Source organism: Massilia sp. 9I (genome assembly GCF_902506415.1).
Classification (GTDB): domain Bacteria; phylum Pseudomonadota; class Gammaproteobacteria; order Burkholderiales; family Burkholderiaceae_D; genus Telluria.
Genome location: NZ_LR733275.1, coordinates 1,472,182 through 1,526,582, shown reverse-complemented (window position 1 = coordinate 1,526,582; position 54,401 = coordinate 1,472,182). Strand labels below are relative to the sequence as shown.

Annotated in this window: 52 protein-coding genes and 1 tRNA gene (2 of these 53 only partly in view); 23 read left to right on the top strand and 30 right to left on the bottom strand. The window is 66.6% G+C overall.

Annotated elements, in window-relative coordinates; translation table 11 throughout:
- The 8 genes in view from GV068_RS06955 to GV068_RS06920 are tightly spaced (at most 26 nt apart) and all read right to left on the bottom strand, a layout consistent with a single transcriptional unit that may run on beyond the window.
- On the bottom strand, positions 1-384 hold the 5' portion of the coding sequence (locus GV068_RS06955; RefSeq protein WP_159696641.1) for an ABC transporter ATP-binding protein. It extends 351 nt beyond the left edge of the window; the window shows 384 of its 735 coding nt (coding positions 1-384); the start codon lies at positions 382-384; its stop codon lies beyond the left edge, outside the window.
- Entirely contained in the window at positions 381-1,196 is an 816-nt protein-coding gene (locus GV068_RS06950; protein WP_159696640.1) for an ABC transporter permease, read from the bottom strand. The genes GV068_RS06955 and GV068_RS06950 overlap by 4 nt, the downstream gene beginning before the upstream one ends.
- Positions 1,197-1,200: 4 nt before the next feature.
- Complete coding sequence (locus GV068_RS06945; RefSeq protein WP_159696639.1) at positions 1,201-2,184, bottom strand: aliphatic sulfonate ABC transporter substrate-binding protein; 984 nt, start codon at positions 2,182-2,184, stop codon at positions 1,201-1,203.
- Positions 2,185-2,200: 16 nt separating this feature from the next.
- The gene (locus tag GV068_RS06940) at positions 2,201-3,601 is read right to left on the bottom strand and encodes an LLM class flavin-dependent oxidoreductase (RefSeq protein WP_159696638.1); all 1,401 of its coding nucleotides are present in this window, start codon (positions 3,599-3,601) and stop codon (positions 2,201-2,203) included.
- A 2-nt stretch (positions 3,602-3,603) separates the two neighbouring features.
- A complete protein-coding gene (locus tag GV068_RS06935; RefSeq protein ID WP_159696637.1) occupies positions 3,604-4,425 on the bottom strand; it encodes a MetQ/NlpA family ABC transporter substrate-binding protein in 822 nt (273 codons plus the stop codon).
- Between the two features lie 26 nt (positions 4,426-4,451).
- The gene (locus tag GV068_RS06930; protein ID WP_159696636.1) at positions 4,452-5,114 is read right to left on the bottom strand and encodes a methionine ABC transporter permease; all 663 of its coding nucleotides are present in this window, start codon (positions 5,112-5,114) and stop codon (positions 4,452-4,454) included.
- Positions 5,107-5,913 carry a methionine ABC transporter ATP-binding protein gene (locus tag GV068_RS06925; protein ID WP_229463829.1) on the bottom strand — a complete coding sequence of 269 codons (807 nt, stop codon included), beginning with the start codon at positions 5,911-5,913 and terminating at the stop codon, positions 5,107-5,109. The genes GV068_RS06930 and GV068_RS06925 overlap by 8 nt, the downstream gene beginning before the upstream one ends.
- 4 nt (positions 5,914-5,917) lie before the next feature.
- On the bottom strand, positions 5,918-7,123 hold the full coding sequence (locus GV068_RS06920; protein WP_159696635.1) for an acyl-CoA dehydrogenase family protein: 1,206 nt from the start codon (positions 7,121-7,123) through the stop codon (positions 5,918-5,920).
- 188 nt (positions 7,124-7,311) lie between these two features.
- Between GV068_RS06920 and ssuE the strand changes: the two genes are divergently transcribed.
- From ssuE to GV068_RS06900, 4 genes are read left to right on the top strand one after another with little or no spacing between them, the layout of a single operon-like run.
- Complete coding sequence (gene ssuE / locus GV068_RS06915; protein ID WP_159696634.1) at positions 7,312-7,857, top strand: NADPH-dependent FMN reductase; 546 nt, start codon at positions 7,312-7,314, stop codon at positions 7,855-7,857.
- A 22-nt stretch (positions 7,858-7,879) separates the two neighbouring features.
- Positions 7,880-8,080 carry a hypothetical protein gene (locus tag GV068_RS06910; RefSeq protein WP_159696633.1) on the top strand — a complete coding sequence of 67 codons (201 nt, stop codon included), beginning with the start codon at positions 7,880-7,882 and terminating at the stop codon, positions 8,078-8,080.
- Positions 8,081-8,089: 9 nt separating this feature from the next.
- Positions 8,090-9,244: an FMNH2-dependent alkanesulfonate monooxygenase gene (ssuD, locus tag GV068_RS06905; RefSeq protein ID WP_159696632.1), complete on the top strand. Its 1,155-nt coding sequence runs from the start codon at positions 8,090-8,092 to the stop codon at positions 9,242-9,244.
- A gap of 47 nt (positions 9,245-9,291) precedes the next feature.
- Positions 9,292-9,990: an alpha/beta fold hydrolase gene (locus GV068_RS06900; protein ID WP_159696631.1), complete on the top strand. Its 699-nt coding sequence runs from the start codon at positions 9,292-9,294 to the stop codon at positions 9,988-9,990.
- Here GV068_RS06900 and uvsE read toward each other — a convergent pair.
- On the bottom strand, positions 9,987-10,877 hold the full coding sequence (gene uvsE, locus GV068_RS06895) for a UV DNA damage repair endonuclease UvsE (protein ID WP_159696630.1): 891 nt from the start codon (positions 10,875-10,877) through the stop codon (positions 9,987-9,989). The two genes, GV068_RS06900 and uvsE, sit on opposite strands and share 4 nt — an antisense overlap.
- Before the next feature lie 127 nt (positions 10,878-11,004).
- Positions 11,005-11,874, bottom strand: coding sequence for a CAP domain-containing protein (locus GV068_RS06890; protein WP_229463817.1), 870 nt, complete (start codon positions 11,872-11,874; stop codon positions 11,005-11,007).
- Positions 11,875-12,581: 707 nt separating this feature from the next.
- On the opposite strand from GV068_RS06890, the gene GV068_RS06885 reads away from it, so the two are divergent.
- The 3 genes from GV068_RS06885 to GV068_RS06875 all read left to right on the top strand — a co-directional run bounded on the left by GV068_RS06885 (position 12,582) and on the right by GV068_RS06875 (position 18,074).
- The gene (locus GV068_RS06885; RefSeq protein WP_159696629.1) at positions 12,582-13,364 is read left to right on the top strand and encodes an NF038120 family PEP-CTERM protein; all 783 of its coding nucleotides are present in this window, start codon (positions 12,582-12,584) and stop codon (positions 13,362-13,364) included.
- Positions 13,365-13,382: 18 nt separating this feature from the next.
- Positions 13,383-16,565, top strand: coding sequence for a S8 family peptidase (locus GV068_RS25410; RefSeq protein WP_159696628.1), 3,183 nt, complete (start codon positions 13,383-13,385; stop codon positions 16,563-16,565).
- A 183-nt stretch (positions 16,566-16,748) separates the two neighbouring features.
- The gene (locus tag GV068_RS06875; RefSeq protein ID WP_159696627.1) at positions 16,749-18,074 is read left to right on the top strand and encodes a diguanylate cyclase; all 1,326 of its coding nucleotides are present in this window, start codon (positions 16,749-16,751) and stop codon (positions 18,072-18,074) included.
- Positions 18,075-18,117: 43 nt separating this feature from the next.
- On the opposite strand, the gene GV068_RS06870 is transcribed toward GV068_RS06875, so the two are convergent.
- The gene (locus GV068_RS06870; protein ID WP_159696626.1) at positions 18,118-18,624 is read right to left on the bottom strand and encodes a host attachment protein; all 507 of its coding nucleotides are present in this window, start codon (positions 18,622-18,624) and stop codon (positions 18,118-18,120) included.
- A 290-nt stretch (positions 18,625-18,914) separates the two neighbouring features.
- Here GV068_RS06870 and GV068_RS06865 point away from each other — a divergent pair, with 290 nt between their 5' ends.
- From GV068_RS06865 to GV068_RS06855, 3 genes are all read left to right on the top strand, one after another.
- Positions 18,915-19,790 (top strand): class I SAM-dependent methyltransferase, encoded by an 876-nt coding sequence (locus tag GV068_RS06865; protein ID WP_159696625.1) that lies wholly within the window; start codon positions 18,915-18,917, stop codon positions 19,788-19,790.
- Between the two features lie 110 nt (positions 19,791-19,900).
- Positions 19,901-21,049 (top strand): branched-chain amino acid ABC transporter substrate-binding protein, encoded by a 1,149-nt coding sequence (locus GV068_RS06860; protein ID WP_159696624.1) that lies wholly within the window; start codon positions 19,901-19,903, stop codon positions 21,047-21,049.
- A 121-nt stretch (positions 21,050-21,170) separates the two neighbouring features.
- Positions 21,171-23,240 carry a M13 family metallopeptidase gene (locus tag GV068_RS06855; RefSeq protein ID WP_159696623.1) on the top strand — a complete coding sequence of 690 codons (2,070 nt, stop codon included), beginning with the start codon at positions 21,171-21,173 and terminating at the stop codon, positions 23,238-23,240.
- 54 nt (positions 23,241-23,294) lie between these two features.
- Here the strand turns inward: GV068_RS06855 and GV068_RS06850 are convergent, their stop codons facing one another.
- The 3 genes from GV068_RS06850 to GV068_RS06840 all read right to left on the bottom strand — a co-directional run bounded on the left by GV068_RS06850 (position 23,295) and on the right by GV068_RS06840 (position 24,906).
- Positions 23,295-23,867, bottom strand: coding sequence for a lipocalin family protein (locus GV068_RS06850; RefSeq protein WP_229463815.1), 573 nt, complete (start codon positions 23,865-23,867; stop codon positions 23,295-23,297).
- 88 nt (positions 23,868-23,955) lie between these two features.
- Positions 23,956-24,327 (bottom strand): VOC family protein, encoded by a 372-nt coding sequence (locus tag GV068_RS06845; protein ID WP_159696622.1) that lies wholly within the window; start codon positions 24,325-24,327, stop codon positions 23,956-23,958.
- Positions 24,328-24,450: 123 nt separating this feature from the next.
- Positions 24,451-24,906: a fasciclin domain-containing protein gene (locus GV068_RS06840; RefSeq protein WP_159696621.1), complete on the bottom strand. Its 456-nt coding sequence runs from the start codon at positions 24,904-24,906 to the stop codon at positions 24,451-24,453.
- 248 nt (positions 24,907-25,154) lie between these two features.
- Here GV068_RS06840 and GV068_RS06835 point away from each other — a divergent pair, with 248 nt between their 5' ends.
- Entirely contained in the window at positions 25,155-26,804 is a 1,650-nt protein-coding gene (locus GV068_RS06835) for a M28 family metallopeptidase (RefSeq protein ID WP_159696620.1), read from the top strand.
- Between the two features lie 71 nt (positions 26,805-26,875).
- On the opposite strand, the gene GV068_RS06830 is transcribed toward GV068_RS06835, so the two are convergent.
- Together GV068_RS06830 and GV068_RS06825 are read right to left on the bottom strand one after the other, a co-directional pair.
- On the bottom strand, positions 26,876-27,220 hold the full coding sequence (locus GV068_RS06830; RefSeq protein WP_159696619.1) for a zinc ribbon domain-containing protein YjdM: 345 nt from the start codon (positions 27,218-27,220) through the stop codon (positions 26,876-26,878).
- A gap of 83 nt (positions 27,221-27,303) precedes the next feature.
- Positions 27,304-27,379: transfer RNA gene (locus GV068_RS06825), tRNA-Phe, on the bottom strand.
- 119 nt (positions 27,380-27,498) lie between these two features.
- Between GV068_RS06825 and GV068_RS06820 the strand changes: the two genes are divergently transcribed.
- The 7 genes from GV068_RS06820 to GV068_RS06790 all read left to right on the top strand — a co-directional run bounded on the left by GV068_RS06820 (position 27,499) and on the right by GV068_RS06790 (position 36,120).
- Entirely contained in the window at positions 27,499-28,716 is a 1,218-nt protein-coding gene (locus GV068_RS06820) for an FAD-dependent monooxygenase (RefSeq protein WP_159696618.1), read from the top strand.
- 42 nt (positions 28,717-28,758) lie between these two features.
- Positions 28,759-29,478: a DsbC family protein gene (locus tag GV068_RS06815; RefSeq protein ID WP_159696617.1), complete on the top strand. Its 720-nt coding sequence runs from the start codon at positions 28,759-28,761 to the stop codon at positions 29,476-29,478.
- Between the two features lie 80 nt (positions 29,479-29,558).
- Complete coding sequence (locus GV068_RS06810; RefSeq protein WP_159696616.1) at positions 29,559-30,017, top strand: (2Fe-2S)-binding protein; 459 nt, start codon at positions 29,559-29,561, stop codon at positions 30,015-30,017.
- A 10-nt stretch (positions 30,018-30,027) separates the two neighbouring features.
- Complete coding sequence (locus GV068_RS06805) at positions 30,028-32,241, top strand: xanthine dehydrogenase family protein molybdopterin-binding subunit (RefSeq protein ID WP_159696615.1); 2,214 nt, start codon at positions 30,028-30,030, stop codon at positions 32,239-32,241.
- Between the two features lie 5 nt (positions 32,242-32,246).
- On the top strand, positions 32,247-32,819 hold the full coding sequence (locus GV068_RS06800; RefSeq protein ID WP_159696614.1) for an NTP transferase domain-containing protein: 573 nt from the start codon (positions 32,247-32,249) through the stop codon (positions 32,817-32,819).
- A gap of 83 nt (positions 32,820-32,902) precedes the next feature.
- Entirely contained in the window at positions 32,903-34,732 is a 1,830-nt protein-coding gene (locus tag GV068_RS06795) for a M61 family metallopeptidase (protein WP_159696613.1), read from the top strand.
- A gap of 80 nt (positions 34,733-34,812) precedes the next feature.
- Positions 34,813-36,120 (top strand): amidohydrolase, encoded by a 1,308-nt coding sequence (locus GV068_RS06790; protein ID WP_159696612.1) that lies wholly within the window; start codon positions 34,813-34,815, stop codon positions 36,118-36,120.
- A 4-nt stretch (positions 36,121-36,124) separates the two neighbouring features.
- Here GV068_RS06790 and GV068_RS06785 read toward each other — a convergent pair whose 3' ends face one another.
- The 8 genes from GV068_RS06785 to rpe form a co-directional block, all read right to left on the bottom strand.
- Positions 36,125-36,619, bottom strand: a complete 495-nt coding sequence (locus tag GV068_RS06785) for a TonB C-terminal domain-containing protein (RefSeq protein ID WP_159696611.1) — start codon at positions 36,617-36,619, stop codon at positions 36,125-36,127.
- Between the two features lie 93 nt (positions 36,620-36,712).
- On the bottom strand, positions 36,713-37,513 hold the full coding sequence (trpC, locus tag GV068_RS06780; protein WP_159696610.1) for an indole-3-glycerol phosphate synthase TrpC: 801 nt from the start codon (positions 37,511-37,513) through the stop codon (positions 36,713-36,715).
- 10 nt (positions 37,514-37,523) lie between these two features.
- A complete protein-coding gene (locus GV068_RS06775; protein ID WP_159696609.1) occupies positions 37,524-38,156 on the bottom strand; it encodes a LysE family translocator in 633 nt (210 codons plus the stop codon).
- 10 nt (positions 38,157-38,166) lie between these two features.
- Positions 38,167-39,204 (bottom strand): anthranilate phosphoribosyltransferase, encoded by a 1,038-nt coding sequence (gene trpD, locus GV068_RS06770; protein WP_159696608.1) that lies wholly within the window; start codon positions 39,202-39,204, stop codon positions 38,167-38,169.
- Between the two features lie 193 nt (positions 39,205-39,397).
- Entirely contained in the window at positions 39,398-39,961 is a 564-nt protein-coding gene (locus GV068_RS06765; RefSeq protein WP_159696607.1) for an aminodeoxychorismate/anthranilate synthase component II, read from the bottom strand.
- Position 39,962: 1 nt separating this feature from the next.
- Positions 39,963-41,459: an anthranilate synthase component I gene (gene trpE / locus GV068_RS06760; RefSeq protein ID WP_159696606.1), complete on the bottom strand. Its 1,497-nt coding sequence runs from the start codon at positions 41,457-41,459 to the stop codon at positions 39,963-39,965.
- A gap of 190 nt (positions 41,460-41,649) precedes the next feature.
- A complete protein-coding gene (locus tag GV068_RS06755) occupies positions 41,650-42,348 on the bottom strand; it encodes a phosphoglycolate phosphatase (protein ID WP_159696605.1) in 699 nt (232 codons plus the stop codon).
- Complete coding sequence (rpe, locus tag GV068_RS06750; RefSeq protein WP_159696604.1) at positions 42,348-43,019, bottom strand: ribulose-phosphate 3-epimerase; 672 nt, start codon at positions 43,017-43,019, stop codon at positions 42,348-42,350. Before rpe ends, GV068_RS06755 begins: the two co-directional genes overlap by 1 nt.
- 156 nt (positions 43,020-43,175) lie before the next feature.
- Here rpe and apaG point away from each other — a divergent pair, with 156 nt between their 5' ends.
- The gene (apaG, locus tag GV068_RS06745; RefSeq protein WP_159696603.1) at positions 43,176-43,550 is read left to right on the top strand and encodes a Co2+/Mg2+ efflux protein ApaG; all 375 of its coding nucleotides are present in this window, start codon (positions 43,176-43,178) and stop codon (positions 43,548-43,550) included.
- Here apaG and GV068_RS24910 read toward each other — a convergent pair whose 3' ends face one another.
- On the bottom strand, positions 43,551-43,703 hold the full coding sequence (locus GV068_RS24910) for a hypothetical protein (RefSeq protein ID WP_201303250.1): 153 nt from the start codon (positions 43,701-43,703) through the stop codon (positions 43,551-43,553). It abuts the gene before it with no gap.
- 18 nt (positions 43,704-43,721) lie between these two features.
- Between GV068_RS24910 and GV068_RS06740 the strand changes: the two genes are divergently transcribed.
- On the top strand, positions 43,722-44,951 hold the full coding sequence (locus GV068_RS06740) for a murein transglycosylase A (RefSeq protein WP_159696602.1): 1,230 nt from the start codon (positions 43,722-43,724) through the stop codon (positions 44,949-44,951).
- A 4-nt stretch (positions 44,952-44,955) separates the two neighbouring features.
- Here GV068_RS06740 and GV068_RS06735 read toward each other — a convergent pair whose 3' ends face one another.
- Positions 44,956-46,173, bottom strand: coding sequence for an MFS transporter (locus GV068_RS06735; RefSeq protein ID WP_159696601.1), 1,218 nt, complete (start codon positions 46,171-46,173; stop codon positions 44,956-44,958).
- 160 nt (positions 46,174-46,333) lie between these two features.
- On the opposite strand from GV068_RS06735, the gene GV068_RS06730 reads away from it, so the two are divergent.
- From GV068_RS06730 to GV068_RS06720, 3 genes are all read left to right on the top strand, one after another.
- Positions 46,334-47,113, top strand: coding sequence for an enoyl-CoA hydratase (locus GV068_RS06730; protein WP_159696600.1), 780 nt, complete (start codon positions 46,334-46,336; stop codon positions 47,111-47,113).
- Positions 47,114-48,661: a phospholipase D family protein gene (locus GV068_RS06725; RefSeq protein WP_159696599.1), complete on the top strand. Its 1,548-nt coding sequence runs from the start codon at positions 47,114-47,116 to the stop codon at positions 48,659-48,661. It begins immediately after the preceding gene.
- Positions 48,662-49,403: 742 nt separating this feature from the next.
- The gene (locus tag GV068_RS06720; protein ID WP_159696598.1) at positions 49,404-50,711 is read left to right on the top strand and encodes a metallophosphoesterase; all 1,308 of its coding nucleotides are present in this window, start codon (positions 49,404-49,406) and stop codon (positions 50,709-50,711) included.
- Here GV068_RS06720 and GV068_RS06715 read toward each other — a convergent pair.
- The 4 genes in view from GV068_RS06715 to cbiB are tightly spaced (each overlapping or abutting the next) and all read right to left on the bottom strand, a layout consistent with a single transcriptional unit that may run on beyond the window.
- On the bottom strand, positions 50,705-52,180 hold the full coding sequence (locus GV068_RS06715) for a cobyric acid synthase (RefSeq protein WP_159696597.1): 1,476 nt from the start codon (positions 52,178-52,180) through the stop codon (positions 50,705-50,707). The genes GV068_RS06720 and GV068_RS06715 overlap by 7 nt on opposite strands.
- The gene (locus tag GV068_RS06710) at positions 52,177-53,046 is read right to left on the bottom strand and encodes a cobalamin-binding protein (RefSeq protein ID WP_159696596.1); all 870 of its coding nucleotides are present in this window, start codon (positions 53,044-53,046) and stop codon (positions 52,177-52,179) included. Before GV068_RS06710 ends, GV068_RS06715 begins: the two co-directional genes overlap by 4 nt.
- A complete protein-coding gene (gene cobD, locus GV068_RS06705) occupies positions 53,043-54,023 on the bottom strand; it encodes a threonine-phosphate decarboxylase CobD (RefSeq protein WP_159696595.1) in 981 nt (326 codons plus the stop codon). The genes GV068_RS06710 and cobD overlap by 4 nt, the downstream gene beginning before the upstream one ends.
- A protein-coding gene (cbiB, locus tag GV068_RS06700) for an adenosylcobinamide-phosphate synthase CbiB (protein WP_159696594.1) crosses the window boundary here: on the bottom strand, positions 54,016-54,401 show its 3' end. It continues 550 nt past the right edge of the window; only the last 386 of its 936 coding nucleotides appear in the window; its start codon lies off the right edge, out of view; it ends in the stop codon at positions 54,016-54,018. The genes cobD and cbiB overlap by 8 nt, the downstream gene beginning before the upstream one ends.

The following is a 54,401-nucleotide window of genomic DNA, read 5'->3' as shown; positions in this document are numbered from 1 at the left end:
CAGCTGCTTGGGCAGCGCGTCCGCATGGCCGGCCAGGCCGACTTCGTCCAGCAGGGCGGCGATGCGCGCGCCGGATCCGGCGTCGGGTGCGGCCCCAAAAGCGATATTCTGCGCCACCGTCAGCCAGGGGAACAGGCGCGGCTCCTGGAACACCATGCCGACGTCGGGCGACGGACCGCGTAGCGGCTGGCCATCCAGGCGCACGCTGCCGCGGTAAGCGGTGTCCAGGCCGGCGGCGATCGACAGCAGGGTGCTCTTGCCGCAGCCGCTGGCGCCGACCAGGCTGACCGTCTCGCCTGCCGCCAGGCGCAGGCGCAGGCTGCGCAGCACCGGGCGGCTGCCGTGGTCCTTGGCGTCCACCGCGATGTCGAGCAGCGCAGTCATGCCGTCCCCCGGTCGCCGACGCTGTCGCGCCAGGCCAGCAGGCGCCGCTCCAGCAGCTGCATGGCGCTGTCGCTCAGCTTGCCCAGCAGGGCCAGCAGCACGATCGCGGCCAGCATGATGTCGGCGCGGCTCGATTCGCGCCCGTCCGTCAGCAGGTAGCCCAGGCCGCGGCTGGCGGCGATCAGCTCGGCCGCCACCATGAACATCCAGGCCAGGCTCAGGCCGTTGCGCAGCCCGGTCAAGATCGCCGGCAGCGCGGCCGGCAGCAGCACCCGCCGCGCCAGGGCCACCGGCGCCAGGCGGTACAGCCGCCCGACCTCGACCAGCTTGCGGTCGACGCCGCGGATGCCGGACACGACGCCCATGTAGACCGGGAAAAAGGCGCCGATCGCGATCAGGATCAGCTTCGGGGTCTCGTCGATGCCGAACCAGAGCAGCAGCAGGGGCACCCAGGCCAGCGAGGGAATCGCGCGCAGGGCCTGGAAGCTCGGGTCGAGCAGCTGCTGCGCGCGGCGGTCGAGCGCGACCACGGCGCCCAGCGGAAGGGCAAGGGCGGCGCCAAGCGCGAAGCCGGCCAGCACCCGTAGCGTGCTGGCCGCCAGGTGCATGGGCAGGTCGTTGGCGGCGAGCCAGGCCAGGGCCTCGCCGATGGCGCTGGGCGGCGGCAGCAGGTTGGCCGGCACGAGGCCGGCGCGCACGCCCAGTTCGGCGCCCAGCAGGGCGAGGGCGGGCAGCAGGGCGCCCAGCGGCAGGCCTGGCCACGGCCGGCTTACCGAGGCCGGCGTCGGCAGCTTGAGCGAGCGCGGTTCCATGGCCCTAGGTGCGCGTCACCAGCGGGCGGGCGAAGCGCACGTCGATTAGGCTGGCGATCACCTTGTCCAGGTCGGTGCCCGGCTTGACCAGGGCTTCGTCGCGCAGGATCGGCGCTGCCAGCTGCAGCGCGCGCAGGTGCTCGGCGCCCGGCTGCGGGTTGCTGAAGTCGCTGCGCAGCTTGACCTGCAAGAGCGCCACCGGCAGCGAAACCTTGGCTTCGTTCGACAGGATCTTCGCCGCTTCCGAGGGATTGGCGCGGGTCCAGGCACGCGCTCGCTCATAGGCCTTGATCACGCGCGCCGTCTCGCTCGGGCGGGTGGCGAGGAATTCCTCGCGCACGTTCAGGAAGCCGTAGGTATTGAACGCAACGTTGCGGTACAGGAGGCGCGCGCCGCCTTCCAGTTCGCTGGCCGCCATGTGCGGGTCGAGCCCGGCCCAGGCATCGACCCGCCCCTGCTCGAGCGCCGCGCGGCCGTCGGCGTGCTGCAGGCTGACGTGCTCGATGTCGGAGCGCTTCAATCCGACGCTGTGCAGGGCGCGCAGCAGGAACAGATAGGGATCGGTGCCCTTGGTCGCCGCCACCTTCTTGCCGCGCAGGTCGGCCAGGGTCCGGATCGGCGAATTCTTCGGCACCACCAGGGCCGTCCATTCGGGGCGCGAATAGATGTAGGGCGTGCGGATCGGGTTGCCGTTGGCGCGCGCCAGCAGGGCGGCAAGACCGGCGCTGGAGCCGAAGTCGATGCTGTTCGCGTTCAGGTATTCCAGCGCGCGGTTGCTGCCGGCGCTGAGCACCCATTTCACGCGCGTGCCCTCGGCCTTGAATTCTTCTTCCAGCCAGCCGAAGTGGCGCAGCACCAGGCTGGTGGGCGAATAATAGGCGTAATCGAGGCGCAGTTCTTCCAGCGGCGCGGCGCGCGCGGGGACCATGGGCAGGGCGCCGAGGGCGGCGCCGGTGGCGGCAAACTGCAGCAGGCTTCGTCGTTTCATGATGCTCCTTCGGATGTCAGGCTGCGGAGGGCAGCGCAGGGGCGGTTGCGGGTTCGATGCTGACCTGGCGACCCGGATGGTCCGGCGCCAGGCGCGGACCGGCGCCGAGCAGGCGCTCGCGCAGGGTGGCGCCGTCAAGGTCTTCGGCGGCGTAGCGGCCGCGCCGGCGCAGTTCCGGCACTAAGTGTTCGACCACGCCGCGCATGTCTTCCAGCGGCAGCGCATAGGCCAGGTTGAAGCCGTCGACGCCGGTCTCGTCGAGCCAGGCCTCGAGCTGGTCGGCCACGGCTGCGCCGCTGCCGACGATGATCGGGCCGCGCCCGCCCAGGCCGATGAACTCGGCGGCTTCGCGCACCGTCCAGCGGCGCTCCGGGTCGGCGGTGCTGAGCGAAGCGAGGGCCGAGCGGCCGGCGTCGGTGTCGATGTATTCGATGGTGTCGTCCAGGTGGTGGCGCGCGAAGTCGACCCCGGTCCAGCCGGACAGCAGGGCCAACGCCGCTTCCACGTCGATGTGGCGCTTGTACTCGGCCAGCCGGGCCTGCGCCTCGGCATCGGTGGCGCCGGCGATCACCAGCGCCTGCGAGTACACCAGCAGCTGCTCCGGATCGCGGCCCTCGGCCCGGCGCGCCGCACGAATGGTGTCGACGTAGCGCCTGACGGCTGCCTTGCCGGGTGCGCTGACAAAAGTCGCTTCGGCGTGGCGCGCCGCGAAGCGCATGCCGCGCGGCGAAGCCCCGGCCTGGTACAGGAAAGGCGTGCGCTGGGGCGAGGGTTCGGACAGGTGGATGCCGGGCACCGTGTAATAGCGGCCCACGTGCTCGATCGGGTGTACGCGCTCGGGGTCGGTGTAGACGCCATTCGCGCGGTCGCGCCGTACGGCATCGTCTTCCCAGCTTTTCTCCCACAGCTTGTAGACCACCTCCAGGTATTCGTCGGCCAGGTCGTAGCGCTCGTCGTGGCCGAGCTGGCGCTCGAGACCCAGGTTGCGCGCGGCGCTGTCGAGGTAGCCGGTGACGATGTTCCAGCCGACCCGGCCCCGGCTCAGGTGATCGAGCGTCGACATGCGGCGCGCGAAGGTGTAGGGGTGTTCGTAGGTGAGAGCGGCGGTGACGCCGATCCCGAGGCGGGTGGTGGCCTGGGCGATCAGCGGCACCAGGGCCAGCGGATCGTTCAGCGGCGCCTGCACCGCATGGCGCAGCGCCGGGCCCACGCTCTTGCGGTAGACGTCGTACACGCCCAGCACATCGGCCAGGAAGATGGCGTCGAAGCCGCCCGCTTCCAGCAGTTGCGCCAGCTCGATCCAGTATTCCGGCGTGGCGTAGCGCTCGCTGTCGCTGCGCGGATGGGTCCACAGGCCGGGCGACTGGTGGCCCGGGCTGTTCATCTGGAAGGCGTTGAAGCGGATCGGGCGCGCCATGCTCATTTCCCCGCCTGCAGCGCGAGCTGCTCGTCGGTCTTGGCGTAGTCGGGGAAGTGCCGGTTGGTCACCTCGAGGAATTCGCGCGAGCGGTAGGCCGCGGCGATGTCGCGCGCGAAGGGCTTGTCGCGGTCGGCCGTGCGCACCGCCACCAGGTTGGCGTAGTTCGGCGAAATCTTCTCGGTGCGCAGCGCGTCCTTGAGTTTGAGGCCCGAGGCCAGGGCGTAGTTTCCGTTCACAAAAGCGAAGTCGGCGTCCTGGAGGGCGCGCGGCAGCTGGGCCGCTTCCAGCGGCAGCAGCTTCACGCCACGCAGGTTGGCCGCGATGTCCTTTTCCGAGGCGCGCACCGGGTCGACCTTCGGACGCAGCTTGATCCAGCCCAGCTGGTCGAGCATCACCAGGGCGCGCGCCTGGTTGGTCGGGTCGTTCGGCAGGGCGACGGTGCTGCCGCTCTTCGCCGCGTCGAGGCTGCGGTGCTTGCGGCTGTAGATCGCGATCGGCGCGGTCGGAATCTTCACCAGCTCCGACAGCGCCAGTTTGTGTTCGCTGGCGAAGCGGCTCAGGTAGACGATGTGCTGGAACACGTTGGCGTCGAGCGAACCTTCGGCCAGCGCGAAATTCGGCTGGATGTAGTCGTTGAACTCGACGATCCGCACCTTGTAGCCCTTCTTCTCGAGGATGGGCTTGATGCCGAGCTTGATCTGGTCGGCGTAGGGGCCGGCGCTGGTGCCGATCACCAGTTCCTTCGGGTCTTTCGCCTGCACGGCGCCCATGGTCACGGCAAGGAAGACGGCGGCAAGCAGGGTACGGCGAGTGGCGTGCATGGAGGGTCCTGTCTGGAATAAAAGAATCAGCGCTTGTCGAGGCGGCGCGCCAGCCGGCCGCCGCTGAACTGGATCAGCTGCACCAACAGCACCAAGAGGGCCACGGTCAGCACCATGACACCGGTCTCGAAGCGGTAGTAGCCGTAGCGGATGGCGAGGTCGCCGATGCCGCCGCCGCCGACCACGCCGGCGACCGCGGAGTAGGAGAGAAAGCTGATCGCCAGCACCGTCAGCGCCAGCACCAGGCCGGAGCGCGCCTCGCGCAGCAGCACCCGGGTGACGATCTGGTAGGGAGAGGCGCCCATCGCTTCGGCGGCCTCGATCACGCCGCGCGGCACTTCGCGCAGCTGCTGTTCGACCAAGCGCGCAAAGTAGGGAATCGCCGCAAAGGACAGGGGCACGGCCGCCGCCAGCGGCCCGATCGAGGTGCCGGCGATCACCCGCGTGAGCGGCACCAGCGCCACCATCAGGATGATGAAAGGGAAGGAGCGCACCGTATTCACCAGCCAGCCCAGCACCTGGCCGATGCGGCGCCCGCGGGTGGATGCGGCATCGGCGCCCAGGTAGAGCGCGACGCCCAGCGGTCCGCCAAGCAGCACGGCCGCCGACAGGCCGATGGCCAGCATCAGTAGGGTTTCGCCGAGCGCACGCCACAGCTCGGGCAACAGGGCAATCAGGGTGTCAGTCATGCAGGGCTCCCAGGCGGGCGGCGGCGCGCGCCTCGCTGTCGTACCAGGCCAGCTCGCGCCCGAGTGCTGTCGCCCTCGGCACGCTGTGGTCGCTCAGTGCGAACTGCTCGGCGACGGCGCCGTTTTCCAGCACCGCGACGCGGTCGCACAGGCTGCCGATCACGGCCAGCTCGTGGCTGACGATGACGATGGTGACGCCCAGGCGCCCATTGATGTCGCGCAGCGTGGCAAGCAGGCCGCGCGTGGTTTCCGGATCGAGCGCGGAGGTTGGCTCGTCGCACAGCAGCACCGCTGGCTGGCTGGCCAGTGCGCGGGCGATCGCCACGCGCTGCTTTTGGCCGCCCGACAGCCGCGACGGGTAGCTGGAGGTCTTGTCCTGCAGCCCGGCCAGCGCCAGGCATTCCTCGACGCGCGCTTTCAGGCGCGGGGCATTCAATGTGCCCTCGAGGTGCAGCGGAAAGGCGACGTTCTCGAATACCGTGGCGTTCTGCAGCAGGTTAAAACCCTGGAACACCATGCCGATCTGGCGCCGCGCCTCGCGCAGCTCGCGTTTGCCTAGTTGCGTCAGTTCGCGGCCCGCGACAGTGACGCTGCCGCTGTCGGGGCGTTCCAGCAGGTTGAACATGCGCAGCAGGGTCGACTTGCCGGCGCCGCTGCGGCCCACCAGGCCGAAAATCTCGCCCTGGGCGATGTCGAGCGTGACCTCGCGCACGGCGGCGAAGCGCCCGCCCTCGGGCAGCGCGAAGGACTTGCTGGCGCGCTCGATGCGCACCGCGAATCGGGTCTCTAGGGTGCTCACGGGCTCAAGAATAGGGTGTGGGGTCCGGCACGCGTCCCGACAGGGCGTAGCGCCCGAGGTCGCGCAGCTTGTAGTCGACCGGGTCGTGCAGGGTATGCACGCGCGCGTTGCGCCAAAAGCGGTCAAAGCCATAACGCGCCGAGGTCGAGCGCGCGCCGGTGAGTTCGAACAGCTGGTTGCCGATGTCGATCGCGGCGCGGTGCGCCAGCACCTTGGCTTCGGCGGTGGCCACCGCCACCTCGCCGCGTTCGCGCGCCGTCAGGGCGTCGCCCTTGCGGAAGGCGCTCTCCAGCAGCTCGCCCGCCGCGTCGGCCAGCACGGCCGCGGGCCGCAGCATCAGCCAGAACTGGCCGTAACGGTGCTGGATGTAGGGGTCGTCGGTGACGTCGTCCACGCCGGAGGCCAGCCACGGGCGGGCGGATTCCAGTGTGTAGCCGCGCGCTGCCTCGAAAGCCCCTTGCGCGATGCCGAGGTAGAGGTTGGCCATCACCAGCTGCGCGACCTGCGAGCGCAGCGTGCTGCGCGGCGTCGGCGCCTGGCCGGGCGCCTGCAGCACCAGGGCGGCCGGCAGGTGCACGCGGTCGAAGTGGACGTTGCCGCTGTCGGTCTGGCGCTGGCCGAAAGCGTCCCAGTCGGCTTCCACCTGGATGCCCGGCTGGTTGGTCGGCAGCACCGCGACCAGGGGCGCGCCGGCCGCCTCGTCCCAGGCAGAGACCGTGAGCCAGTCCGAGCCCACCGAGCCGGACGAGAAGCTCTTGACGCCGTCCAGCGTGTAACCGGTCGGCATGGCGACGGCGCGGGTGCGGCGGTCGAGGGGATTCAGGGCATTCCCCCAGAACAGCCTCTGCTTGACCGTCATGCCCAGCAGGTTGCGCTGCTGCAGTTCGGTGCCGTACAGCTGGATGCCGGCCAGCTGCAGGTGGTGGAAGCCGAACAGATGGGCCAGGGCGCTGTCGGCACGCGCCAGGATGCGCACCGCCTGCTGGACCAGGGCCCAACTGGCGCCCTGGCCGCCGTGTTCGAGCGGCACCGACAGTGTGAGCAGGCCGGATTCGCGGATCCAGGCGCGTTCCTGCGCGGCGTGGCCGCCGGCGCGGTCGCGCTCGACGGCGGTGGCAGCCAGGCGTTCGGCCAGGCCGGCGGCGATGGCTAGCGGATCCGCGGCGGGAGCGGCGGCGTCCTGGCGCTGCGGGGACAGGGAAGAAGACATGGGCGGCGATACTTGATTGAACAGTGCAGCCAGTGTGCATCGGCGCCGCCGCCGCGTGAACGAAGGAATCCGTCCTTCGATATGAGCAAAAAGTTAAAACACCGGCCGCATATCGATGAGCGAAACAATTCGTTTGGTTGGCGCCTGGAGGGCTTTAGTCTGTCCCCATCGTCATCCCTGGACCCATCATGAGCGTCTTACTGCTGGGCGGAAGCCCCTCGCCGCAATCCTCGTGCACGCGGCTGCTGCAATACATCGGCGACCGCCTGGCCCTGCAGGGCCATCGTCCGAGCCGCATCGAAGTGCGCGAGCTGCCCGCCGAGGCGCTGCTGCTGGCCGACACCGCGAACCCCGAACTGGCGCGCGCCGTGCAGCTGGTGCAGGAGGCCAGCGTGATCGTGGTCGCCACGCCGGTCTACAAGGCCGCCTACACCGGCCTGCTGAAAGCCTTTCTCGACCTGCTGCCGCAGGACGGCCTGGCCGGCAAGGCGGTGCTGCCGATCGCCACCGGCGGCAGCCAGTCGCACATGCTGGCGCTCGATTACGCGCTGCGGCCGGTGCTGGCCTCGATGTCGGCGCGCTTCATCCTTCCCAGCATCTACGCGACCTCGGACCAGGTGTCCTGGCATACCGAATACGGCCTGGCGCTGGCGCCGCCAATCGCGGCGCGCATCGCACAGGGCATCGAGCAGCTGGGCGCAGAGCTGGGCAGGCCACTGCGCGCCGCCGCCTGAATCACCGAAGGAGCATCATTCAATGTACGAACACTTTTCGCGCCGCGCGGCGCGCCGCCACGACCTGGGCCTGGCCTTCGCCGGGATTGCCGCCACCCTGGCGGCGCAAGCGAGCGTCGGCCAGCGCGCACCCGCCGCACCGCCTGCCGAGCTGAAGCCGCATGCGCCGGCTTCGCCGCGTCCCTTCGTCGCTGCGCCAGCGCCGCGCAGCGAGGCCAACTGAGGAAGCCCGATGCCGACCCCTGACGTATTCTGGTTCCTGCCCACCCACGGCGACAGCCGCTACCTCGGCACCTCGGAGGGCGCACGCGCCGTCGACGGCGCCTACCTGAAGCAGATCGCGGTAGCCGCCGACACCCTCGGCTACGACGGCGTGCTGCTGCCCACCGGCCGTTCCTGCGAAGACGCCTGGATCGTGGCCTCTTCGCTGATCGACGCGACGCGCCGCCTCAAGTTCCTGGTCGCGGTGCGGCCCGGCCTGTCCACCCCAGGGCTCGCGGTGCGCATGGCCGCGACCTTCGATCGCCTGTCCGAGGGGCGCCTGCTCGTCAACGTCGTGACCGGCGGCGACCAGGGCGAACTCGAAGCGGACGGCCTGTTCGCCGACCACGCGAAACGCTATGAAATCTCGGATGAATTCATCCACGTGTGGCGCGCCAGCATGGCCGGCGAAGGCGGCGCGGCCGGTTTCGATTTCGAGGGCAAGCATATTCAGGTGAAAGGAGCCAAGACGCTCTACCCGCCGGTACAGGAGGGCGGCCCGCCGCTGTACTTCGGCGGCTCCTCCGAACCCGCACACGCGCTGGCGGCCGAGCAGATGGACGTCTACCTGACCTGGGGCGAGCCGCCCGCGGCGGTGGCTGCGAAGCTGGACGACATCCGCCAGCGCGCCGCACGCCGCGGCCGCACGCTGCGCTTCGGCATCCGCCTGCACGTCATCGTGCGCGAGACCAACGAAGCCGCGTGGCGCGCGGCCGAAGAGCTGATCAGCCACCTGGACGACGAGGTCATCGCCAAAGCGCAGGCGGCCTTCGCCAAGATGGATTCGGTGGGCCAGCAGCGCATGGCTGCCCTGCATGGCGGACGGCGCGACAAGCTGGAAGTCTCGCCCAACCTGTGGGCGGGCGTCGGCCTGGTGCGCGGCGGCGCCGGCACCGCGCTGGTAGGCGACCCGGAAACGGTGGCCGCGCGCATGCGCGAATACGCCGAGCTGGGGATCGAGACCTTCATCCTGTCGGGCTATCCACACCTGGAAGAGTCCTACCGCTTCGCCGAGCTGGTGTTCCCGCTGCTGGGCAAGGGCAAAGCCGTCGGCGCGCAGTCGCTCACCGGTCCCTTCGGCGAGATGATGGCGAGCGACATCGTGCCCAAGAAGCGCGCCGCCTGAAGGACGCAGGGGGCAAGCGTCATTGCCGCATTTGCTATCATGGCGCGATGTCTATCCTGCTCGTACCCGGCTACATGGCCGACGAAACACTCTGGGACGAGGTGCGCACTCCGCTCGAACAATTCGGGCCGGTGGTGCACGCCGACCTGCGCCACGACACCAGCATCGAAGCGATGGCCGCCCGCGCGCTGGCCAACGCTCCCTGCAATTTCATCCTGGTCGGCTTCTCGATGGGCGGCTACGTCGCCCGTGAGATCGCGCGCCTGGCGCCCGAGCGGGTGCGCGCCCTGGTCATGATTGCCACCTCCACCCGCGCCGACTCGCCTTCGCTGCGCCAGAGCCGCGGCACGGTCGGCAAGGCGGCCGCCTCGGTGTCTTTCTCGGGCCTGAGCAAGACCGCGATCGCGACCTCCCTGCATCCGAAACAGGCCGCCAACGAGGCCTTGATCGAACGCGTGCGCGCCATGGGCGTGCGCCTCGGCGGCGAGGTGTTCCGGCGCCAGTCGAGCATCGTGCGCACCAGTGACCTGGCGCGCCTGCACGAGATCCGCTGCCCAACCCTGATTGTGGCGGCCGGACAGGACCGCCTGCGTTCGCGCGAAGAAGCCGAGGAACTGCATTCCGGCCTGCCAGGTTCGGAGTTTGCCCTCATCGAGGACAGCGGCCACATGCTGCCGATCGAGGCGCCCGCGGAGCTGCTGGCGGTGGTCCTGCCCTGGCTGGAGAAGGTCGCGCCGCCGGTCTAGGTTACCGCTGAAGCGGACCAGTCGCGCAGGCCGCGGATCGCTTCTTCCTTGAGCTTGGCCTCGATCTCGATATAGGGCGCCGCCAGGTAGGACGAGGGCATGACCTCAATCAGGTCGGAATGCTGGCGATCGTTGAAGCCTTCGCGGCCGTTCGAAATGTGCACCAGCTGGTGCTCCGGATTGGCCCAGGTCGCGCGTGCCCTCAAGAGCATTTCGCCCACGCTGGGATCCTCGTAGCTCGACAGCTTCGCATGCACCACGTGGTGGTGGGCGTCGAACACCATCGGCACACCGGCGCGCATGCAAATGTCGGCAATCTCTTGCGCGCCATACGCGTATTCATCGTTCTCCAGCCCAAGGCGGCAGCGGATGGCGTCGGGCAGCTGGGCGATGCGTTCGACCAGGGCGTCGGCCCGGTTGCCCTTGCCGCCGTGGATCTCGAGCAGGGCCCAGGGCGAGCGCGGCTGCTCCAGCAGGTCCATGATGTCGGCGTGCATCTGCAGGATCTTGACGCTGTTCGCCACCACGCCTTCCGAATCCGAACTGAGCACCACGAACTGGTCCGGGTGCATCACCAGGCGAATCCCGCGCTCCAGCGCGCGCCGGCCCGAACGCGCCAGGGTGTCGGCAAAAGGCGCCAGCACCTCGCGCCCGATGTCCTCGTCGGCGAAGGGGAAGATCGAGGAGGGAAGGCGGTACAGGCGGATGGCTTCAAGTTCGCAATAGCGCAGCGCATTGTCCAGGGTCTGGATGTTGTCGCGGTATAGCCCGTCGAGCAAGGCGCGCTGGCCGTCCAGGCTGTGCTCGAGCAGGCGCTTGCGCGTGACCGTGCGGTAGCGGACGTCTTTCGATGCAGTGATGCAGACGAGGCCGAGATTCGGTCGCATGGGTTCCCTGTGCATGGGCGCGGCGGCTGCCGCTCTCCTCCCGAGTCTAGCGCAAGGTATATAGCGGGACGTCCGCCTGGCGCGCGTGGCGGCGACGTACGCGGGTCAAGCCAGGGACGGCCGCCGCTCAGCGCGGCCGGCCGAACACCTGGGTCCAGTAGACCAGGCCGCTGCGCTTTTCCGCGACGATGCCGTAGGCCGCGCCCATCTCGGTGAAGCTCGGGTTCATGATGTTGGCGCAATGGCCAGGGCTGTCGAGCCAGCCGGCCACGGCTTCGTCGGGCGTGCTCTGGCCGAAGGCGATGTTCTCGCCAACCCGCTGCCAGGCATAGCCGGCGCGCGCCGCGCGGTCGGCCGGCTGGCTGCCGTCCTTGGCGCGGTGGCTGAAGTAGCGGCGCGCCGCCATGTCGCGGCTGTGGCCCAGGGCGGCCTCGCCCAGCCGCGGGTTCCAGCTGACCGGTGGCGCCGGCGCAAAATGTTCCGTGCCGCAGGTGCGTGCACTGGCGCGCGCCGCGTTCACTCCGGCCAGGATGGCCTTGCCCGCCTCGTTCCAGTCGGGGAAGGATTCGGAAGGCAGGGGCGGCGCCGGACGCGCCAGGATCACGGTCCATTCTTTGCCGTCGCGGTAGCTGCCGACCGCCGAAAAGCGGCTGTCGAGCAGAGTCCTGCAGTACTTCTGCTGCAGGACTTCCATCGCCTCAGCCGGCGTGTCCGGGCCGGTGACGCTGATGGAGTCGGCGCGCTCGGCGGCGTAGCCGACCCGCTCCAGCGCGGTTTCGATAAAGGTGGCGGGACCGATGCGCACTTGCGCCAGCGCCGGGTGCGGCGCCAGCGCGTCCACCGGCGCGGCGGGGCGGCCCATGCAGCTGCCCGGCGCGATGCGGTAGGCATTGATCAGGGTGCTCAGCTGTTCGGCGCCGTAGGCGGGTGCGGGCACGGCGGCGGCCATGCCCGGCCAGGCGGCGGCCAGCGCCAGCGCACACGATGCGAATGGCATAGCGGCGCGCCACATGGAGCGGGGCAGCTGGAATGGCTGGGTCGGGAGTGTCGGTAGCATGTCGAGCTTGAGCCGCGTCGAACGGCCAGGCAATGGTAGCGTAGGCCGGTCGCTGCGTCTTCGTACCGGCATTGGCAAAGCTGAATTGACAGTCGATCAAGCCGGCTCCAAAGCAAAAACGCCGACCTGCGGTCAGCGTTTTGGAAGCCGGACAGGAAGCGTGGCGCATCCGTCGGGAACCCGTCCACTATAGCAGGATCGGTGCGGCCCTGCATAGGGTCGTGCTGTAACAATATGCGGTAGAGCCGCGCCAGCAGCGGGCGCCGGGCGCTAGCCAAAGTGTCACAAACAGTTGGGCTGCACCACTGCAGCCTGTTAATTTATTTGCCGGCAAGAAATTATTTAATTTCCGTTAAGAAATTTGTAACGAAGTGCATCATTGCCTTATCTCGTTGTCAAGTAAGTTTTGCTTGGGAAAAAAAGTGTAGAAAAAAAACTACGATGCACATTGCATGATCTAGATCAATATTCATAGGGAAATCCATCTTTAATTCTGGCAAAGCATAGAATTTTCGAATCTTATTTTTAACAACTATTTCAGTCAAAGAATGTCTCCATTGATATAGTTGAGACGCACATTTCTTGCAATAAATGCAGCGTGCGTAAACGGCAGCGCATCGTTACTCAACTATTAGGCGGAAACAATAATGACTCCAAGCTTCCTGAAACGTCCTTCCCGTACCCTGAGCGGGATCTCCAAACTAGGGCTGGCCATGGCCGGTGCAATCGCGCTGCTGGGCTCCGCGCCGGCGGCAGCAGCCGTCCTCACCTTCGAATCCCAGCTTCCGACCGTCTATGCGGGTGGCGAAACCATCGATGAGAACGGGTTCCGCCTGACCGCGGTCGACAACCTCGGCGACGGCACCGGCCTGGCCGGCGGCACCGTCAACGGTAGCGACCCGACCTCCTGCGCCCTGGGCGGCTGCCCGAGCGGCAACAACACCACCTTCTACGTTGGTGTTGTCGACGGCAGCGCCGTGATCACCCGTAACTGGTCCGAGGCTACTTTCCGCCTGAACGGCTTCGACTACAGCTTCATGGGACCGATCGGCGGCCTGGCGCCTGGCTCCTACGGCCGCCTGAACCTGGTCGGCAACCTGCTCGGCGGCGGCACCATCAGCACCAGCCTCGACTTCACGAGCGCGTTCGACAACTCGGGCAACCCGGTGTTCGGTCCGGCCGCGCTGGCCGCCGACTTCATGAGCGCCACCCTGACCAGCCTGAGCTTCCGTGCCTGCCTGTTCGACGGCACCAGCTGCATCTACCCGAGCCTCGATAGCCCGCTGCTCGGCCAGGCCCAGTTCGGCATCGACAACATCAACCTGGCCGAAGTGCCGGAACCCGGCAGCATGGCCTTGATCGGCCTCGGCATGGGCGCGCTCGCGCTGCGCCGCCGCAAGATCGCCGCTTCCGCCACCGTCACCGCCTGAGCGCCTGGAGAACACCACATGAAACTCCGTCCCATCACTTCCGCCGTCCTGCTGTCGCTGTCCCTGCTGGCCGCCAGCGCCGCCCAGGCCGACGGCGAACGCCGTTCCTACATCATCCAGCTGGCCGACAAGCCGGTCGCCACCTATGAAGGCGGCGTCGAAGGCCTGCCTGCCACCAAGCCGGCCCCGGGCCAGCGCCTGAACGTGGACGCTTCCAGCGTCCAGGCCTACATCGGCTACCTCGACAGCAAGAAGGCCGACGTCATGAGCACCATCGCCGGCGCCGAGATCACCAACGAATACAAGGTCGTGCTGAACGGCTTCTCGGCCATGCTGACCGATGACGAAGTGCGCGCGTTGAAGAAGAACAGCAATGTCGTGGCCATCACCGCCGACTCGATCCTGCAGCTCGACACCAGCTACACCCCAGGCTTCATCGGCCTGGACGGTCCCGGCGGCCTGTGGTCCAAGCTGGGCGGCCAGGGCTCCGCCGGCGAGGACATGATCATCGGTATCGTCGACAGCGGCATCTGGCCGGAGCACGCCAGCTTCGCCGACCGCGTCGATTCGGCTACCGGCACCCCGAGCCATACCGGCGACCAGCTGGTCTATACCGCGCCGCCGAGCACCTGGAAGGGCAGCTGCGAAACCGGCGAAGGCTTCTCGGCATCGAACTGCAATAACAAGCTGATCGGCGCACGCTATTTCAAGGCAGCCAACCAGCAACTGCACTGGACCGAGTTCGCTTCGGCCCGCGACTCCGTCGCCGGCGTCGAAGGCAAGGGCGGCCACGGCACCCACACCGCCAGCACCGCCGGCGGCAATGCCGGCACCCCGGCCATCACCAATGGCCTGAGCCTGGGCAAGGTGAGCGGCATGGCGCCGCGCGCGCGCATCGCCGCCTACAAGGTGTGCTGGAGCTCCGGCACCACCACCGCCAGCAACGGCTGCGCCACCTCGAACAGCGTGGCCGCGATCGAACAGGCGGTCAAGGATGGCGTCAACGTCATCAACTTCTCGATCGGCCCGAACGCCGGCGGCGGCACCTTCACCGAAGCCACCGAGCAGGCCTTCCTGGGCGCGGCCGCGGCCGGCGTCTTCGTGGCCACCTCGGCCGGTAACGGCGGTCCGGGCGCGACCAGCGTCACCCCGACCGCCCACCTCAGCCCATGGCTGACCTCGGTCGGCAACGCCACCCACAATCGCCTCTACGTCGGCGACGTCACCCTCGGCGACGGCGTGGCCCTGACCGGCGCGTCGGGGAATGCCAAGAACGACCCGACCCCCCTGATCCTGGCGCGCGACGCCGGCATGGCCGGAATCGATCCGAACAATATCAACCTGAACCGCTGCTTCGGCAAGGCCGACGGTACCAACACCCCGGTTTACCTGGATCCGGCCAAGGTGGCCGGCAAGATCCTGGTCTGCGACCGCGGCGACAACGTGCTGGTCAACAAGAGCGCCAACGGCAAGCTGGCGGGCGCGGTCGGCGTGATCATCGCCAACGCCGAAGGCACCGCCAACACCATCATCAACCAGGCCCATACCATCTCGACGATTCACCTGGCACGCGTCGATGGCGACAAGCTGAAGGCCTACATGGCGAGCAATGCCTCGGCCACCGCCGCCATGGGCAACCTGCGCGGCGTGCTCGACCCGACCGTGCAGGCGCCGATGATGAGCACCACCTCCTCGCGCGGCCCGAACGTGGCCAACGCCAACATCCTGAAGCCGGACGTCTCGGCCCCGGGCAGCGACATCCTGGCCGCCGTCACCGCCGACCTGAGCAAGGACCAGCGCAATGCGGTTGCCGCCGGCAGCCCGTCGCCGACCACTGATTTCGCGTTCTATAGCGGCACCTCGATGGCCTCGCCGCACATCGCCGGCATGGCCGCGCTGCTCAAGCAGCGCCATCCTGACTGGACCCCGATGATGATCAAGTCGGCCCTGATGACCACCGCAATGGACGTGTTCGGCGACACCCAGAACGGCGCCCAGGCCTGGGATCCGACCGCCCGCTTCAACGGCAACCTGCCGTGGGGCCAGGGCGCCGGCTTCGCGCGTCCGACCATGGCCGACGACCCGGGCCTGGTGTACGACGCCGGCATGCCGGACTGGATCCGCTTCATGTGCGGCGCCAATGCGCTCAACCCGGCTTCGGCGAGCTGCACCAACTTCGGTTCGATCCAGCCATGGGACCTGAACCTGGCCTCGCTCACCGTCGCCAACATGCTGGGTGTGCAGAGCGTGAAGCGCACGGTGACCAACGTCGGCGCGACCACCGCGACCTACAACCCGACCGTCACCCTGGCCGGCTTCAGCGCGACGATCGAACCGGCGTCGCTGACCCTGGCTCCGGGCCAGAAGGCGGACTTCACCCTGAAGCTGACCCGCACCAGCGCACCGTTCAATACCTGGGTGTACGGCAAACTGACCTGGAACGACGGCGCCGGCCACGTGGTGCGCAGCCCGCTGACCGTGCGTGCAGCCTCGATCGCGACCGCCACCTCGGTGACCAGCGAAGCGACGTCCGGCAGCAAGTTCATCCCGGTCGGCACCGGCTTCGGCGGCGTGATGACGGTGGCAAAAGGCGGCCTGATCCCAGCCGTCCAGGACACCCGGACCGTGCTGCAGGCGCCGAACCTTACCGCCACCACCGCAGCCTGCTCCACCGGTGGCAACGTCGGTGTCATCGCCCATGACCTCACGATCGCGTCCGGCACCATGCTGGCCCGCTTCGCCCTGTACGACAGCGACACCTTGGGCGGCAACAGCGACCTCGACCTGCTCGTGATGCGCAAGGGCACCAACGGCGCCTATGCGTCGGTCGCCAGCAGCGGTAACGCCACCTCGAACGAGAACGTGCAGCTGGTGAACCCGGTCGCGGGCGACTACCGCGTCTGCGTGATCGGCTACGCGCCGAAGAACGGCTCGGACACCTACAAGCTGTCCTCGTGGGTCGTCACCCCGACCTCCACCGGCGGCAACTTCAAGGTCGTCGCACCAAGCGTGGTCGTGGCCGGCGGCATCACCCAGGTCGGCGTGTCGTGGTCGGGCCTGGCGGTCGGCAAGCGCCACATGGGCGCCATCGGCTACAAGACCGGCGGCGCGACCGTCGGCACCACGGTGATCGAAGTCGATACCACCGATCCGGTGCCGCCGTTCCTCAACGCCCGTCGCCAGCCGCAAGAAGTGGAATAAGCGGATGTTGCGCGGCCGCTGCGGCGGCCGCGCAGTACCGCGGAGCCGGCCCTGTCGTCTATGGGCCGGCTTTTTTATTGTCGTGCAGGTAATGTCGATTGCGTTTTAAGGCCGCCCGCGACACAATAAAGATTCCTGCAATAAATGCAACAAAGCATCATTCAGCAAGGAAGTCGAGGAAACATGCCGCACACCGCGCCGTTGTACAGGAACCATGTCCTGCTGCTGTCGCAGAGCTTCTTCATCAAGGACAACCGGGCCGAGCTGCTTCTGCACGCTCACAAGTACGACTTCGACATCCTGTTCTTCGATGACGTCTCGCGTTTCGTGGACGCGGTGGCGAAGGATGGTGGCGACAACCTGTACGTGATCGACCTCGACGCCCTGCACAACCTGCAGGCCGACATGCCTGACGGGCGGCGCACCCTGATGCTGGGGGAACTGCTGCAGCGCCTGCCGGGCGACCACAGCTACGTCTACCTGCAGAGCGCGCGCCAGGGCAGCCGCTTCCTGCTGCAGCAGCGCCTGGTCGACAGCCACTGCCTGGCGTATGCCGAGAAGCCGATCGCCAACGACGTGCTGGTCGACAAGCTGTTCAAGCTGTTCGTGCAGAAGAAGCGCGGCGACCCGGTACGCATGGTGGTGCTGGGCGAGGTGCCGGGCCTGGACGATGCGGCGCTGCTGGCGCGCGGGGTCGAAGTGCTGCGCCATCCGGATGCCCAGACCCTGCACCTGCGGGTCAAGGAACTGCAGCCCGACCTGGTCCTGGTGACCGATACCGAATACGGGCGCACCGACGCCATCGTGCGGGTGCTGCAAAAGAATATCGAGGCCGATCCGGTGCGCGAGATCGCGCTGCTGCAGTGCCGTCCCGATTCCCTCTTGACCCGGCGCGCACTGGCGGACGGCTTCGACGCCGTGCTGGCGAACTGCGAGCCGGAACTGCTGGCGGCCCAGCTGGTCAGTCGCGCGAACAAGATCCGCATCAACAAGGACTTGATCGGCAAGGACCGCGCCACCGGCCTCTTGAACAAGGTCGGCCTGCAACAGAAGACCCAGGGCCTGATCTGGCGCGCGGCCCAGGAAGGCTGCCCGCTGGCCTTCGGCGTCATCGATATCGACAAGTTCAAGACCATCAACGACACCTGGGGCCACCACTTCGGCGACATCGTGATCAAGCGCTTGTCCCTGACGCTGGCGACGCAGCTGGGCGAGTGCGACCTGCTCAGCCGCTTCGGCGGCGAGGAGTTCGTGGTGGTGTTCTGGGACTGCGGCCTGACCGAGGGCAGGCGCCGGCTGGATGCCATGCGCCAGGCCTTCGGCGCGATTCCCTTCGAGGTGGCGCCAGGCGACACGCGCCACTTCTCCTTCAGCGGCGGGGTCGCCGCCTATCCCGACTGCCGCAGCGAGAACGAACTGTTCCTGCGCGCCGACGCGATGCTGTACGTGGCGAAGCAGGGCGGGCGCAACCAGGTCTGCATCGGGGAGGCCGGGCTGGTACCGGCGTAAAAAACGCCAGCCGCGGCTGGCGTTCGAGCGTGGCCCGGCCCGCTTATTCCGACTTGGCCTGCAGGGCGTGCAGCTGTTCGCGCAGCTGCTGTGCGCTGGAGTGGGTGTAGTCCTTGTTGAACTCGGACTTGAGCAGCTTCTGCACCTGTCCATCCAGCTTGGTGCGCAGGACGCCCAGGAAGTCCGGCGACGCCGACACGATCAGTTGCTGGAAACGTCCCTCGTTGTGCGCCTTCAGAAGATAGGTCGCGACATCCTTGGCAAACAGGTCGGCCGCGTGCTGGTCGGGTGTCTGCGCCGGCTGGTACAGCTTGTTCGGCGCGCCCGCCTTGGCATTGTGGGCCATGCCGGCGCCCTCGTTGCCGCCGATGTTGTGCCGGCTGCCCGACGCCGCGGTCGGGCTCAGCGTGTCGGTTTCGGTGTCCACGGTGCGCAGCTGCGCGGCCGGACTGACCATGTCTTCGATTTCCTGCAGCGGCTCGGAAGGGTCCGATTCCGCGAAGAACCTTGCACGGCCTGCGTTGGCCGAAAGAATCCAGGTTGTTGGCATGCTACCCCCTGTCAGTAGTGAATTGTTAGAGGCTTCCGCGGCACATGAATAGCGCTGCGGAAACGCGCATGAAATGGCAATCGCATGCTTCGCGGCATGTCGATCAGGCTATGAACCCAGTATATCGCCGGTTCCGGAACCCCGGCGCACCGACGCCGCCAGCCGTGCGCGCCGCTGGACTTCTGCCCGCCCCGTCCTACCCTGTAGGTACCGGCAGGGCGCTGCCGAATCTTGTTTCTGCCCGTGCGTCCAAGCATGCACCCGCTGCCGGGTCTTCCAAGGAGACTGACATGAGCCAACCCAGCACTTCCACACCCTCGCCGCGCCAGCCGCCCGACGCGCCCATGCCCGACTACGCGGCGATCAAACAGCGCCAGCAGGCCACCTGGGCCAGCGGCGACTTCGCCATCGTCGGGGTGACGCTGCAGATCGTCGGCGAATCGCTCGCCGAAGCCGCCGACATCCGCGCCAATGAGCGCGTGATCGACATCGCCGCCGGCAATGGCAATGCCACGCTGGCCGCAGCGCGCCGTTTTGCGCGCGTGACTTCCACCGACTATGTCCCGGCCCTGCTCGAGAAAGGGCGCCAGCGCGCCGCGGCCGAAGGGCTGGAGGTCGAATTCCGCGAGGCCGATGCCGAGGCCCTGCCGTTCTACGACGGCAGCTTCGACGTCGCGCTGTCGACCTTCGGCGTGATGTTCGCACCCGACCATGCGCGCAGCGCTGCCGAGATGATGCGGGTGGTGCGCGGCGGCGGGCGCATCGGCATCGCCAGCTGGACGCCGGACGGCTTCATCGGCCAGATGTTCAAGACGGTGGGGCGCTACGTGCCGCCGCCGGCGGGCCTGGTGTCGCCCGCCATGTGGGGCAGCGAAGCGTATGTGCGCCAGCTGTTCGGCGATGGGGCCGCCAGCATCCGCGCCCAGCCGCGCATCTTCAATTTCCGCTATGCCTCGCCGGCGCACATGATCCAGGTCTTCCGCGACTACTACGGGCCGGTATTCAAGGCTTTCGGCGCGCTCGACCCGGCCGGCAGGCAGGCGCTGGAGCAGGACCTCAGCGCGCTGCTCGAGCGTTCCAATATCGCGGGTGACAGCTCGCTGGTGGTGCCGGCCGAATACCTCGAGGCCGTGATCATCAAGCGCACGCCCGAAGTGCTCCATTAACATGCTTCACCGGGCCGCCTGCGCGGTCCGGTGGCGTCCCGCACGCGTGGCGGTTGGTGGCGCGCCAGCCCGGCAGTACAATCGAATACATTCATTCGAGAAAGCTTGCCATGCGTACTGCCGTCGCCGTTTGCTGCACCCTCGTTTCCATCTCGCTGCTCCCCGCGCCGGCCCGGGCCCAGACCGAAGTCCGGATCGGCACCGCCTCGCCGTTGTCCGGTCCTGGCGCCCACCAGGGCAAGGACATCGAGAACGGCGCCCGCATGGCGATCGACGAGCTGAACGCCAAGGGCATCGCCATCGGCGGCAAGAAGATCACCTGGGTGCTGCAGGCCGAGGACGACGCCAGCGATCCCAAGACCGGCACCGCCGTGGCCCAGAAGCTGGTCGACGCGCACGTCGCGGCCGTCGTCGGCCACCTCAATTCCGGGCCGACAGTGCCGGCCTCGAAGATCTATGCCAGCGCCGGCATTCCGCAGATCTCGCCGGCCGCCACCACGCCGGTGTACACCAACCAGGGCTACAAGACCGCCTTCCGGGTGGTGGCCAACGACAACCTGATCGGGCGCACGCTGGCGCGCTACGCGCTCGGCACCCTGAAGGGCAAACGCATCGCCGTGATCGACGACCGCACCGCGTTTGGCCAGGGCCTGGCCGACCAGTTCGCACGCGAGGTACGCGCGGCCGGCGGCGCCACCATCGTCAGCCGCCAGTTCACCCACGACAAGGCGACCGATTTCAGCGCCATCCTGACCCAGATCCGCGGCCACCGTCCGGATGTGATCTTCTACGGCGGCATGGATGCCGTGGCCGGCCCCATGCTCAAGCAGATGAAGACCCTCGGGCTGCAGGCGAAGTTCGTGGCCGGCGATGGCGTCTGCTCGGAAAAGCTGCCGCTGCTGGCCGGCGATGCGCTGGGTGACGACAAGGTCTTCTGCGCGGTCGCGGGCGGCGTCACCGGCGCCCAGGAACAGGCCTTCAATGCCTTCGGCGAGCGCTTCCGCCAGCGCTATGGCCACCCGGTCGAGACCTATGCTCCCTATGCCTACGATGCGGTAATGGTGTTCGCCGCGGCGATGCAGAAGGCCGGTTCCACCCTACCTGCGCGCTTCGTGCCGGCCCTGCACGCGGTCCGGCACGAAGGCGTCACCGGCAGCATCGCCTTCGATCCCAAGGGCGACCTGCGCGACGCCGGCATGACCTTGTACACCTACCGCCAGGGCAAGAAGGTGAAGCTGCAGGTGGTGCGCGGAAAGTAAGTGATAGCGCCTGTATTGACGGGCGCCCTGAAACAATCCGCATACAAAAATGCGCTTGGCATTGCTCTGGCTGTTGGATTAGGATCGACCGGTTCCCAATACCAACAATCTGGAGAGAGAGATGAAACGACGCCTGTGCAGCACTTTGATCGCGGGGCTGTTTGCCGTCGCGTCCCAGGCCGGCGCCCACGACGCCGCACCTGCCAGTACGGCAGCGCCATCGGCAGCGGCCGCCGCGGGATCCGGCATCGAAGTCGCGGCCATCGATCGCGAGGTGCGCGCGCAGGACGACTTCTTCCGCTACACCCAGGGCAAGTGGCTGAAGGACGTCGAGATCCCGTCCGACCGCTCCAGCTGGGGCGCCTTCAACATCGCGCAGGACAAGGTCGAGCAGCAGATCGCCGCCATCATCGCTGAAGCCGCCGCCCAGAAGGATGCCAAAGCCGGTTCGGAAGCCCAGAAGATCGGCGACCTGTACACCAGCTACGTCGACCAGGCTAGGCGCGACCAGCTCGGCCTGGCGCCGCTCAAGCCGGAACTGGCGCGCATCCAGGCGCTGAAGGACAAGCGCGGCCTGGCGGCCCTGATGGCACACCTCGACCGCATCGGCGTCGACGCCCCGATCGGCATGGGCGTGGGCCAGGACAACAAGAACTCGACCCGCTACGTGGTCGGCATCTCGCAGTCGGGCCTCGGCATGCCGGACCGCGACTACTACCTGAACGATGCGGACGCGCGCCTGAAGGACACGCGCGCCAAGTACCAGGCCCACGTCGAGAAGATGCTGGCGCTGGCCGGTCACCAGGATGCAGCAAGCAAGGCGCAGCAGATCGTGGCCCTGGAAACCGAGATCGCCCGCATCCAGTGGACCAAGGTCGAGAACCGCGATCCGGTCAAGCGCTACAACAAGAAGACCCTGGCCGAGCTGCGCACCCTGGCCCCCGGCTTCGACTGGACTACTTACCTGAAGGGCACGGGCGCCGGCAAGGAGAGCTCGGTGATCGTCAGCCAGCCGTCCTACCTCGAGGGTCTGGACAAGCTGATTGCGGCGACGCCGGTCGACACCTGGAAGTCGTATTTCGAGTTCCGCATGCTCAGCGCCTACGCGCCTTACCTGTCGCAGGCCTTTGTCGATGAGAGCTTCGCCTTCCGCGGCGCCGTGCTATCCGGCTCGAAGGAAAACCGTCCCCTGGACAAGCGCGCGATCGCCGAAGTGAACCGCACCCTGAGCGAAGTGGTGGGCAAGGCCTACGTCAGCCGCCACTTCCCGGCCGAGCGCAAGCAGCAGGTGCTGGACATGGCCAAGAACTTCATCACCGCCTTCGGCGAAGGCATCGACCAGCTCGAATGGATGTCGCCGGAGACCAAGAAGCAGGCGCATGCCAAGCTGGCCAAGATCAACGTCAAGATCGGCTACCCGGACAAGTGGCGCGATTACTCGAAGCTGAAGATCGTGCGCAACGACCTGGTGGGCAACATGATGCGCGCGCGCGAGTTCGGCCACGACTACATGGTGAACCGCCTCGGCAAGCCGGTCGACCGCACGGTGTGGAGCATGTCGCCGCAGACCGTCAATGCCTATTACAGCCCGACCCTGAACGAAGTCGTGTTCCCGGCGGCGCGCCTGCAGTACCCGCTGTACGACGCCGACGCCGAGCCGGCGGTGAACTACGGCTCGGTCGGCATCTCGATCGGCCATGAGATCAGCCACGCCTTCGACGACAAGGGTTCGCAGTATGACGGCGACGGCAACCTGCGCAACTGGTGGACCGAGGAAGACGCCAAGCAGTTCGCCGCGCGCGGCAAGGTGCTGGTCGACCAGTACGCCGGCTACAGCCCGCTGCCGGGCTACCACCTGAACGGCGAGCTGACCCTGGGCGAGAACATCGCCGACAACGCCGGCGCCATCATGGCCAGCCGCGCCTACAAAATCTACCTGAAGGGCAAGCCTGGTCCGGTGATCGACGGCTTCACCGCCGAACAGCGCCTGTTCATGGGCCTGTCGCAGGCACGCAAGGGCAAGGCGCGCGACGCGGCGCTGATCTCGCAGGTGAAGACCGACCCGCATTCGCCGGCGGAGTTCCGCGTCAACGGCAGCCTGCGCAACCACCCGGGCTTCTACGAAGCCTTCGAGGTCAAGCCGGGCGACAAGATGTACCTGGATCCAAAGGATCGCGTGATCTTCTGGTAAGCATTGCCTCAGGAAGCAGACGACAGGGCCCGCTTGTGCGGGCCCTTTTACTGATTAAGCCTGCGGTGTCAATTGCAGCCGGTCGACTTCGAGCCCCTGGGCCGCCAGGCGCGCCAGCAGGGCCTCGTAGCGGTCCTGTTCTACCCGCGGCGTGCGCGACAGGATCCACAGGTAGTCGCGCCCCGGTTCGCTGACCGCGGCGAGGGAATAGGCGGGGTCGAGATCGACGATCCAGTAGTCGCCCCAGACCAGCGGAATGAAGGACAGCGCCGCCGGTGCGAAGCGCACGCGCAGCTTGGGCGAATCGGGACCGCCGACCTGGTGCGCAATGGCTTGCGCCAGTTCGCTGCCGCCGTCGTGACGACGACAGCGGTTCTCGACCTTGACGCTGCCGTCCGGCAGGGCGGTATAGGTCGCCGTGGTGTCGCCGGCGCATTTGCGCTCGAAGCGGTTGGGAAAGCGCGCGATTTCGTACCAGGTGCCCATGTAGCGGGCGACGTCCAGCTTGTCGATGGTGGCGAGCGTGCTGCGTGCGGCCTTGGCCGCGACATAGGCTTTCATGCCCAGCAGCGCCACGCCGGCAGCAACGGCGCCCTTCAATAAGGGAGAGGGTGTTTTCCTGTTCATGGATGAGGGTCCTGTTGTTGGGCTCATCATGCTAGCGCGCGGACTGGATGTCCGGCGCACATACGCTGCGCGCGTGGTCGATCTCCGCTCAGCCGGTGGAAGCCTCGATCAATTCGATCCGGTTGCCGAACGGGTCTTCGATGCCGGCGCGGCGTCGCCCGTAGACCTGGGCTTCCTCGCGTACTTCCACTCCACGTTCGCGCAGCAGGGTGCAGTAGGCGTCGAAGTCCTCGACGAAGAAAGCCGGGTGCGCCTTCTTGGCCGGCACGAAGCCGGCCTGGCCTCCGATGTGCAGCTGCGAACTGCCGGCCGTGAACCACACCCCGCCCGAAGCGTTCAGCGGCGCCGGCTTCGGTACTTCCGGCAGTCCCAGCACGCCGCCATAAAAGGCGCGCGCCGCGTCGTCGGCGCCCGGAGGAGTGGCGACCTGGACGTGGTCGATACCGGCGATATGGGGCATGGGAGTCTCCGCAGTTGTGGATGCATCGGGAGAGGCATTATCGCATCCGTGCGCCGGGCGCCACCCAAGAAAAAATGCCGGCCAGCGTCGCTGGCCGGCATCGCCTGGGGGAGGCGCTGACGCTTATTTCGGCATGATCACCGTATCGATGACGTGAATGACGCCATTGTCGGCCTGCACGTCGGTTTTCACGACCTTGGCCTTGTCGACCGATACCGCGCCGCCCTGGGCGCTCACGGTCAGGCTGCTGCCTTCCACGGTCTTGACCTGGCCCGGCTTGACGTCGGCAGCCATCACCTTGCCGGGCACCACGTGGTAGGTCAGCACCTTGGTCAGCGCAGCCTTGTCCTTCAGCAGCGCATCCAGCTTGGCCTTCGGGATCTTGGCGAAGGCGGCATCGGTTGGGGCGAATACCGTGAACGGACCTGGTCCCTTCAGGGTATCGACCAGGCCGGCCGCCTGCACGGCCGTGACCAGGGTGTTGAAGCTGCCGGCCGACTTCGCCGTATCGACGATATCGGCCGCCTGTGCTGCCGACAGCGAGAAGGCAATGAGGCTACCCAGTACGATCTTCTTCATGTTGCGCTCCTTGGTTGAGTTGTACTGCTGTTGTCTCAGAAATTAAGCCAAAATTGTGGATAAGTCCATCAATGAACCGGGTCATTTGTCATGAAATCGGTTCAATACCGCAGCAATCGCGCAGTGTGAACCGTGTTCTCGCTAAGCCAGTCCATGCATGTCCCCGATCCGGCAGGGCAGAAGTGGAAGTGTCGCGGATTGCGTGGTACTGTGGCCGCCTTGCACTTTCTCAACTAGGGAGCCCTGCATTGAAAAACCTGACTCTTGCCCTGATCAGCCTGGCCGCGGCGACTAGCCACGCGGCGGAAGCACCGAAGTTCGACTCCAAACGCCTGTCCCAGGACGTCAAGGTCCTGTCCTCGGACGAATTCGAGGGCCGCGGCCCGAATACCGCGGGTGAAACCAAGACCGTCGATTACCTGGTCCAGCAATTCAAGGCCGCCGGCCTGCAGCCTGGCGGTGACCTCGCCGGCGGCAAGCGCGCCTGGACCCAGGACGTGCCCCTCGGCCGTTTCGAGATCAAGGGCCCGGTCGCCTTGACCGTGACGGAAGGCGGCAAGAGCCGCAGCCTGAAGCAGGGCGACGACCTGGCGGTGCGCGCCTCCATGAGCGGCATGAAGCAGGTCAGCTTCAAGAACGCGCCGCTGGTCTTCGTCGGCTACGGCGTCACCGCGCCGGAACGCAAGTGGGACGACTTCAAGGGTGTGGACCTGAAGGGCAAGCTGGCCGTGGTCCTGATCAACGACCCGGACTTCGAAACCGGCAAGGGCGAATTCGGCGGCAAGGCCATGACCTATTACGGCCGCTGGACCTACAAGTTCGAGGAAATGGCGCGCCGCGGCGCGCTGGGCACCATCATCGTGCATGAAACCGCGCCGGCTTCCTACGGCTGGCCGACGGTGAAGAACTCCAACACCAACACCATGTACGACGTGGTGCGCAAGGAGCCGCTCAAGTCGCATGCGCCGGTGGAAGCCTGGATCCAGCGCGACCTCGCCGCCAGCCTGTTCAAGTCGGCCGGACTCGATTACGAAGCGGCCAAGAAACAGGCCCAGACCCGCGACTTCAAGCCGGTCGAACTGAAGGGCGTGACCCTGTCGGCCGACTACGCGGTCGATGCGCAGGTAATCAAGTCGAAGAACGTGGTGGCGATCCGCGAGGGCAGCAAGCAGCCCAAGCAGTACGTGATCTACAGCGGCCACTGGGACCACCTGGGCGTGGGCCAGCCGGATGCCAAGGGCGACAAGATCTATAACGGCGCGATCGACAACGCCACCGGCATTGCCGCCATGCTGGAACTGGCGCGCGCCTACGGCAAGCAACCGGCGCCGCAGCGCAGCGTCGTGTTCCTGGCGGTGACGGCGGAAGAGAAGGGCCTGCTCGGTTCCGAGTACTACGCCTCCAATCCCCTGTACCCGCTGGCCTCGACGGTCGGCGTGATCAACATGGACGCCCTGAGCCCGCACGGCCCTTCGCGCGACTTCAACATCTCGGGCAGCGCCAAGCTGGAACTGCTGGACCAGCTGGTAGCCAAGGCCAAACAATGGAACCTGAGCTACTCGCCGGATCCGAAACCGGAAGCGGGGTACTTCTTCCGTTCCGACCACTTCCCATTCGCCAAGCGCGGCGTGCCGGCGCTGTCCTTCGGTTCCGGCATGGACCGGGTCGAGGGTGGCATGACAGCGGGCAAGGCGGCCGAGGAAGCCTATACCGAGAAGAACTACCACCAGCCGTCGGACGCGTTCGATCCGAGCTGGCCCTTCACCGGCATGGCACGCGACCTGGAACTGCTGTACGCGGTCGGCAACGACCTGGCCAACTCGAGCAGCTGGCCGAACTGGGCGCCGGACTCCGAGTTCCGCGCGGCGCGCGACAAGTCGGCGGCGCAGCGTAAATAAGCGCAAGACCTCGCAACGAGAACGCCACCGCATGCGGTGGCGTTTTTCTTTGGTGGAGCCTGTTTGCCGGCTCAGCTCTTGCGCACGAATTCCGATTTCAGGCTCATGGCGCCGAAGCCTTCGATCTTGCAATCGATATCGTGGTCGCCGTCGACCAGGCGGATATTCTTGACCTTGGTGCCCTGCTTGACGACGCCGCCACCGCCTTTCAGCTTGAGGTCCTTGATGACGGTGACCGAGTCGCCATCCTGCAGCAGGTTGCCGGCCGCGTCGCGCCAGACGCGCTGCGCCGCTTCCTCCTGCGCGGCGGCCTGGATGGGCCACTCGTGCGCACATTCCGGGCAGACGTAGTTGCCCGAGCCGTCTTCATAGGTCAACGTGGAGCTACAAGCGGGGCAGGGTGGCAGGGTGGACATGGCGGACTCCGGATAAAAAAAGCGGCGGGGAAAACAAAAACGCCACCCGAAGGTGGCGCTCATTGTCGGTACTGCTGAATTCTTGGTGGCCCGGGGCGGAATCGAACCACCGACACAAGGATTTTCAATCCTCTGCTCTACCAACTGAGCTACCAGGCCAAGAGAGGCATGATTATAGCCAGCGATTTTCATCTGCGCAAGCCCCGCGTGCCTCCGTTCGCCCGGCACGCCACGAGGACGGCGGGGCGCGCTGTTGACATCTCGCTATAATGTGTTTCATGACTACCACCTCCGCCCAGCATCGCAGCGACGTCTGCATCGTCGGCAACGGCGCCATCGCCAAGACTGCCGCCCTCGGTTTCGCCCAGTCGGGATACAGCGTCACCCTGCTGGTGCCGCCGTCGCGCCCGGCGCCAGAGACACCGAGCACCTCGGCCGCGGAGAAACCCTGGGATGTGCGGGTCTATGCCCTGAACCACACGGCGCACGACCTGCTGGCTTCGCTCAAGGTCTGGGGGGCGCTCGACCTGGCGCGGGTCCAGCCGGTCGACGCAATGGATATCCGCGGTGATGGCCAGCAGGGCGGCAACCTCGGCTTTGACGCCTTCGGCGCCCACGTCGGCACCCTGGCCTGGATCGTCGAGGACAGCAACCTGAACGGCGCGCTGGACGCGGCGCTCAAGTTCGCCGCCAATGTCCAGCTGGTCACCGGCTGCGCCTGCGATCTCACCTGCAGCGATCTCGGCGCCGCCGTGCTGCTGGAAGACGGCACCAAGATCGCCTGCGAACTCGTGATCGGCGCCGACGGCCGCGAATCCTGGGTGCGCGGGCAGTGCGACATCGGGGTCGATTACCGCATGTACCACCAGCGCGCCATCGTCACCAATTTCGCCTGCGACAAGCCGCACCATGGCGCCGCCTCCCAGTGGTTCACCTGCGCCGACGGCATCATCGCGCTGCTGCCGCTGCCCGGCAACCGCGTCTCGCTGGTCTGGTCGGCTCCGGAAACCCTGGCCGACACCTTGATGGACGAGTCGCTCGGGGAAATGGCGATCCGCCTGGCAGAATACGCCGACGAGAAGCTCGGCACGCTGCGTCCGCTGCAGCCGGAAGCCGTCAAGGCAGTGCCGCTGGCGCTGGTGCGTCCGCATTCGCTGGTTGCGCCGCGCGTGGCGCTGGTGGGCGACGCCGCCCACGCCGTGCATCCGCTGGCCGGGCACGGCATGAATTTGGGCTTCGGCGACATCGTCGACCTCCTGACGGTGCTGCGCGAACGCGAAGACCGCCGCGGCATCGCCGACGAGCGGGTGCTGGCGCGCTATGCCCGCAAACGCAAGGAAGACGTGCTGCTTATGCAATGGGCCACTGACGGGTTAGAGCGTTTGTTCGGCGCCAACCTCGAACCCCTACGCGTTGTGCGTAATTTCGGATTAAACTTGCTCGATAAATTGCCCGGAGTTAAGCGCCGCCTGATGGCGCATGCGATGGGCAAGTAAATCATCACCCAACCGAGCACCGAGCTCCTGTAAGGAATTGTCATGTTGAAAACGAAGGTCGCCGTGCTGCTGGCGACGGGCCTGCTCGCATCTTGCGTCGAGGCGCAGAACACCACCGAGGCCACCATCAAGAAGGCCCTGGAACCGCGCCTGGGCGGCGCCAAGATCGAAGCGATCCGTGAGACCCCCTATGGCGGCCTGTACGAAGTGCGCGTCGCCGGCGACATCCTGTACACGGACAAGAAGGGCGAATACCTGTTCATCGGCCACGTCTACGACACCAAGACCTCGACCAACCTGACCCGCTCCCGCGTCGACGAGATCAACAAGATCAAGTTCACCGACCTGCCGTTCGAGATGGCGCTGAAACAGGTCAAGGGCAACGGCAAGCGCCAGATCGCCGTGTTCGAAGACCCGAACTGCGGCTACTGCAAGCGCCTGCGCCAGACCACGCTCAAGGAAATCGACAACGTCACCATCTACACCTTCATGTACAACATCCTGTCGGAGGATTCGTTCGTGAAGTCGAAGAACATCTGGTGCGCGGCCGACCGCGTCAAGGCCTGGGATGACTGGATGATCAACGGCAAGCTGCCGCCGACGGCACCCGCCGCCTGCGAGTCGCCGAACGACAAGGTGCTGGCGCTCGGCCAGAAGCTGCGCATCCAGGGCACCCCGGCGATCTTCTTCACCGACGGCTCGCGCATCCCGGGCGCGATCGACCTGAAGGGCCTGGAAGCCAAGCTCGATTCGCTCAAGTAAAAAGAAGCAGCAGCACCGTGGCGGCAAGGTCGCCACGCATAACGAAGTCAATAACAGGCAGTCCAAACAGGGAGCAGTACATGGTCACCTTGAACATCAACGGGCGCGACCTCCAGGTCGACGCCGACCCCAGCACGCCCATCCTCTGGGCGCTGCGCGACAACCTCAACATGACGGGCACCAAGTTCGGCTGCGGCGCGGCGCTGTGCGGCGCCTGCACCGTGCACCTGGACGGCAACCCGATCCGCTCCTGCGTCACGCCGATTTCGAGCGTGCAGGGCCAAAAGATCACCACCATCGAAGCGATGGAAAACGACAAGGTCGGCAAGGCCGTGCAGGATGCCTGGGTCAAGCACGACGTGCCCCAGTGCGGCTACTGCCAGAGCGGGCAGGTGATGAGCGCCGCGGCCCTGCTGCGCACCAACAAGCGCCCGAGCGACGCCGACATCGACAACGCGATGAGCGGCAACATCTGCCGCTGCGGCACCTACCAACGGATCCGCGCGGCCATCAAGGATGCCGCCAAGACCCTCGCCTGAGGAGCGCACCATGAAATTCGACTGGATCGACCGCGCCGCCGTTGCACGTTCGGCAGGCGCCGGCTTGTCGCGCCGCGGCTTCCTGAAAGCCGGCGCTGCCGCCACAGGTGGCCTGGTGCTCGGCTTCACCCTGCCGGGCGCCAACCGCTTTGCCAACGCCGCCGATGCCAAGGTGTATGCGCCGAATGCGTTCTTGCGCATCGCGCCCGACAACAGCGTCACTGTCATCGTCAACCGCCTCGAATTCGGCCAGGGCGTGCACACCTCGCTGCCGATGCTGATCGCGGAAGAACTCGACGCCGACTGGTCGCAGATGCGCGGCGAACTGGCGCCGGCCGGCGACGTCTACAAGGATCCGGCCTTCGGCATCCAGATCACCGGCGGCTCAGGCAGCATTGCGCGCGGCTTCACGCAATACCGCGAGATCGGTGCGCGCGCCCGCGCCATGCTGGTCGCGGCCGCGGCCGAGCAGTGGAAGGTCGATCCTTCCAAGCTCACGACGTCGAAAGGCATGGTGCTCGGTCCGAACGGTTTGAAGGCGAGCTATGGTTCGCTGGCCGACGCCGCCATGAAGCAGCCGGTGCCCGCCACCGTGGTGCTCAAGGATGCCAAGGCGTTCCGCTACATCGGCAAACCGATGCGCCGCATCGACGCGCGCGCCAAGTCGAGCGGCCACCAGCAGTTCGGCATCGACTTCAAGCCGGAGAATGCGCTGACCGTGGTGATCGCACGTCCGCCGGTGTTCGGCGCGAAGGTGGCGAAATTCGATGCCGCCGCGGCGCGCGCAGTCAAGGGCGTGGTCGAGGTGCTGGAAGTGGAGCTGGACCGAGGGGCGCGCGGCGTCGCCGTGTTCGCGACCGGCTACTGGCCGGCGAAGCAGGGCCGCGAGGCGCTGCAGGCCGAATGGGATAGCAGCGCCGTCGCAAAGGTCGACAGCGCACGCCAGTTGGAGGAATACCGCCAGCTGGCCAAGGCGCCGGGCGGCAGCGTGGCGCGCGCGGCCGACGTGTCGAAGCTGGCAAGCGCGGCCCACAAGATATCGGCCGTCTACGAGTTCCCGTATCTGGCGCACGCGCCGATGGAACCGCTCAATTGCGTGGTCGACCTGAAGGATGATGCCTGCACCATCTGGGCCGGCACCCAGTTCCAGACCGTCGACCAGCAGGTCGCCGCAGGGCTGCTCGGCTTCAAGCCGGAGCAGGTGACGATCAACACGATGATGGCGGGCGGCGGTTTCGGCCGCCGCGCGGTGCCGGCCTCGGACTGGATGGGCGACACCGTGCGCATCGCGAAGGCCTGGCGCGCAGCAGGTAAAAGCGGTCCGGTCAAGGTGGTGTGGAGTCGCGAGGATGACATCCGCGGCGGCTATTACCGCCCGGCCTATGTGCACCGCGCCGATATCGGCCTCGACGCCAAGGGCCAGATCGTGGCCTGGGACCACAAGGTGGTGGGCCAGTCGATCATGGCCGGCACCCTGTTCGAGCCGATGATGGTCAAGAACGGCGTGGACGGCACCACCATCGAAGGCATGGGCGAGCCTTATGCCGTGCCGATGAACCTGAGCGTGCACGGCGTGACGCAGAACGTGCCGGTGCTGTGGTGGCGCTCGGTGGGCTCGACCCACACCGCCTTTGTCATGGAGACCCTGATCGACGAGGCGGCCCATGCCGCCAAGCTCGACCCGGTCGCCTACCGCAAGGGGCTGATGGGCGAGAAGCACGCGCGCCATCGTGCGGCGCTCGACCTGGCGGTGGCCAAGTCCGGCTACGGTACGCGCAAGCTGCCGAAGGGCCGCGCCTGGGGCGTGGCCGTGCACGAGTCCTTCGGCACGGTGGTGGCCTATGTGGTCGAAGCCTCGGTGGTCGAGGGTGTTCCGAAATTGCACCGCGCGGTCGCGGGCGTGCACTGCAACCAGCCGGTCAACCCGCTGTCGATCGAGGCGCAGGTGCAGGGCGCGGCCCTGATGGGCCTCGGCATGACCCTGCCGGGCGCCGCGATCACGCTCAAGGACGGCGTGGTCGAGCAGCAGAACTTCGGCGATTACGTGGTGGCGCGCCACCACGAGATGCCGCAGGTCGAGGTGCACATCGTGCCCTCGAACGAGCCGCCGACCGGCATCGGCGAGCCGGGCCTGCCGCCGCTGGCGCCGGCCTTTGCCAACGCCGTGTTCCGGCTGACCGGCAAGCGCCTGCGCAAGCTGCCGTTCGACCTCGCCACGGCTTGACGCGCATGGAACCGACCGGCATCCTGCTCGCCGCCGGTCGGGGCCGCCGCTTCGATCCTGAAGGCAGGAACAACAAGCTGCTCCAGCAGCTCGCCGGCGGCGACCCCGTGGTGGTCGCCAGCGCGCGTCTTCTCCTCGCTTGTGTTCCCCGTGTGATTGCCGTCGTGCCGCCCGACGATGGCGGCGTCGCCGATCTCCTGCGCGCGCTCGGCTGCGAGGTCAGCTTGTGCCCGGAGGCCGATACCGGCATGGGCGCCTCGCTGGTGCACGCCATCCGCCATTCCTTGCCCGCCGAGGGCTGGCTGGTGGCGCTGGGCGACATGCCCTTCGTTCGGGCGGCCACCCTGGCTGCGCTGCGCGATGCCGTCGTGGGAGGCGCCGGCATCGCGGTCCCGGTCCATGGCGGACGGCGCGGCAATCCGGTCGCGTTCGCAGGCTCCCATCGTGACGCGCTGCTGGGCCTTGGCGGCGACCAGGGCGCACGCCGGCTGCTGCAGGCGCACCCGGTAACCGAGGTCGAGGTCGACGATCCGGGCATCCTTCGCGACATCGATACACCGGCGGACCTGCCAGGATGACATATGCATGTCAAAGTTTCCAGACGTGATCGAATCCGATTACACTAGGGAGCATATTCCGGTCGCATGATCATCCTATCAATATGAAAAAACCTTCCCAGAAAAAGAAGCCCGAGCAGCCAGCCATCCTCTACACGATCGTTCCGAAGGACCTGGCCGGCCACCTGTTCAATGTCACGGTCACGGTAGCGGCACCCAGCCCGGACGGACAGGTGTTCGCACTGCCTGCATGGATCCCGGGCAGCTACATGATTCGCGAGTTCGCCCGCAACATCGTGCGCATCCGCGCCGAGAGCGGCGGCCAGGACGTCCTGCTCACGAAACTGGACAAGCATTCCTGGCGCGCGGCGGGCGTCAGCGGCCCGCTGACCCTGCACTACGAGGTGTACGCCTGGGACCTGTCGGTGCGCGCCGCCCACCTCGACCAGACCCACGGCTTCTTCAACGGCACCAGCGTATTCCTGCGCGTGGTGGGGCAGGAGGACGTGGCGCACCAGGTCGACATCCAGCGCCCCGGCGATCCGCTCGCCAAGGGCTGGCGCGTGGCCACCGCGATGCGGGAGCTGGGCGCCAAGCGCTACGGCTTCGGCACCTATGCCGCGGCCAATTACGACGAACTGATCGACCATCCGGTCGAGATGGGCGAGTTCGAACTGGCTACCTTCAAGGCGCACGGCATCCCGCACGACATCGTCATCACCGGCCGCGTGCCGAACCTCGACATGGCGCGCCTGCAGGCCGACCTGAAAGCCATCTGCGAAACCCAGATCGCCTTCTTCGACCCGCAGGGCAAGCGCGCGCCGATGGACCGCTACGTGTTCATGACCATGGCGGTGGGCGACGGCTACGGCGGCCTCGAGCACCGCGCCTCCACCGCACTGATCTGCGCCCGCGCCGACCTGCCGAGCCTGGCGACGCCGAAGAGCGCCGAACCGGGCGAGGGCTACCTGCGCTTCCTGGGCCTGTGCAGCCACGAATACTTCCACACCTGGAACGTCAAGCGCATCAAGCCCGCCGTGTTCGCCCCCTACGACCTGCAGGTCGAGAACTATACGCCGCTGCTCTGGCTGTTCGAAGGCTTCACCAGCTACTACGACGACCTGATGCTGGTGCGCGCCGGGATCATCGGCGAAGCGACCTATTTCAAGCTGCTCTCGAAAACCATCGGCGGTGTCCTGCGCGGCAGCGGGCGCCTGAAGCAGAGCGTGGCCGATTCCAGCTTCGACGCCTGGAGCAAGTACTACCGCCAGGACGAAAATTCGCCGAACGCCATCATCAGCTACTACACCAAGGGTTCGCTGATCGGCCTGGCCTTCGACCTGACCATCCGCGCCAAGACCGGTGGCGCCAAATCGCTGGACGACGTGATGCTGGCGCTGTGGGAGCGCTTCGGACGCGACTTCTACAATGGCGCGGGCCGCGGCGTGACGGAAGCCGAAGTCGAGGCGATCTTCGACGAGGTGGCCGGAACCCGCCTGCGCACCCAGTTCGAACGCTGGGTCCGTGGCTTTGACGACCTGCCGCTGGCCAAGCTGTACGCCCCCTTCGGCCTCAAGCTGGTGGACGAGCGCAAGGGCGGCAAGCCCTCGCTCGACGCCAATATCGGCCGCGATCCGCTGGGCGCGAAGCTGAGCCAGGTCCATGAGGGCGGCGCCGCCCACCGCGCCGGCCTGTCGGCGCATGACGTCATCATCGCCATCGACGGCCTTCGCGCCAGCGGCAATCCGCCCAACGTCGATACCCTGCTGTGCCGCTACCGCGTGGGCGACAAGGTCAAGGTGCACGCCTTCCGCCGCGACGAGCTGATGGAGTTCGAGGTGACGCTGCAGGGCGACCGCGTACCCGGCATCACCCTGTCGCAAGCCGTCGCCGGCAAAAAATCGACAGCCCTGAAGCGCCCCAGCAGCATCTAACCGTAGGGTGGGCGGCTCGTAAATCGGGCCACTGGCCCGATTTACCCCACTCGTTCAACGTGAACTCGCACCGAGGCTCAATGAAATCTGCCCTGATCGCCGCCGTCCTCTCCCTCTGCGCAGCATCCGCATCCGCCCAGCTTCCCGCTGCCCTCAAATCCGACGTCAGCACGCGGGTGGGGGGCATGTACCCCTGGCTCGACACGGTCTACAAGGACCTGCACGCCAATCCGGAGATCGCCTTCCAGGAAGTGCGCACCGCCGGCAAGCTGGCTGTTGAAATGCGCAAGCTCGGCTTCGAGGTCACGGAAAAGGTGGGCAAGACCGGCATCGTCGCGGTCTTGAAGAACGGCGCCGGTCCTACGGTGCTGGTGCGCACGGAGATGGACGGCCTGCCGATGGAAGAGAAGACCGGCCTGCCGTACGCCAGCCGCGCAAAAACAGTGAGCGACGGCCGCGAAAGCTTCGTCACGCACAGCTGCGGCCACGACGTCCACATGGCCGGCTGGCTGGGCGCCGCGCGCACGCTGGCCGAGATGAAGGGCAAGTGGAAGGGCACGCTCGTGTTCATCGCCCAGCCGGCGGAAGAGATCGTGTCCGGCGCCAGGGCCATGCTGGACGACGGCCTGTTCAAGCGCTTCCCCAAGCCCGACTACGCGTTTGCCCTGCATTCCTGGCCGCTGGCCTACGGCACCGTCGGCTTCAACGCCGGCCCGGTTTCGTCGAACTCGGACGCGATCGAGATCGTGTTCAAGGGCCGCGGCGGCCACGGCTCGGCGCCGGACAAGTCGCTCGACCCGATCACCATTGCCGCGCGCTTCGTGGTGGACGTGCAGACCGTCGTCAGCCGCGAGAAGGATCCGAAGGAATTCGGCGTCGTGACCATCGGCGCGATCCAGGGCGGTACCGTCGGCAACATCATCCCGGACAGCGTGCAGGTGCGCGGCACCATCCGCTCCTACAGCCCGGCCGTGCGCGCCAAGCTGCTCGATGGCGTGCGCCGCGTGGCGAATGCCTCGGCCGCCATGGCCGGGGCGCCGGCGCCCGACGTGCAGCTGATCAGCGGCGGCGCGGCCATCGTCAACAGCGAAGCGCTGGTGAACAAGACCGAAGCCGTGTTCAAGGACGCGTTCGGCGCCGCCAACGCCCAGCGCATGCCGGCCATGACAGCCAGCGAAGACTTCTCGCTGTTCGTCAACGAGGGCGTGCCCTCGATGTTCTTCTTCACCGGCGTCTACGACCCGAAGGCCGTGGCGGAAGCGGAGCGCGAAGGCGGCAAGCCGATCGCCTTCAACCACTCGCCCTTCTACGCGCCGGTGCCGGAACCGTCGATCAAGACCGCGGCGCAGGCGATGAGCCTGGCGGTGTTGAACGTCCTCGGCCGCTGACGCCTTACTGGGGGCCGGCCAGGCTTCGTAGCTGGAAGCGGTAGTCGCGGTCGAACAGGAAGGTCTCCGAGAAGGTGATCGCGCTGCTGTTCGCGGCGAGCAACCCGTGGGGGCGCGGCAAGGGCCCGCTGCGCAGCATCGAGGCCAGCGCAACGCGCGAGGCATCCGGGTCGCGCGAGCGCTGCACCCGCACGTCAGTTAGTTGCCCGTCCCGGTCCACCGTGATGCTGACCACCACGATGGCCGGCAGCATGGGCGGCAGGCGCCCCCTGAAGCTGCGGTCGGCATTGCGTTCGAGGATGTGGCGCGCCACGTGCGCCTTGTAGGCGTCGAGCGTCAGCGATGGCGGTGGGGATGGCGCCGGCGTCGGTCCGGACACCGTCTCGATGGCGACCGTGCCGCGCTCTTCGACGGAGACAGGCGGCGGTGGGCTGGCGCATCCGGCCAGGAGGGCCAGCAGGGTGGCGAGAAGCGCTTTACTGCGAAGAGAAATGTTCATGGCGGATGAAGGTGCGTCGCAGGTTGGCGCCTCGGGGGCGCTTAGCTTCGACGCTGCTCATCATCCGGAGTTCCGTGCGCGTGCGATCCCGCGCTAGCCGAACAGCCTCTGCAATTCGACGCCCGGATCCGGCGCTCGCATGAAGGCTTCACCGACCAGGAAGGCGTGGACATCGGCCTCGCGCATCCGTTGCACATCGGCCGGGCCCATGATGCCCGATTCGGTCACCACCAGGCGCTCCGCCGGAATGCGCTCCAACAGGCCGAGGGTGGTGTCGAGCGACACCTCAAACGTGCGCAGGTTGCGGTTATTGATGCCCACCAGGCGGGTCTTGAGCTTCAGCGCCGCCGTCAGTTCCTCGCCGTCGTGCACCTCGACCAGCACGTCCATCCCCAGGTCATGGGCGCAGGCTTCCAGTTCCGCCATCAGGCCGTGGTCCAGCGCCGATACGATCAGGAGGATCGCATCCGCACCCATCGCACGCGCCTCGTACACCTGGTAGGGATCGACGATGAAGTCCTTGCGGATGACAGGCAGCGTGCAGGCCGCGCGCGCCTGGCGCAGGTAGTCGCTCGAACCCTGGAAGAACTGCACGTCGGTCAGCACCGACAGGCAGGCCGCGCCATGCGCCGCATAGCTCTGCGCGATCGCCGCCGGCTGGAAGTCGGGCCGCAGCACGCCTTTCGAGGGCGAGGCTTTCTTCACTTCCGCGATGATGCCGGCATGGCCCGCCGCGATCTTGTCGCGCAGGCTGTTCTCGAAGCCGCGGATGTCACGGCGTGCCTCGGCATCGCTTTCGACATCGCGGCGCAGGCTGTGAAGGTCGCGCTGCTTCTGGGCGGCGGCGACCTCGATGGCCTTGACGGCCAGGATCTTGTTGAGGATATCGGACATAGGAAAAGCCTTATTGCTTGGACAGTGCGAGCTTCACGCCGAGCCAGACGAACAGGCTGCCGGTGACGCGGTTGAGCCATAGCGAGACGCTCGGGTTCAGCTTGATGCGTTCGCTGGCCTTGGCCGTGCTCAAGGCCAGGCCGCAGCACCACAGCATGCCGTTGAAGTTGAAGATGCAGCCGAGGAGGATGAAGGCCAGCGCCTTGTTCGGCGCATCGGCATGGATGAATTGCGGGACGAAGGCCAGGAAGAACAGCGCCACCTTCGGATTGAGCACGTTGGTGAGAAAACCCTGCGCGAAGATCTTGCGGTAGGGGAGGGCGGGCAGGGCCGGCGCCACGCTCTTGCCGTCGCCTTTGCGGCTGCGCAGCAGGCCGACCGCCATGTAGAGGATGTAGGCGGCGCCCACCAGCTTCACCACGGTGAAGGCCGTTGCCGAGGTGGCGAGCACCGCCGACAGGCCGAGCGCCGCGGCGCAGATGTGCACCATCGTCCCGGCGCCGATGCCCAGCGAGGCCGCGACGCCGGCGCGCCAGCCCTGGGTGGCGCTGCGGGTCATGATCAGGAGCGAATCAGGACCCGGCATGATGTTCAGGAGCAGTCCGGAAATGATGAAGAGCGGGAGATCATGGATTCCGAACATGCTGTATTCCTTAGGAGAGGCCGCCGAGCTGGCGCGTGACGGTGACGAATTGCTTGAGCTTGGCCAGGGCCGCGCCGGACGCGATCGTAGCACGGGCTTTCGCCAATCCTTCCTCGATCGACGAAACAACCCCGGCCGCATACAGCGCGGTGCCGGCATTGAGCGCCACGATGTCGGTGGCCGGACCCGGTTCGCCGCGCAGCGCTTCCAGCACCCGCTCCTTCGACTCCGCGGTGTTGGCCACTTTCAGGTTGCGGCTCGAGATCATCGCCATGCCGAAGTCTTCCGGGTGGATCTCGTATTCGCGGATCTCGCCGTCGACCAGCTCGCCCACCAGGGTGCCGGCGCCGAGCGAGACCTCGTCCATGTTGTCACGGCCCCAGACCACCATCGCGTGCTGGGCGCCGAGGCGCTGCAGCACGCGCACCTGGATGCCGACCAGGTCGGGGTGGAACACGCCCATCAGGATGTTCGGCGCGCCGGCCGGATTGGTCAGGGGCCCCAGGATATTGAAGATGCTGCGCACGCCCAGTTCGCGGCGCACCGGCGCCACGTGCTTCATGGCGGCGTGGTGGTTGGGCGCGAACATGAAGCCGATGCCGGTCTGGGCGATCGACTGGGCGATCTGCTCCGGTTTCAGGTCGATCTGGGCGCCCAGCGATTCGATCAGGTCGGCGCTGCCCGAGGACGAGGACACGCTGCGCCCGCCGTGCTTGGCCACCCGGGCGCCGGCGGCGGCAGCCACGAACATCGCCGCGCTCGAGATGTTGAAGGTATGGGCGCCATCGCCTCCAGTGCCGACGATGTCGAGCAGGTTGGTGGTGTCGGCCATCGGCACCTTGGTCGAGAATTCGCGCATCACCTGCGCGGCGGCGGTGATCTCGCCGATGGTTTCCTTCTTGACGCGCAGGCCCATGGTCAGTGCCGCGACCATGGTCGGTGACATCTCGCCCGACATGATCTGGCGGAACAGATGCAGCATCTCGTCGTGGAAGATCTCACGGTGTTCGATACAGCGCAGCAGGGCTTCTTGTGGGGTGATCGGCATGGCGGGTCCAGTGTTTGAAAATCGTTTGCTAGTCGCTAGCACATCGCTCGCTCCGCGCCCTAAGCTCCGTCATTCCCGCGTAGGCGGGAATCCAAGTTCGCTGCGAACCACTAGCTCGAACAGTAGTGGCTGTTCACGCAAAATTGGGTTCCGGCCTTCGCCGGAACGACGGTCTTTAGGCTGGCAGTGAATCTCAGCGCGCGAGGAAGTTCTTGAACAGCGCGTGGCCGTGCTCCGACAGGATCGACTCGGGATGGAACTGCACCCCTTCGATGTCGTATTCCTTGTGGCGCACGCCCATGATCTCGCCGTCGTCGGTCCACGCGGTCACTTCCAGGCAGTCGGGCAGCGAAGCGCGCTCGATCGCGAGCGAGTGGTAGCGGATCACGGTGAAGGGACTCGGCAAGTCCTTGAACACGCCTTCGCCGGTGTGCGCGATCAGCGAGGTCTTGCCGTGCATGACCTGCTTGGCGCGGATGACCTTACCCCCAAACGCTTCGCCGATCGCCTGGTGGCCGAGGCATACGCCCAGGATCGGCAGCTTGCCCTTGAATTCGCGCAGGATGTCGAGCGAGATGCCGGCGTCTTTCGGCGCCTTCGGTCCCGGCGAGATGCAGATGCGCTCAGGCCCCAACGCTTCGATATCTTTCAAAGTGATCTCGTCGTTGCGCACCGTGCGCACGTCCTCGCCCAGCTCGCCCAGGTACTGGACGATGTTGTAGGTGAACGAGTCGTAGTTATCGATCATTAGCAGCATGTCAGAACTCCCCATCCAGGCCGTCCTGGACCTGTTCGGCCGCGCGCAGCACGGCGCGCGCCTTGTTTTCCGTTTCCTGCCATTCCATCTCGGGGATGGAATCGGCCACGATGCCGGCTGCGGCCTGCACGTACAGGTTGCCGTCCTTGATCACGCCGGTGCGGATCGCGATCGCCACGTCCATCTCGCCGCCAAACGACAGGTAGCCGCACGCGCCGCCGTAGATGCCGCGCTTGACCGGTTCGAGTTCGTCGATGACTTCCATCGCCCGCACTTTCGGCGCGCCGGTCAGGGTCCCGGCTGGGAAGGTAGCGCGCAGCACGTCCAGGTTCGACATGCCGTCTTTCAGCTTGCCTTCCACGTTGGAGACGATGTGCTGCACGTGCGAGTACTTCTCGATGACCATGCGGTCGGTGACCTTCACGCTGCCGGTGTCCGCAATGCGGCCGATGTCGTTGCGCGCCAGGTCGATCAGCATTACGTGCTCGGCGATCTCCTTCGGATCGGCCAGCAGTTCGGCCGCCAGTTCGGCATCGCGTTCCGGCGTCGCGCCACGCGTGCGGGTGCCGGCGATCGGGCGCAGCGTGACCTTCTTGCCGCCCTCGGGCAAGGCTTCGTTACGCACCAGGATCTCCGGCGAGGAGCCGACGATCTGCATGTCGCCGAAATTGTAGTAGTACATGTAGGGCGACGGGTTCAGCGAACGCAGCGAGCGGTACAGCGAGAGCGGCGAATCGACGTAAGGCTTGCGGATGCGCTGGCCGATCTGCACCTGCATCAGGTCGCCCGCCATCACGTATTCGTGGGCCCGCGCCACCGCCTTCAGATAGTCTTCCTTGCTGAAGTCGCGCACCTCCTGGGTACGCACCGAGCTCGAGGTCACCGGCGCATCCACGCTCCGGCGCAGCATCACGCGCAGGTCCTTCAGGCGCTGGCGCGCGCGTCCATAGGCTTCCGGATGCGAGGGATCGGCGTAGACGATCAGGTAGAGCTTGCCCGACAGGTTGTCGATCACCGCCAGTTCTTCGGTCAGCATCAGCTGGATGTCCGGCAGTCCCAGTTCGTCCGGCGGGCAGCTGTTTTCCAGCTTGCGCTCGATGTGGCGCACGGTGTCGTAGCCGAAGTAGCCGGCCAGGCCGCCGCAGAAACGCGGCATGCCGGGACGCAGGGCGACCTTGAAACGCGCCTGGTAAGCCTCGATGAATTCGAGCGGGTTGCCGTCGTGGGTCTCGATCACTTCGCCGTTCTTGACGACTTCGAGGCGCTTGCCGGTGCTGCGGATCAGCGTGGAAGCAGGCAGGCCGATGAAGGAAAAGCGGCCGAAGCGCTCGCCGCCGACCACCGATTCGAGCAGGAAGGTGTTCTTGCCGGTCTGCTGCGACTGGGCCAGCTTGAGGTAGAGCGTGAGCGGGGTTTCGAGGTCAGCAAAAGCTTCCGCGATCAAAGGAATGCGGTTGTAGCCCTGGTTGGCCAGCGATTTGAATTCGAGTTCGGTCATGCTTATCTCCAGACCGCCCAGGTGAAGGGAGGGGCGGTGGTTCACTTCAAAAAACCTGTCGGGCAAGCGCAGCCGACAGCAATCAAGACGGGTTAGTTAGCCCAGGATTGCCAGCGTCGCCACAGCCAGGCCTCAAGGGCGCCGGTCTGGTTGACAGTGTGTTTTTTGGTGAAAAACATGTATAGATGACTTATTTTGAGGTCTGGTTATGCGCAGATATGAGCGCGGCTGCGTCGAGCAGCGAAACCACTATACCATCAGATTTAATTTCTTGTATAGGCCGTCCGTGGTTATAACCATATGGCACGGTGAGCACGAAACAGCCCGCTGCGCGCGCCGCCTCGGCGTCGTTCGACGAGTCGCCGATTGCCACCACCTGCATCGGTGACAGGTCGAATGCGCTGCACACGCCCAGCAGCGGCATCGGGTCCGGCTTTTTCTTCGGGAAGGAATCGCCGCCGTAGACCAGCTCGAACCAGGGCGCCAGGCCTTTCTGCGCCAGCAGCGGCGTGGTGAAGGCCATCGGCTTGTTGGTGACGCAGGCCAGGCGCAGGCCCTGTTCCTTCATCGCCGCCAGGCCTTCGAGCACGCCGTCGAACAGCGTGCTGCGATCGCCGTTGATGGCAAGGTAGTGGCGCTGGTAGCCGGCCAGGGCCTCATCAAACACCGCGTCCACGCGCGCTGCATCCCAGTCGAGCAGCAGGGCGTCGCGCACCAGCTTTTCGGAGCCCTTGCCGACCAGCGGCTTGATGGTTTCTTGCGTGATCGGGGCGAGCCCCAGGTCGGCGCGCATGCCGTTCAGGGCCGCCTCGAAGTCGGGCACCGTATCCAACATGGTGCCGTCCAGGTCGATGATGACAGCCCGGATGCGTGCTGCGCCGCTCCGCATTACTTGCCGACCTTGGCCAGTTCGCCGCGCATCGCGTCGATCACGGCCTTGTAGTCCGGCTTGCCGAAGATAGCCGAACCGGCGACGAAGGTGTCGGCGCCCGCGGCGGCAGCTTCGGCGATGTTGTCGGCCTTGATGCCGCCATCGACCTCCAGCATGATGTCGCGGCCCGATTCATCGATCATGCGGCGCGCCAGCGCGATCTTCTTGAGGGCCTGCGGGATGAAGGACTGGCCGCCGAAGCCCGGGTTGACCGACATGATCAGGATCATGTCGATCTTGTCCATCACGTGCTCGAGGTAGTGCAGCGGGGTGTGGGGGTTGAACACCAGGCCGGCCTTGCAGCCGTTATCGCGGATCAGCTGCAGGGTGCGGTCGATGTGTTCCGACGCTTCCGGGTGGAAGGTGATGATGTTGGCGCCGGCCTTGGCGAAGTCCGGGATGATGCGGTCGACCGGCTTGACCATCAGGTGCACGTCGATCGGCACCTGCACGTGCGGGCGGATCGCCTGGCACACCAGCGGGCCGATGGTCAGGTTCGGGACGTAGTGGTTGTCCATCACGTCGAAGTGGATGATGTCGGCGCCGGCGGCGACGACATTGCGCACTTCCTCGCCGAGGCGGGCGAAATCGGCGGACAGGATGCTGGGGGCGATGCGGTAGGTAGTCATGAAAGGTCGTGCTGGATAAATGAAGCCGCTATTTTACGCCGATGAGGCGTCCGCATGCTCCGGGTGCTGCGCCCCAGAATGGCGCTGCGCGGTATGATTGTCGTTTGCGCCATACAGGGCGCTTGTGCAATGTTGACGATCACGCAAGGAAAGCCGATGTCCGCCTATGAATTCGCTGTCTCCGTCAGGACCCAGTACCTGCCGGAGCAGTCCAACCCGGAGCGGGACCAGTTCGTGTTCAGCTACACCATCACGATCAGGAACACGGGCAGCATCGCCGCCCAGCTGATCTCGCGCCACTGGGTCATCACCGACGCCGCCAACCAAGTGCAGGAAGTGCGCGGCCTCGGCGTGGTCGGCCACCAGCCGCTGCTGCAGCCGGGCCAGCAGTTCGAATACACCAGCGGCACCCAGGTCGGCACGCCGCAAGGCTCGATGTATGGCGAATACTTCTGCGTGGCCGAGGATGGCCACCGCTTCGAAGTCCCGATTCCCGAGTTCGTGCTGGCGCAGCCGGGCGCGCTGCACTGATTATTTTTGATTGACGTCGCGGCCCTCGTCGGGCCGCTCTTTTCGCACCGGCTCGTCTTCCGGAATGTCCTTGCGGCCGGCGAACATCGTCCACCACACGATAAAGACGAGCAGGAACATCGCCACGCCGGCTTCCACCATCAAGATCCACATATCGGTCCTTATGTCCTCATGCCATTACCACGCCGCAGTGTAACCGCTTCGCTTGCCCTCGTCGCCTTTTTGGCGGCCTGTTCGACCACCACGCCGCAGCCGCAACCACCGGTGCGCATGCCGGCGCCGGTCGGCCCGGTCTACGTGCCGGAGCAGCCGACGCCCCCGCCTGTGCAGCCGACCCCGCCGGTGCAGCCGCCGGCGCCCACGCCCTTGATGACGCCGACCACCTTCGGCGCCTTGCCGGGCTGGGAACAGGACGACCTGCGCCAGGCCATGCCGGCCTTCCTGCAGTCCTGCCGCGGCCTGGCCAACAAGGCCGACTGGAAAGCGGTGTGCGCGGCCGCCCGCGCCCTCGATGCGGGCGATGGCACGGCCGTGCGGCGCTTCTTCGAGACCTGGTTCGTGCCGAACCTGGTGCGCGCCGCCGATGGCGCCGATACGGGCCTGATCACCGGTTACTACGAAGCGATGCTGTATGGGTCGCGCAAGCGCGGCGGCGCCTACCAGACCCCGCTCTACCGGGTGCCGGACGACCTGCTTACCGTCGACCTGGGCAGCCTCTACCCGCAGCTCAAGGGGATGCGCCTGCGCGGGCGCTTGTCCGGCAAGACCGTGGTCCCGTACAGCAGCCGCGCCGAGATCGCGCGCGCCCCTTTCAACGGCAAGGAACTGCTGTGGGTGAACGATCCGGTGGAGGCCTTCTTCCTCGAAGTGCAGGGCTCGGGACGGGTGCAGTTCGAGAGCGGCGAGACCGTGCGCGTTGCCTACGCCGACCAGAACGGTCATCCCTACAAGGCGATTGGCCGCTGGCTGGTGGAGCAGGGCGAACTCACGGCGGAGCAGGCCACGGCCCAGGGCATCCGCGCCTGGATCGTCGCCAATCCGAACCGGCGCCAGGAGCTGTTCAACGTGAACCCCAGCTATATCTTCTTCCGCGAAGAAAAGCTGCCGGATCCCTCGCTTGGGCCGAAGGGCGCGCTGGGCGTGCCGCTCACGCCTGGCCGCTCGGTGGCGATCGACCCTTCCTTCATCCCGCTCGGCGCGCCGCTGTTCCTGGCGACGACGGAAGCGGCCAGCGAAGTGCCGATGCAGCGCCTGATGATGGCGCAGGACACCGGCGGCGCGATCCGCGGCGCGGTGCGGGCCGACTTCTTCTATGGTTTCGGCCCGGATGCAGTCGACCGCGCGGGCAAGATGAAGCAGCGCGGCCAGGTCTGGGTGCTGCTGCCGCGTCCCGCACCCTGATCGATCACGCGTTCGCTTCCCTCAGGCGCGTGCCGAACACACCGCCGGCCGCCAGCAGCACGGCGCCGGCGGCGATGCAGCCCAGGCCCGTGCGCACACCGAAGCCTTCGCCCAGCGCGCCCGCCAGCAGGGCGCCGAGGGGCGCCGCGGCCACGGTCAGCGCGCGCATCGTCGCCACCATCCGGCCCAGCACCGCGTCCGGCGTCACGCGCTGGCGCAGGGCGATGTAGGGCACGAAGAACAGCGTCGCGCCGCAGTCGATCCAGAACACCACCATCGCGTAGGCGGCCACCGTCCATCCCGCGCTGCCGAACAGCGCCGCCGGGATCGCCGGGACCAGGGCGAAGCCCAGCGCCGACACGCACAGCCCGACCAGGATGCCGCCGCCGGTGCCGAAACGCTTCGACAGCGGCTTGACCAGCAGCGAAGCCGCCAGCACGCCCAGGCCACCAAGCATGTTCGCCATCCCCATGGTCCCCGCGCTCATGCCGAGTACGCGCGTGGCGAAGATCACGTGCAGGGCGGTGTAGCCGTAGAAAAGCAGGTGCCAGCAAGCGGATACCCAGGCCAAGGTGCGCAGCAGCGGCTGGCGCCACACAAAAGCCAGGCCTTCCTGGATGTCGCGCAGCGGATGCGCGTTCGACGGCGGCGGCTGCGGTTCGCGTGCCCGGATGCGGCGCAGGTTGAGCAGCGAGACGATGAAGCCGGCGACGTTGCAGAGGATCGCGATCGGCGCGCCCAGCAGCTGCACCAGGCCGCCCGCCATGCCGGGGCCGACGACACGCGCCGCCGATTCCGTGGCCGCGAACTTCGACTGCGCGTCGACCAGGCCTTCGCGTCCGACCAGGAAGGTGAGGAAGACCTGCTCCGCGCTGCCGCCCACCACGTGGCCGGCGCCGATCACGAAACCGACCGCGTACAGCCAGTGGATGCTCAGGATGCCGAGCCACCAGGCCAGCGGCACGCTGGCGAGCGCGATCGCCACCACAGCATCGCTCGCCATCATGACCGGCAGGCGCCGGCTGCGGTCCAGCAGCACGCCCGAGGGCAGGCCGAAGAGCAGGAAGGGCAGGGATTCGAAGGCGGCCAGGGTGCCCATCTGCGCCGGCGTCGCGTGCAGCATCAGGACCGCGCAGATCGGCAGGGCGAGCAGGGTGATCTGGGCGCCGAAGTGGGCCAGGATGCTGCTGAACCAGAAGCGGCGGAAATCGGGTTTGCGCATCACCGAATCGGCGGGGATGCGCTGCCGGAGCCATTGGGTGACGAACGGAGGAATAGTGATCTCGCACAGAATATTGCTGAACAAACGATCATACCGTGTTTGCTGGGGCGCGAGACGTTACAATCCCGGCAATCCGTCCAACCTGACAAGGGAAAGCCACATGGAATATGCAGATCTGCTGATCGAAAACCACGGCAAGGTCGTCGTGATCCGCCTGAACCGTCCGAAGGCCATGAATGCGCTGAACGACAACATGATGAACGAGCTGGGCGAGGCGCTGCACAAGTTCGACGCCGACCCGGCAGTGAACGTGATCGTCCTGACCGGCAGCGACAAGGTCTTCGCGGCCGGCGCCGACATTGCGGCCATGGCGAACTACACCTACGCGGCCGATACCTATCCGGGCAACTACATCGGCCGCAACTGGGAGCACATCCTGAATATCCGCAAGCCGGTGGTCGGCGTGGTGTCGGGCTACTGCCTGGGCGGAGGCTGCGAACTGGCCATGATGTGCGACTTCCTCATCGCGGCCGACAACGCCAAGTTCGGCCAGCCGGAAATCAAGGTCGGCGTGACCCCGGGCGCCGGCGGCACCCAGCGCCTGCCGCGCGCCATCTCCAAGTCGAAGGCGATGGACATGCTGCTCACCACCCGCATGATCGATGCCGCTGAAGCCGAGCGCACCGGCCTGGTGTCGCGCGTGTACCCGGCCGACAGCGTGATGGAAGAAGCGGTCAAGATCGCCCAGGGCATCGCCGACATGCCGGTGTCGGTGGCCATGCAGATCAAGGATTGCGTCAACCAGGCGTACCAGATGCCGCTGACCGAAGGCGTGCGCTACGAGCGCCGCTACTTCCACGCCGGTTTCGGCACCCCTGCGCAGAAAGAAGGCATGTCGGCCTTCCTCGAGAAGCGCAAGCCGAACTTCGAAGGCATGTAAATGAAAGCGGCGCTGCGGCGAGGAGCGGCGGCGCTGGTCGTCGTCGCCGTCGCGGTGTACGGCTGCAGCGCGCTGCCGCCGCTGGGGCAGCGCACCGCCAGCGTGGCGCTGGAGGGCCTCGACGCCACGCCGCTGGGCCAGGCGATCGCCCCGCTCGCCGCCGCGCATCCCGGACGTTCCGGCGTCCATCCCCTGGTCGACGGCCGCGACGCCTTCGCGGCGCGCGTGCTGCTGACCCACAGCGCCCAGCGCAGCCTCGACGTCCAGTATTACATCTGGCGCGACGACCTGACCGGCACCCTGATGCTGGACGCACTGCGCAGCGCCGCGGCGCGCGGTGTGCGCGTGCGCCTGCTGCTGGACGATAACAATACCGGCGGACTCGATCCCGTTCTCGCCGCCCTCGACCGCCATCCCAACATCGAGGTGCGCCTGTTCAATCCCTTCGCCATGCGGCGCTGGCGCGGGCTCGGTTACCTCACCGATTTCAGCCGGCTCAATCGCCGCATGCACAACAAGTCCTTCACCGTCGACAACCAGGTGGCCATCGTCGGCGGGCGCAACGTTGGGGACGAGTACTTCGGCGCCGCCGGTGACATGCTGTTCGTCGACCTCGACGTGATGGCGGTCGGGCCGGTGGTGCGCGAGGTATCGCGGGATTTCGACAAATACTGGAACAGTGCGTCCGCCTATCCTGTCACGGCATTGGTGGACGCCGCCGATGCCGAGCCTCTGGAGGCCTTGCCCGAACGGGCCACCGCGTTTCGCAGGCAGCCCGAGGCACGGCGCTACCTGGAGGCGATCGCCACCTCGCCCTTCGTCGGCCAACTCCAGCGGCAGCAGCTGCCGCTGGAGTGGAACCTTACGCGCCTGGTCAGCGATCCGCCGGCGAAAGTGCTGGGCGAGGTCGAGCCGGGAGAACGCTTGGCCGATGGCCTGCGCACGCTGCTGGGAGAGCCGAAGCAGGAGGTCGACCTGGTCTCTCCTTATTTTGTTCCCAGCAAGGCCGCGGCAAAGTCGCTGGGCGACTTCGCCCGTAACGGGGTGCGGGTACGGGTGCTGACCAACTCGCTGGAGGCGACCGATGTCGCAGCGGTACACGCCGGGTATGCGAAATGGCGGCGCGAACTGCTCGAAGCCGGCATCTTGCTATATGAGTTGCGCCGTAGCGCAGGGCCGGCGCTTCCCGATACGGGGAAGGGACGCTTCGGCAGCTCCGCTTCCAGCTTGCATGCCAAGACCTTCGGCGTCGATGAGCGGACCGTGTTCATCGGCTCCTTTAATATGGACAGGCGCTCGGTCGACCTGAATACCGAGATGGGATTCGTGATCGACAGCCCGCCAATGGCGGGGCGCTTGAGCCAGACGCTGGACGAAAACATGCCGGAACGCGCCTACGAGGTCCGCATGGACGAGCAGGGCAGGTTGTACTGGCTCGAGCGTGCAGATGGAAAGCTGCGGCGGCATGACCAGGAGCCGGGGACGACAATTTGGCAGCGTGCCGGTGTCCAGATACTGTCCTTGTTGCCGATCGACTGGCTTCTCTAAAAAAAGATCGCGCGAGATCTTGCGGGACGACCGGGCGGTTTGCTATAGTTCGCCTCCTCTTCGGAACGACCGAAAAAGCCAACAAAATCAGATGGTTAAGTTGGCAAGGTTGGCAGAGAAAATCTGCAACGAAGAAAAATGAGGGACTTGACGATTGTCGCGAAACACTGCATAATCTCACTTCTCTGCTGCTGACGAACACAACGCTTCGCACGGTGCAGCAAGGTAGTACAGAATACCGATCTTTAACAATCAACAGTCGATAAGTGTGGGCGTTTGATGAAGGTGCCAGCTGACTTGTTCAGCTGCATACTTAAATTATCAAATGTTCACAAAAGTATTAAGCGTTGTCCCAGCAATGGGATAACGGTCAGTATCTTGAGTGAGCGACTCGGTAGCAATACCGATGGCAGCAATGCCAACAAACAGAGATTGAACTGAAGAGTTTGATCCTGGCTCAGATTGAACGCTGGCGGCATGCTTTACACATGCATCAGGCTAGTTATATGCGAAAGCCCCGCAGAGTGATCTCTGCGGGGCTTTTTGCGCTTGCGCGCAAAGGCCTGCTCCGTTCAGATTCGCACTGCGAATCTTCACTCTGAGCGGGCTTTTTGCTTTTGTGTGTCTGATTTGGCTCGCTCCGTATCCGGACCGCATGTAATGACAAATTTGCGCCTGCTTCTGGTTCCCTAGCGCTTTTGCTGCGCTACACTGCGAGTTTTCTTGCCTGGCCAATGTAGCCATGAAAAACACGCGTGTTTATCTTGTCCGCGGCATGTTCATTCTCGTTTCCGCGCTCCTCATCGCGTTCGGTATTGCGCTCGCCAATGCGAGCGTCGAGCTCACGCAATCCGGTGCGCATAAGCGCCTGCTCGTTCCCATCGGCGTCGGCACGGCGGGCTTCAACACCTTTGCCGGCACCGGGGACAAGGTCAGGATGCCCGGTTTCCTCGACGGCCCCATCGTTCGCAGGGATGCGGACGGCCGCTGGACCGCGCGCTGGTTCTGCGAAGACAAGGTCGAACGGCTGACCAGCACGGACGCCGATCTGGCGATCGACTGCGGCGGCAAGCGCCACATGTTCCCCGTCTCGCGTACGCCGCGGGTCCCGGATGCCGTGTTCGACACCCAGGCCGACACCCTCATCCTGAGCGACATCGAAGGCAACGCGCGCTTCCTCGACGCGGCCCTGACATCGCTGAAAGTCACTGATGCCGACGGCAACTGGAGCTATGGCCGCAACCACCTGGTGATCGCCGGAGACGCGGTCGACCGCGGCCGCGATGCGTTCGCAGTACTGTGGCGGCTCTACGCACTCAGCCTGCAGGCGCAGGACGCCGGCGGCGCCGTCCACCTCGTGCTCGGCAATCACGAACAGTATCTGCTGCGCGGGAACACCTCACGCGCCAACCGCGACCACCTGTACGCACTGACTCGGCTGGGCGGCCAGGTGGATGCCTTCGGTCCGGATACCCTGATCGGTCACTGGCTGCGCCTGCAGCCCGTGATCATCAAGACCGGCCGCACTGTGATCACGCACGGCGGGGTAAACCCGCTGGTAGCGGATGCGGGCTTCACCGTGAATAACCTGAATAGTGCGATGCGGCGCTACTGGATGGGCGACATGCCGAACAAGGCGGAACTGGACGCCGTCGTGGGGCCGGCAGGTGTGACCCAGTACCGCGGCTATCTCGAGGATGGCGCGGACCGCTTCTCACGCGCCACCAGCGCGCAGATCAGCGACGTGCTCGCGCACTTCGGCGCGAAGACGATCGTGGTTGGGCATACCTTGGTGGATCGGGTCACGGCGCTGCACGACGGCCGGGTATGGGCAATCGACGTCAACAGCGACGAGGCCAGGGCCGAGGCGCTCCTGATACGGAACGGCGAACCGCTTGTGGTGCCGACCGGCGTGCCGCGCCAGCTCAACGAACATTCCCGCCAGCGCTACACGCGTCCATTCAGCCTGTTCTCCGCAGAGGACCTGACCATGCTGCGCGGCTTGATCGCGTCGAACTACGCGCTGTCGCAGATTCCCCAGCCTTACTGAGCGGCGCCGTCCGCGCGCATGTGCGACAGCAGCCTGTCGAGCACCGGCGCGGTCGCGTCGGCGATCCGGTCGATGCTGGCCTCGCGCAGCGCGCCGGTATCGACCACCCGGTCGGTGCGCAGTCCGGCCCAGGCCAGCAGCGCGGCGCCGGCTTCCGGCTGATCGAACACCCCGTGCAGGTAAGTGCCCAGGATTTGACCGTCTTCCGAATACGCGCCTTCCTTGCGGCCATCGATGACGAAGGCAGGCCGGTCCAGCGCCACGCCCTGTGAGACGCCCATGTGGATCTCGTAGCCGCTCAGCGCAAAGCCCGCGCCATCCGGCATGCTGGCCCATCCCTTGACAAGCGCCAGCCGCTTCTCGCGCGCCAGCTCGGTGTCGAGTTCGAGCAGGCCAAGTCCCTGCGAAACGCCGGCAGCCGCCTCCACCCCATGCGGATCCGCCACCGAACGCCCCAGCATCTGGAAGCCCCCGCAGATCCCAATCAGCTTGCCACCGTAGCGCAAGTGACGCGCCAGATGCGCCGGCCAGCCCTGCGACTGCAGCCACGCCAGGTCGCCGCGGGTGTTCTTGCTGCCCGGGAGGATGATCAGGTCGGCCGCCGGAATCGCTTCGCCCGCGCGCACGAAGCGCAGGTCCACCTCGGGGTGCGCGCGCAGGGCATCGAAATCGGTGTGGTTGCTCATGCGCGGCAGGCTAGGAACCACGACGCGAAAGTGTCCCCGGCTGGCTTGCGCCGGCTGCACCGCGTCCTCGGCATCCAGGTACATGCCGTGTAGATAAGGCAGCACACCTAGCACGGGCTTACCGGTCTGCTGCTCCAGCCAGTCCAGCCCTGGCTCGAGCAGCTTGATGTCGCCGCGGAAGCGGTTGATCACGAAGCCGATGATCCGCCCGCGTTCGGACTCCGACAGGCAGGCCAGCGTGCCGACGATATGGGCGAACACGCCGCCGCGGTCGATGTCCGCCACCAGGATGACAGGACAATCAACCGCTTCCGCGAATCCCATGTTGGCGATGTCGCGGTCGCGCAGGTTGATCTCGGCCGGACTCCCCGCGCCCTCGACCACCACCGCGTCATACTGCGCCAGCAGCCGCGCGTGCGACTCCAGAACCGCACCCATCGCCACGCTCTTGTACTGGTGGTAGTCGCGCGCATTCATCTCGGCGCGCACGCGGCCGTGGATGATCACCTGGGCGCCGGTGTCGCTCGATGGCTTGAGCAGCACCGGGTTCATGTCGGTGTGGGGTTCCAGCCCGGCAGCCACCGCCTGCAGTGCCTGGGCGCGGCCGATTTCGCCGCCGTCGCGCGTCACCGCGCTGTTGAGCGCCATGTTCTGCGGCTTGAACGGCGCCACTCGCACGCCCCGGCGATGGAGCAGGCGGCACAGCGCGGCCACCAGCGTGCTCTTGCCCGCATCCGAGGTCGTGCCCTGCACCATCAGGGTACGGAAGGGGAGACCGTTCATTTGGTTCGGTGCTGGCGCGCCAGCTCGAGCTTGTCGCACAGGACGGCGGTGCCGGCGATCATGCGTGGCCCTGCGCGATTGAGCAGGTTGCCGTCGACCGTGAACAGGTTGTCGTTGCGGGTCGCACTCAGGGTGGCGTAGGGCTTCCACAGGCTCACGCCGCCATAGTTCTTCTCGGCGGTGCCGAACACCGCTTCCGGATCGGCCTGCAGCACGGCCTCGATCGACACGATTGGCGCGGTCACCGCCAGCTTGTCGAAGATGTTTTCGCCGCCGCACAGGCGCAGCGCATCGGTGATGATGTGCCTGCCGCTGAGCGTGTATAGCGGCTTGTCCCACACCTGGTAGAAGGTGCGCACCGGCGGCCGCCCCGCATAACGCGTACGCAGATTGGCCAGCTGCTTGCGCAGCTCCGCCGCAGTGGAAGCGGCCACCGCGTCCGTCCCCATCAGCTGGCCGAGGCGCATGACGTTTTCCGGAATCCCGTCGAGCGTCTGCGGATCGCTGAGGAACACGGGGATGCCGAGCTTGCGCACCATCTCGATCTGCCGCTCGGAGCTGTTGTGCATCCAGGCGACGATCAGGTCGGGCTTGAGGCTGATGATGCGTTCCAGGTCGACTTCGCGGTTCGAGCCGATGCGGGGGATGCTCTTGGCCGCCTCCGGATAGTCGCTGTAGTTCACCGCGCCGACGATGCGGCTGCCGCCGCCGGCCGCGAACAGCGTTTCGGTGACGTGCGGCGCCATCGAGATCACGCGCATCGCAGGCTTGTCGAGGGTGATCGCGTTACCCGCGTCGTCGCGTACCGTGACTGCGTTCGCCAGCGGCGCTAGCAGCGCAGCCGCCAGCATGACCATCCGTTTCATCGATTGCTCCATTCTTGAAGTGCCGTTGTTAGCCGTTGCCATTCCGGTTCGCTTGCCGGCAGCCCGATGCGAATGCCGCGGCCGGCCTCACTGAACAGCCGGCACCAGATGCCGCGGCGTGCCATGAAGGTATGAAAAGCTTCCGGCTGTGCCTCCGCCCACCAGTGGAACAGCGGCGTACCCGTCGCCCGGATACCGTGCGCCGCCAGCAGTTCACGCATGCGCCGGCCGGATGCCTGCAGCCGGTCGAAAGTGGCCTGCTGCCACGCGCTGTCGCGCAGGGCCTGCAAAGCCACCGCCTGCGCCGGCCCGCTTACCGCCCACGGCCCCAGCAGGTCGGCGAGCGCCCGCAGCGTGGCCGCGTCGGCGCCGACGAACCCCAGCCGCAGCCCTGCGAGGCCGAAGAACTTGCCGACCGAGCGAAGCACGATCAAGCCGGGCTGCCCCGCATGCGCGGCGACGCTCAGGCCTGGGTCCGTGTCGCCGAAGGCCTCGTCCACCACCAGCCAGCCGCCGCGCGCACCGAGGTGCGCGGCCCAGGCGAGCAGGCGTTCGGGGGCGATCGTCGCGCCGGTCGGGTTGTTCGGGTTGACCACCACGACCACGTCGCTGGCGTCGACCGCGCAGTCCAGGTCCGCATACGCGGCGAGCCGGCGCACGTGGCCGTGCTTGTCCCACGCATGTGCATGCTCGGCATAGGAGGGCGCAGAGACCGTGACGCGCGATGGGCCGCGCAATCGCGGCAGCGCCTGGATCGCAGCCTGGGTGCCGGCCACCGGCAAGAGGTCGGGCGCGCCATAGTAGGCGCAGGCCGCGGCCACCAGTGTCGGATCCGGTTCGGGAAGGCGGTGCCAGGCGTCGGGTGACAGCGCGGGCGCGGGGAAGCCGTGCGGGTTGATGCCGGTCGACAGGTCGATCCAGTCCTCGCGCCCATACAGGCGTGCGGCGTCGCGCAGGTTACCGCCATGTTCAAGCATGCAGCCCCCACGCGATTGCCAGTGCGCAGACCAGGCCGAGCCAGAGGAAGGTCGTGCGCAGCACCAGGCGCCAGGCGCGCACGATGTCGGCCGCGCCGGCTGCCGGGCCCGTACCGAGCAGGGGACGCTGTTCCAGTTGTCCGTCATAGATGGCGGCGCCGCCCAGCGACACCCCTAACGCACCGGCGCCGCTGGCCATCACCGGCCCCGCGTTCGGGCTGCTCCAGGCAGACGCCTGCGTGCGCCAGCATTGCCAGGCGCGGGCGCGTCCGGCGCCGGCCAGCAGGACATAGGACAGCGCGGTCAGCCGCGCCGGCACATAGTTCAGCACGTCGTCGATGCGCGCGGCAGTACGGCCAAACAGATTGAATTGCTCGT

What these genes read in the sequence shown, in the direction of transcription:
- trpE (WP_159696606.1), bottom strand. Translation starts at nt 41,459, where the DNA reads ATGACCGAACTCGAATTCAAATCGCTGGCCAACCAGGGCTACAACCGC.
- GV068_RS06900 (WP_159696631.1), top strand. Translation starts at nt 9,292, where the DNA reads ATGTCTATCCTGCTCGTACCCGGCTACATGGCCGACGAAACACTCTGG.
- GV068_RS06830 (WP_159696619.1), bottom strand. Translation starts at nt 27,220, where the DNA reads ATGTCCACCCTGCCACCCTGCCCCGCTTGTAGCTCCACGTTGACCTAT.
- GV068_RS06875 (WP_159696627.1), top strand. Translation starts at nt 16,749, where the DNA reads ATGCCGCACACCGCGCCGTTGTACAGGAACCATGTCCTGCTGCTGTCG.
- GV068_RS06870 (WP_159696626.1), bottom strand. Translation starts at nt 18,624, where the DNA reads ATGCCAACAACCTGGATTCTTTCGGCCAACGCAGGCCGTGCAAGGTTC.
- GV068_RS06775 (WP_159696609.1), bottom strand. Translation starts at nt 38,156, where the DNA reads ATGTTCGGAATCCATGATCTCCCGCTCTTCATCATTTCCGGACTGCTC.
- GV068_RS06890 (WP_229463817.1), bottom strand. Translation starts at nt 11,874, where the DNA reads ATGCCATTCGCATCGTGTGCGCTGGCGCTGGCCGCCGCCTGGCCGGGC.
- GV068_RS06945 (WP_159696639.1), bottom strand. Translation starts at nt 2,184, where the DNA reads ATGAAACGACGAAGCCTGCTGCAGTTTGCCGCCACCGGCGCCGCCCTC.
- trpD (WP_159696608.1), bottom strand. Translation starts at nt 39,204, where the DNA reads ATGCCGATCACCCCACAAGAAGCCCTGCTGCGCTGTATCGAACACCGT.
- GV068_RS06810 (WP_159696616.1), top strand. Translation starts at nt 29,559, where the DNA reads ATGGTCACCTTGAACATCAACGGGCGCGACCTCCAGGTCGACGCCGAC.
- GV068_RS06815 (WP_159696617.1), top strand. Translation starts at nt 28,759, where the DNA reads ATGTTGAAAACGAAGGTCGCCGTGCTGCTGGCGACGGGCCTGCTCGCA.
- GV068_RS06930 (WP_159696636.1), bottom strand. Translation starts at nt 5,114, where the DNA reads ATGACTGACACCCTGATTGCCCTGTTGCCCGAGCTGTGGCGTGCGCTC.
- GV068_RS06740 (WP_159696602.1), top strand. Translation starts at nt 43,722, where the DNA reads ATGCCATTACCACGCCGCAGTGTAACCGCTTCGCTTGCCCTCGTCGCC.
- GV068_RS06785 (WP_159696611.1), bottom strand. Translation starts at nt 36,619, where the DNA reads ATGAACATTTCTCTTCGCAGTAAAGCGCTTCTCGCCACCCTGCTGGCC.
- GV068_RS06800 (WP_159696614.1), top strand. Translation starts at nt 32,247, where the DNA reads ATGGAACCGACCGGCATCCTGCTCGCCGCCGGTCGGGGCCGCCGCTTC.
- GV068_RS06715 (WP_159696597.1), bottom strand. Translation starts at nt 52,180, where the DNA reads ATGAACGGTCTCCCCTTCCGTACCCTGATGGTGCAGGGCACGACCTCG.
- rpe (WP_159696604.1), bottom strand. Translation starts at nt 43,019, where the DNA reads ATGACTACCTACCGCATCGCCCCCAGCATCCTGTCCGCCGATTTCGCC.
- GV068_RS06765 (WP_159696607.1), bottom strand. Translation starts at nt 39,961, where the DNA reads ATGCTGCTAATGATCGATAACTACGACTCGTTCACCTACAACATCGTC.
- GV068_RS06865 (WP_159696625.1), top strand. Translation starts at nt 18,915, where the DNA reads ATGAGCCAACCCAGCACTTCCACACCCTCGCCGCGCCAGCCGCCCGAC.
- GV068_RS06725 (WP_159696599.1), top strand. Translation starts at nt 47,114, where the DNA reads ATGAAAGCGGCGCTGCGGCGAGGAGCGGCGGCGCTGGTCGTCGTCGCC.
- GV068_RS06710 (WP_159696596.1), bottom strand. Translation starts at nt 53,046, where the DNA reads ATGAAACGGATGGTCATGCTGGCGGCTGCGCTGCTAGCGCCGCTGGCG.
- GV068_RS06820 (WP_159696618.1), top strand. Translation starts at nt 27,499, where the DNA reads ATGACTACCACCTCCGCCCAGCATCGCAGCGACGTCTGCATCGTCGGC.
- cobD (WP_159696595.1), bottom strand. Translation starts at nt 54,023, where the DNA reads ATGCTTGAACATGGCGGTAACCTGCGCGACGCCGCACGCCTGTATGGG.
- GV068_RS06855 (WP_159696623.1), top strand. Translation starts at nt 21,171, where the DNA reads ATGAAACGACGCCTGTGCAGCACTTTGATCGCGGGGCTGTTTGCCGTC.
- GV068_RS06755 (WP_159696605.1), bottom strand. Translation starts at nt 42,348, where the DNA reads ATGCGGAGCGGCGCAGCACGCATCCGGGCTGTCATCATCGACCTGGAC.
- uvsE (WP_159696630.1), bottom strand. Translation starts at nt 10,877, where the DNA reads ATGCGACCGAATCTCGGCCTCGTCTGCATCACTGCATCGAAAGACGTC.
- ssuD (WP_159696632.1), top strand. Translation starts at nt 8,090, where the DNA reads ATGCCGACCCCTGACGTATTCTGGTTCCTGCCCACCCACGGCGACAGC.
- GV068_RS06920 (WP_159696635.1), bottom strand. Translation starts at nt 7,123, where the DNA reads ATGTCTTCTTCCCTGTCCCCGCAGCGCCAGGACGCCGCCGCTCCCGCC.
- GV068_RS06840 (WP_159696621.1), bottom strand. Translation starts at nt 24,906, where the DNA reads ATGAAGAAGATCGTACTGGGTAGCCTCATTGCCTTCTCGCTGTCGGCA.
- ssuE (WP_159696634.1), top strand. Translation starts at nt 7,312, where the DNA reads ATGAGCGTCTTACTGCTGGGCGGAAGCCCCTCGCCGCAATCCTCGTGC.
- GV068_RS06730 (WP_159696600.1), top strand. Translation starts at nt 46,334, where the DNA reads ATGGAATATGCAGATCTGCTGATCGAAAACCACGGCAAGGTCGTCGTG.
- GV068_RS06885 (WP_159696629.1), top strand. Translation starts at nt 12,582, where the DNA reads ATGACTCCAAGCTTCCTGAAACGTCCTTCCCGTACCCTGAGCGGGATC.
- GV068_RS06720 (WP_159696598.1), top strand. Translation starts at nt 49,404, where the DNA reads ATGAAAAACACGCGTGTTTATCTTGTCCGCGGCATGTTCATTCTCGTT.
- GV068_RS06790 (WP_159696612.1), top strand. Translation starts at nt 34,813, where the DNA reads ATGAAATCTGCCCTGATCGCCGCCGTCCTCTCCCTCTGCGCAGCATCC.
- GV068_RS06935 (WP_159696637.1), bottom strand. Translation starts at nt 4,425, where the DNA reads ATGCACGCCACTCGCCGTACCCTGCTTGCCGCCGTCTTCCTTGCCGTG.
- trpC (WP_159696610.1), bottom strand. Translation starts at nt 37,513, where the DNA reads ATGTCCGATATCCTCAACAAGATCCTGGCCGTCAAGGCCATCGAGGTC.
- GV068_RS06795 (WP_159696613.1), top strand. Translation starts at nt 32,903, where the DNA reads ATGAAAAAACCTTCCCAGAAAAAGAAGCCCGAGCAGCCAGCCATCCTC.
- apaG (WP_159696603.1), top strand. Translation starts at nt 43,176, where the DNA reads ATGTCCGCCTATGAATTCGCTGTCTCCGTCAGGACCCAGTACCTGCCG.
- GV068_RS25410 (WP_159696628.1), top strand. Translation starts at nt 13,383, where the DNA reads ATGAAACTCCGTCCCATCACTTCCGCCGTCCTGCTGTCGCTGTCCCTG.
- GV068_RS06850 (WP_229463815.1), bottom strand. Translation starts at nt 23,867, where the DNA reads ATGAACAGGAAAACACCCTCTCCCTTATTGAAGGGCGCCGTTGCTGCC.
- GV068_RS06805 (WP_159696615.1), top strand. Translation starts at nt 30,028, where the DNA reads ATGAAATTCGACTGGATCGACCGCGCCGCCGTTGCACGTTCGGCAGGC.
- GV068_RS06845 (WP_159696622.1), bottom strand. Translation starts at nt 24,327, where the DNA reads ATGCCCCATATCGCCGGTATCGACCACGTCCAGGTCGCCACTCCTCCG.
- GV068_RS06910 (WP_159696633.1), top strand. Translation starts at nt 7,880, where the DNA reads ATGTACGAACACTTTTCGCGCCGCGCGGCGCGCCGCCACGACCTGGGC.
- GV068_RS06940 (WP_159696638.1), bottom strand. Translation starts at nt 3,601, where the DNA reads ATGGCGCGCCCGATCCGCTTCAACGCCTTCCAGATGAACAGCCCGGGC.
- GV068_RS06860 (WP_159696624.1), top strand. Translation starts at nt 19,901, where the DNA reads ATGCGTACTGCCGTCGCCGTTTGCTGCACCCTCGTTTCCATCTCGCTG.
- GV068_RS24910 (WP_201303250.1), bottom strand. Translation starts at nt 43,703, where the DNA reads ATGTGGATCTTGATGGTGGAAGCCGGCGTGGCGATGTTCCTGCTCGTC.
- GV068_RS06735 (WP_159696601.1), bottom strand. Translation starts at nt 46,173, where the DNA reads ATGCGCAAACCCGATTTCCGCCGCTTCTGGTTCAGCAGCATCCTGGCC.
- GV068_RS06950 (WP_159696640.1), bottom strand. Translation starts at nt 1,196, where the DNA reads ATGGAACCGCGCTCGCTCAAGCTGCCGACGCCGGCCTCGGTAAGCCGG.